The following is a 56,371-nucleotide window of genomic DNA, read 5'->3' as shown; positions in this document are numbered from 1 at the left end:
GCCGTCGCCTGGATGATGCGGATGTTGGCCTGGTGCGGGATCAGCCAGTCCACGCTGTCGGCAGATGCTCCCGCCTGCGCAAGCACCTCGTGCGCGACGTCACCGAGCACCTTGACCGCGAACTTGAACACTGCCTGGCCATCCATGCGCAGGAAGGGATCGCCGATGACCTGACCCGAAGCCACGCCACCGGGCACGCAAAGGATCGGATGATGACTGCCGTCCGCATGCAGTGCCGAAGCGAGAATGCCCGGGCGCTCGGAGGCCTCGAGCACGACCGCACCCGCGCCATCGCCGAACAGAACGCAGGTACCACGATCCGACCAGTCGAGAATGCGCGAGAACACCTCGGCGCCGATGATCAACGCACGCTTGTGACTGCCCGAAAGAATGAACTTCTCAGCGACCGTCAGCGCATACACGAAGCCACTGCACACCGCCTGCACGTCGAAGGCGGGGCCACCGTTGCGAATGCCGAGCTTGGACTGAACGAGCGCTGCGGTGCTGGGGAAGATGTAGTCGGGTGTGGACGTGGCGACGATGATGAGGTCGATATCGTCAGCCTCACAGCCCGCCGCCTCGATGGCACGTTCGGCGGCGACGCGCGCCAGGTCGCTGGCGCCCACGTCGGCTGCAGCGAGGTGACGACTGCGAATCCCCGAACGGCTGACGATCCACTCGTCCGAAGTATCGATCCCGCGGGCGACCAACTCGTCGTTGCTGACGGGGTTGCCCGGAAGACAACTGCCCGTCCCCGCAATCCGTGCGTAGATCATGCCTTTACCTCGCTCATGCTGGCCATGCGTTCGGAAATGCGCTCGATCAGCCGGTTGGAAGCAGCCTCCGCTGCACGCGATAGCGCGTTCTCGAAGGCCAGGGCGTCCGCCGAGCCATGGCTCTTGAGGACGACACCACGCAGACCGAGCAGCGGCGCACCGTTGTAGAGCCGGTGGTCGACCCGCTTCTTGAAGCGCTTGAGGACCGGCAACGCGACAACCGCCATCAGCTTGGTCAGCAAGGAGCGCTTGAACTCCTGCTTCAGGAACGCGCCGATCATCTGCGCGAGCCCTTCGGAGGTCTTGAGCGCCACATTGCCCACGAAACCATCGCACACGACGACGTCTACCGTGCCCTCGTAGATGTCGTTGCCCTCGACATTACCGTAGAAGTTGAGGCCACTGTTGCGCAGCAACTCGCCGGCTTCCTTGACGACGTCGTTGCCCTTGATGACTTCCTCGCCGATATTGAGCAGGCCCACGGTCGGGCGCTCCTTGTGCTCGATCGCCGCGACCAGCATGGCCCCCATGACGCCGAACTGGAGCAGATGCTGGGCGGAACAGTCGACATTGGCACCGAGGTCGAGCACGTAGGTATGGCCGTGCATCGAGGGCAGGACAGAGGCAATCGCCGGACGCTCGATACCCGGCAAGGTCTTGAGCACGAAACGCGAGATCGCCATCAGCGCGCCGGTATTGCCGGCAGACACGGCCGCAGCGGCTTCGCCAGCCTTGACCAGGTCGATCGCGACCCGCATCGAAGAATCCTTCTTCGTGCGCATGGCGATCGCAGGTGGATCGTCCATGGCCACGACTTCGCTCGCCTGACGCAGGCGCAAGCGCTGGCCGAACTCGGCAAGGGCGCTGCCGAGAAAAGGCTGAATCGCCTCCTCGCGCCCCACGAGCACGGCGCTCGCATCGGCGTGCGTGCGCAAGAAGGACAGCGTTGCAGGCACGGTCACGGCCGGGCCGTGATCGCCACCCATGCAATCGATCGCAATGGTGACACCCATCGGCATCCTGCGTGATTTTCAGTTATTGGGGTCGGAAAAAAGGCGGCGAAGGCACATTGCGCCTTGCGCCGCCCTGATCTTCTCGGGCTGCAGAATTACTCGCCCTTGGTCTTCAGCACTTTCTTGCCACGGTAGAAACCGTTCGGGCTGATGTGGTGACGCAGGTGCACTTCACCCGTGGTCGGCTCGACCGCCAGCGCCGGACCGGTGAGGAAGTCGTGCGCACGGTGCATGCCACGCTTGGAGGGGGACTTCTTGTTCTGTTGAACGGCCATGAGTAAAGCTCCTAAAACGAATATCGCGCCTATTCCGCGCTGGGACTGCCTCGCAGCGACGCAAGCGCAGCGAAAGGCGATTCTTTGGACGTCCCGCCTTCCGGCCGGGGCGCCTCACAAACCTGGTGTCGCGGAGCGATCGGCAACGCAAGAAGAATTTCGTCTTCCAGCAATGCCAGGACATCGAGTTCGCCATCGATCTCGATGGCATCGACCTCGTCGTCTTCCAGTTCTTCTTCCGGAATTGCCTGCCCGGACCGCACGGGCTGCAGCAGCGTATCAACCCTGAGCGGCCACTTCAGCCCGCCCAGGCACCGCTGGCAACGCAAATCGAGTTCGCCCTCGACCCGGAGACGAAGACGCGGCTCCAAGCCTTGCGCGCCCTCGACCATGGACCCTTCGAACTGCCATTCAAGTACGCTGTCCGCCGACGCAAGCGCGTCGGACAGGCGCAGCAGATCTGCCGCAGCGAACGTCCCTTCGACTGAGCGGGACTCTGCGGCAAACCGGAATGGGTCCGGGATGACTCTGAAAGGAACGCCATGTTGCGACATAAGCCCAACATGATATTATTTTTTTCACCTACATGTAAAGCCACATCATGAAACTCGTTCTTGCTTCAACCTCTGCATATCGCAAGATGCTGCTCGAACGCTTCCATGTGCCGTTCGACACCGACCGACCCGAAACCGAAGAGACACCCCTGCCCGGGGAAGCCCCCGCAGCGACTGCAGAGCGCCTGGCAGCGGAAAAGGCACGCGCCGTCGCGGCGCGCTGGCCGGATGCGCTGATCATCGGTAGCGACCAGGTGGCCTACCTGGGCAGCGAAGTCTTCGGCAAGCCCGGCACCGAGGCGCGCGCGATCGCGCAACTTCAGCGTATGCGGGGACAAACCGTGGTGTTTCATACCGCACTCGCGCTGCTCAACACACGCACCGGCCACCTCCAGGTCGAGGGCATTCCCACCCAGGTGCGCTTCCGCAACCTGAGTGACGATGAGATCCGCCGTTACGTTGCCAAGGAGCAACCTCTCGATTGTGCAGGTAGCGCGAAGTCGGAAGGCCTGGGCATCACCCTCCTCGACGCCATGCCGGGCGAAGACCCGACGGCGCTGATCGGACTGCCCCTGATCGCCCTGTCGCGCATGTTGCGCGCCGAAGGGCTGGAACTGCCGTGAACGAAGCAACACCCCCTGCTGTGCCGCGCGCCACCCAAGGCACGCTCTACCTGCTTCCGGTCGCGCTCGGGGAAGACACGCCGTGGTCAGCGTTCCTGCCCACCCAGGCGCAGGCGATCGCAGCAGGACTGAACTGTTTCGTGGTCGAGAGCGCGCGCGCTGCCCGCGCGCATCTGAAGCAGCTCGACTACCCTCGCCCGCTGCGCGAAACCGACATCCAGGAACTGCCGGCTGACGGCCCCGACGCCGCACTCGACACCCTGCTCGCGCCTGCGCTCACGGGCAAGGACATCGGACTGATGTCCGACGCCGGCTGCCCCGCGGTAGCCGACCCCGGCGCCCGCCTGGTGGCGCGCGCACATGCGCTCGGGATTCGCGTCGCGCCGCTGGTCGGGCCATCGTCGATCCTGCTCGGACTGATGGGTTCGGGACTCAATGGTCAGAGCTTCACCTTCCACGGCTATCTGCCAGTAAGTGAAGGCGAACGGGACATGGCGCTGCGCTCTCTGGAGGACGAGTCGCGCAAGCTCGGGCGCACGCAGATCTTCATCGAGACGCCCTATCGCAACGAGCGCATGCTCGACGCCCTGCTCAAACTGCTCAAGCCCGATACCCGGCTGTGCATCGCCTGCGATCTGAACACCGCAAACGAAACCCTGCTCACCCTCATGGTGCGCGACTGGCGCAAGGCTGCACGCCCAGCCCTGGCCAGACGCCCCGCACTGTTCCTGCTGCTGGCCTGACGCCGAGCTCAGGCGTTTTCCAGCAACCAGCGCGCCAAATCGCCCGGTGCGTGCACACAGGCGAGCGGAGATTCGGCCTCGAGCGCAGAGACCGGATGCGCCCCGAAGCTCACCGCCAGTGCGGCCGTGCGAGCATTCTTCGCCATCTGCAGATCGTGCGTGGTGTCGCCGATCATCAAGGTGCGCTCGGGCACGGCGCCGAGCTCGTCCATCAGCTCTTCGAGCATCGCCGGGTGCGGTTTGGAGAAGCACTCGTCCGCGCAGCGCGTGGCGTGAAAATACGCTCCCAGTCCCGAATGACCGAGCGCGCGGTCGAGTCCGATGCGGCTCTTGCCGGTCGCCACCGCGAGCATGTGCCCACGCGCCGCGAGTGCATCGATCATCCCGGCCACGCCGTCGAACAGCGTGAGCTCGTGATCCGAAGACAGATAGTGATGGCGGTAACGCTCGACCATGCGCGGATAGGACGCCTCGTCGAGATCCGGCACCGCGTGACGCAGCGCATCACCCAGGCCAAGCCCGATGACGTAACGCGCCCGCTCTTCGGGAATCTCGGCCAAGCCCAGGTCGCGGGTCGCGGCCTGCATCGCACGTACGATCGCCCCCGCCGAATCCATCAGCGTGCCGTCCCAGTCGAAAACGATCAGATCGAAACGCTCAGCCATGTCTTTTCTCCCCGGCGTCGAGCCGGTCAATGAAGGATTGCAGGTCTTGCGGCAGCGCCGAGTCGAACGCGAGCGCCTCGCCCGTCAGCGGATGCGCGAAGCGCAACTGCGCCGCATGCAGGAACATGCGCTTTAGCCCCTCTGCCTCGAGCCGCTTGTTGAGCGCGAAGTCGCCGTACTTGTCGTCGCCGCACAGTGGAAAGCCCAGGTGGGTCAGGTGTACGCGAATCTGATGCGTGCGCCCGGTCTTCAGCTCCACCTCGAGCAGGCTGTAATCGCCCCAGCGCTTCACAAGCCGGACGATGCTGTGCGCGGCCTTGCCCTCCTCGCTCACCCGCACCCGGCGCTCCCCTTCCGCGGTCAGGTATTTGTAAAGCGCCGCCTTCACATGCTGCAGCGGATTGGACCAGCGCCCCGGCACCAGGGTCAGGTACCGCTTCTCGATTCGACCTTCGCGCATCATGTCGTGCAGTGCGGTGAGCGCCGAGCGCTTCTTGGCGACGATCAGCAGGCCGGAGGTCTCGCGATCCAGGCGGTGCGCCAGCTCGAGCATGCGCGCCTCGGGTCGCTGCGCACGGAGCTGCTCGATCACACCGTAGCTCACGCCGCTACCGCCATGCACCGCCTTGCCCGAAGGCTTTTCGATCACCAGGATCGCGTCATCCTCGAACACGACCGGCAAGGCGTTGCCCACCGGCGCAGGCGCCGTACGCGTCGGCTCGGCGACGCGGATCGGCGGAATGCGCACCTCGTCGCCCTCCTGCAGGCGATAGGTCTGCTGCACGCGCCCGCCATTGACCCGCACCTCGCCGCTGCGCAGGATGCGATAGACATGGCTCTTGGGCACGCCCTTGGCGATGCGCATGAGGTAGTTGTCGATGCGTTGCCCGGCCGAGGCTTCGTCGATGTGCTCGTGCCGAACCGCAATGGCTTTGCCTTCAATGATCGTCATGAAATATACTTACGGGCGGTTTAACCGGTTGCGGCCAGCCAAGTGCGGCACGTCGACATATCCGTCAGGTCGAAACACCTGCTCCGGAAGACGCGCGCAGACTGCTGGCGAAGAGCCCTGAAGAGTGCTCCCGGCTTTACCGTTGCCCGCCATCCAAGGCCGAAAAGGCGCCGATGGTAACGCAACACACCACCTTCGACATACCCATCCAGCCTTCGGGTTGGATTTTGACGCGCAAGCCACACACGCAGGATCAAATGCTCCGGCCAGCAGCCACTGAGGCACGGCGGGCGGGAGCAAGAGAATTTCGACCAGCCGACCCATCACAGCCCGATCAACCCACCGGATGAAAGCAGCAGCCTTACCCAATCGCTCCTGATCCCGGAAAGCGCGATGGTGCGCGCCGTTCGTCCTGCCCGTGTGACTTCTCGCGGGAGAACGATCCAATGAAGCGCATGCTTTTCAATGCGACGCAGGCCGAAGAACTGCGCGTCGCGATCGTGGACGGTCAGAAACTGATCGACCTCGATATCGAATCGGCCGCCAAGGAAGAACGCAAGAGCAATATCTACAAGGCGGTCATCACCCGCATCGAGCCCAGTCTCGAAGCGGCTTTTGTCGACTATGGCGCCGACCGTCACGGCTTCCTGCCGTTCAAGGAGATCTCGCGTTCCTACTTCCAGCCTGGCGTCGACGCCGGCAAGGCCTCCATCAAGGAAGCGCTCAGGGAAGGCCAGGAAATCATCGTTCAGGTCGAGAAGGACGAGCGCGGCAACAAGGGTGCGGCGCTCACCACCTACATCTCGCTCGCCGGCCGCTACCTGGTGCTGATGCCCAACAACCCGCGCGGCGGTGGCGTATCGCGCCGCGTCGAGGGTGACGAGCGTGCCGAGCTGCGCGACGCGATGGACCAGCTCGACGTGCCGCAGGGCGTGAGCCTGATCGCACGCACCGCAGCGATCGGCCGCAGCGCCGAAGAGCTGCAGTGGGACCTCAACTACCTGATGCAACTGTGGACCGCGATCGAAGGTGCGGCCCAGAGCCAGTCCGGCGCCTTCCTGATCTATCAGGAAGGTAGCCTGGTGATCCGCGCGATCCGCGACTACTTCCAGCCCGACATCGGCGAGATCCTGATCGACACCGACGACATCTTCGAGCAGGCGTGCCAGTTCATGGCCCACGTGATGCCCGGCAACGTCGCCCGCGTGAAGCGCTACAGCGATGACGTGCCGTTGTTCTCGCGCTTCCAGATCGAACATCAGATCGAGTCGGCCTACTCGCGCCAGGTGACCCTGCCTTCGGGCGGCGCCGTGGTGATCGACCACACCGAAGCGCTGGTGTCGATCGACGTCAACTCGGGCCGCGCCACCAAGGGCTCGGACATCGAGGAGACCGCCTTCCGCACCAACTGCGAGGCGGCCGACGAGATCGCCCGCCAGCTGCGCCTGCGCGACCTCGGTGGTCTGATCGTCATCGACTTCATCGACATGGAAGCAGCGAAGAACCAGCGCGAGGTCGAAAACCGCCTGCGCGACGCGCTGCGCCACGATCGCGCCCGCGTACAGACCGGCAAGATCAGCCGCTTCGGCCTGCTCGAGCTGTCGCGCCAGCGCCTGCGCCCGGCGCTCGCCGAAACCAGCTACATCACCTGCCCGCGCTGCAACGGCACCGGCCACATCCGCAGCACCGAATCGTCGGCGCTGCACATCGTGCGCATCCTCGAAGAAGAGGCGATGAAGGACAACACCGGCGCGGTGCACCTGCAGGTGCCGGTGGACGTCGCCACCTTCCTGCTCAACGAGAAGCGCGTGGACATCGCCCGCATCGAGATGCGCCACAAGGTGCAGCTCATCATCGTGCCGAATCGTCACCTGGAGACACCGGCGCACGAGATCATCCGCCTGCGCCACGACCAGCTCAACAGCGAGGATATCGCCCTGGCGAGCTACCAGATGGTGCAGAGGCCCGACGAGGAGGACGCCCGCCTGCCGTCCAAGGCCAACGAGCGCCCGGCGCGTCCGGAAGCCGCGGTCAAGGGCATCGCCCCGGCGCAGCCCGCGCCGATGGCTGCGCCCGAGCCCGCACTCACTCCGGCACCGGCTGCACAGGCACCGCAAGGCCTGTTCGCCCGCATCATGAGCTGGTTCGGCGCGAGCAAACCCCAAGCCGAGCCGGCACCCGTCGCGGTTGTCGAGGAAGCGCCGAAGCGCGAGCCTCGCGCCCGCGGCGAGCGCAGCGGCGAAGGCCGTCGCGGCAATGGGAACCGCGGCCGCCGTGGCGAGCGTGGCGACCGTGACGGCGACACGCCGCAGTCGACTGGTCGCGGCGCACGCGCCGAACGTGGCGAGCGCGCGGAAGGCGGCGACAAGCCCCAGCGTGCGGCCTCCGAGCGCACTGAGCGCGCCGACCGTCCCGAACGCGCCGAACGCCCGGAGCGCGCCGAACGTCCGGAACGGGGCGAACGTCCCGAAGGCGGACGTGGTCGAGGTCGCAACCAGCGCGGCAATCGAGGTGAAGAGGGCAGCGAGCGTACCGAGAAGCTGGTCGAGGAGCGCGCTGCCACCGACGAAGACCTGCTGAAGGCCGGCGTGATCGCTGCAGTCGCTGTCGCTGCAGACGACGCTGAAGCCGCCGAGGCAGGACCCGCCACCGCCGGTGAAACCACAGGCGAGGACGGCGCACCGACCGAGAAGCGCCGCCGCCGCGGCCGCGGCCGTGGCCGTCGCTCAAGCGAAGCGCAGACTGCAGGCGCGCTCGACACAGAAGCCGGCGAGATCAGCGAGGACATGCGCGATGAGGGCAACACCCAGTCGCCCGCTGAAACTGCCGCGCCAGCCCTTGCAGTCGCCGAAACCGAAGCGCTGCAGGAAACAACGGTGACTGCGGTGCTCGAAACGCCTGCGGCTGGAAGCCGGCAAACCGAGGCAGCGCCGCAAGCCAGCGTGACCGCAGCCGAGTTGCCGGTCGTCGCGTCTGCGGCGCAAGCGCTGGAGGCTACCGCTGCCGAGCGCGTCGAGGAAGCGCTCGCCCCTGTCCCGGTCGCGTTCGAGACCGCTCCTGATTCCGCCACTGGAGAACCCGACGCGGCCGAGATTGTGCAGCCCCCCCTGCCCGACACAGTCGAGCCTGCAGAACCCTCGGCGACGGCGACCGTGCCGGCGACCGTCGAGTCGATCGAGCTCGCGGCGACACAGGTCGTAACCGAGGCGGAGGCCGAGGCCGAAGTCGAGGCGATGCCCAGCGCGACTGAACCGCTCGCCGCAGTCGAGGGCGTTACGGAGACGACCGGGCAGGCAGCCGAAGCAACCCCTGTGATCGAGCCTGCTCAGGAAGCTGCGCCCACCGAAGCGGAAGCCGCGGCAGAATCCGAGCCGGCGCCGAGCGCGCCGGTAACGCTGCGCACGCAGGAGGGTGATGGCGGATTGATCAAGATCGAAACCGATCCCTCCAAGATCGCGCAGTTCGGTAGTGGCGCCGTCGAACCACCGGCACGCCTCGGCCGTAAGCCGCGCACCGCGGCAGTGATCGTGGAAGAGCCGCTGCAGCAGGTGGAAACACAAAGGTAATTCGCGCCTGCATCTCCTGAACAAAAAGGCCACCTCTGAACGGGTGGCCTTTTTGTTGATTCATGATGGCGACGACGGTGCTCACCCGACAAAACTCGATAACGCAGCGATAAGGGTTTCGGAGCGCACCCGCGCGAGACCTACACCCGGGCGGACACCGTCTCCAGCAACCCGCGCACCCCGTGCTCGCACATGTCGAGCACCAGATCGAACCCGCGTGGCCCGCCGTAGTAAGGGTCGGGCACCTCATCGTCGAACTGACCCGAGCCGTCGAACTGCATGAACAGGCCGAGCCGGGGGTGATAAACCGGCGGACACAGGCGTCGCATCGCCTCCAGGTGCCCACGATCCATCCCCAGCACCAGATCGAACTCCTGAAAATCCCGCAACTCCAGCTTTCGCGCGCGCAAGCTGGAAAGGTCATAGCCACGCTGCCTGGCGATCTTCTGGGTACGGGGATCGGGCGCCTCGCCCGCGTGATAGCCCTGCGTGCCGGCCGAATCCACCTCGACCCGCCCGCCCAGTCCGCCGGTCTCGATGAAGTGTCGCGCCACGCCCTCCGCAGTGGGCGAACGGCAGATGTTGCCTGTGCACACGAACAGGATTCTGGTCATGTCTTCCCCTCCTCGTCTCTTGTTGTTCAAACGCTGCCGTGCTGGTCTGCGCCAAACGCGCGCTGGCGAAGCTTGAACAGCTCGTCGCGTGCTGCAGCGGCCTTCTCGAACTCCAGGTTGCGGGCGTGCTCCTGCATCTCCTTTTCGAGGCGCTTGATCGCCCGCGCGAGCGCCTTCTCGTCCATCACCGCGTAGTCGCTACCCTTGTCGGCCACGCGCGCGGCATCGCGCTTGGCCCCATCCGAATCATAGACCCCGTCGATGATGTCCTTGATCCGTTTCGTCACCGACTTCGGCACGATGCCGTTGGCCTCATTGAAAGCGATCTGCTTGTTGCGGCGGCGCTCGGTCTCGCCGATCGCGGCCTTCATCGAATCGGTGATGCGGTCGGCGTAGAGGATGGCGGTGCCGTGGATATGGCGCGCGGCGCGGCCGATGGTCTGGATCAGCGAACGCGCCGAGCGCAGGAAGCCCTCCTTGTCCGCATCCAGGATCGTCACCAGCGACACCTCGGGGATGTCCAGGCCCTCGCGCAGCAGGTTGATGCCGACCAGCACGTCGAACTCGCCCAGGCGCAGGTCGCGGATGATCTCCACCCGTTCCACCGTGTCGATGTCCGAGTGCAGGTAGCGCACGCGGATGCCGTTGTCGGCCAGGTAGTCGGTGAGGTCCTCGGCCATGCGCTTGGTGAGCACGGTGACCAGCACGCGCTCGTTTACCGCCAGGCGCTTCTTGATCTCGCCGAGCAGATCGTCCACCTGCGTCATCGCCGGGCGCACCTCGACCATCGGGTCGATCAGGCCGGTCGGGCGCACCACCTGCTCCACCACCTGGCCCTGGTGCTCTTCCTCGTACTTCGCCGGGGTGGCGGAGACGAAGATGGTCTGCGGCATCAGGCGCTCGAACTCGTCGAACTTGAGCGGCCGGTTGTCCAGCGCCGAGGGCAGGCGAAAGCCGTAGCCGACGAGATTTTCCTTGCGCGAGCGGTCGCCCTTGTACATGCCGCCGACCTGGCCGATGGCGACGTGCGACTCGTCGATGAACATCAGGCCGTCTGCGGGCAGGTAATCGATCAGCGTCGGCGGCGGCTCGCCCGGCCCGCGCCCCGACATGTGGCGCGAGTAGTTCTCGATGCCCTTGCAGAAGCCCATCTCGTTCAACATCTCGAGGTCGAAGCGAGTGCGCTGCTCGATGCGCTGCGCCTCCACAAGCTTGCCCTCACGCTGGAACGTGGCGATGCGCTCCTTCAACTCTTCCTTGATCGCCTCGATCGCCTGCAGCACAGTGGCGCGCGGGGTCACGTAGTGGCTGGACGGGTAGACCGTGAAGCGCGCCAGCCTGTGCTTCAGATGCCCGGTGAGCGGGTCGAACAGCGTCAGGTGCTCGATCTCGTCGTCGAACATCTCGATGCGCACGGCCAGTTCGGCGTTTTCTGCCGGGAACACGTCGATGACGTCGCCGCGCACGCGGAAGGTGCCGCGGCGAAAGTCGATGTCGGCGCGGGTGTACTGCATCGCCACCAGGCGCTGGATGAGGTCGCGATGCGCGATGCGCTCGCCCTCGCGCAGGTGCAGGATCATGGCGTGGTAATCGACCGGGTCGCCGATGCCGTAGATGCACGACACCGTGGCCACGATCACCACATCGCGGCGCTCCATCAGGCTCTTGGTCGCCGACAGCCGCATCTGCTCGATGTGCTCGTTGATCGACGAGTCCTTTTCGATGAAGAGGTCGCGCGAGGGCACGTAGGCCTCGGGCTGGTAGTAGTCGTAGTAGCTGACGAAGTACTCGATCGCGTTCTCCGGGAGGAACTCCTTGAACTCGGCATAGAGCTGCGCCGCCAGCGTCTTGTTCGGTGCCAGCACCAGCGCCGGGCGGCCCATGCGGGCGATCACGTTGGCCATGGTGTAGGTCTTGCCCGAGCCGGTCACGCCGAGGAGCGTCTGGTACATCAGACCGTCTTCCACCCCTTCGCACAGCAGGCGGATCGCCTCGGGCTGATCGCCGGCGGGCGGAAAGGGCTGGTGCAGCCGAAAGGGGCTGCCCTCGAAGCTCAGCACCTTCGGACTCTCGGCCCCTTGTTGCGGCGCATCACCTGCAGCGCTATTGCCTTGACTCGTCATGCTAAAATTCCTGCTCCATTCCGGTGCATCGCCATACGGCGACGCCGGACGAAAACGCCGATTATTTCCCAAATCGCGTGACAAGGCACGGCGCATCGCCGTTCCCGCCGCGCGCATTCACTGCTGCCTTACTGAAACAACTGGAGTCCTCATGTCCGCTTCGATCTTCGCCGCCGTCGAGATGGCGCCCCGTGACCCGATCCTTGGCCTGAACGAGGCCTTCGCTGCCGACACCCGTGCCGAGAAGGTCAACCTCGGCGTCGGCGTTTACTACGACGACAACGGCAAGATCCCGCTGCTCGGCGCCGTGCGCACCGCAGAAAAGGCCCGCCTCGAAGCCATGCCGCCGCGCGGCTACCAGCCGATCGAAGGCGCCGCCGCCTACAACAACGCGGTCCAGGCGCTGCTGTTCGGCAAGGACTCGCAGCTCGCCACCAGCGGCCAGACGGTCACCATCCAGGCCCTCGGCGGCACCGGCGCACTCAAGGTCGGCGCCGACTACCTCAAGCGCCTGCTGCCCGGCGCCACCGTCTACATTTCCGACCCGAGCTGGGAGAACCACCGCGCGCTGTTCGAATCCGCCGGCTTCCCGGTCGAGAACTACCCCTACTACGACGCCGCCACCCGTGGCGTTAACTTCGCCGGCATGAAGGCCAAGCTCGACAGCCTGCAGCCCGGCTCCATCATCGTGCTGCACGCCTGCTGCCACAACCCCACCGGCGCCGACCTGTCCGACACGCAGTGGGACGACGTGGTCGCCGTGTGCCGTGAGCGCGGCCTGATCCCCTTCCTCGACATGGCCTACCAGGGCTTCGCCGACGGCATCGAGCCGGACGCCGTCGCCGTGCGCGCCTTCTCGACCAGCGGCCTGCAGTTCTTCGTGTCGAGCTCGTTCTCCAAGAGCTTCTCGCTCTATGGCGAGCGCGTCGGCGCGCTGTCGATCGTCACCGCCAGCAAGGAAGAAGCCGGCCGCGTGCTGTCGCAGGTCAAGCGCGTGATCCGCACCAACTACTCCAACCCGCCGATCCACGGCGGCGCCATCGTCGCCGCGGTGCTGTCCTCGCCCGAGTTGCGCCAGATGTGGGAAGACGAACTCGGCGGCATGCGCGAGCGCATCCGTGCCATGCGCACCAGCCTGGTCGAGCAGCTCGAGGCCGCGGGCGTCGCGCAGGACTTCTCCTTCGTGATCAAGCAGCGCGGCATGTTCTCCTACACCGGCCTCACCGTTGACCAGGTCGAGAAGCTGAAGGCGGACTTCGGCATCTACGCCGTGTCCACCGGCCGCATCTGCCTGGCCGCACTCAACTCCAAGAACATCGGCTACGTCGCCAAGGCGATTGCGCAGGTGGTCAAGGCCTGAAGCCCTGCTTCGTCGCGGCGGGGCGGCGCTCATCAAAAAATGCCGTCTCTGCCTTGACGCAAGCGCGAACGCCAACTAGAATGCGCGTCTCTGTTCCTCGATAGCTCAGTCGGTAGAGCGCCGGACTGTTAATCCGTAGGTCCCTGGTTCGAGCCCAGGTCGGGGAGCCAAGTTTCAGGACTTGGTGTTTCTCCAAGGAACAGCAAGTCGCAGCATGCGCTGCAAAAAGGTAATTCCTCGATAGCTCAGTCGGTAGAGCGCCGGACTGTTAATCCGTAGGTCCCTGGTTCGAGCCCAGGTCGGGGAGCCAGCATCACCAAGCGAAAAAGCCAATCCTTTCGGATTGGCTTTTTCGCTTTCTGCTCCAACGCCAGTTTTCCTCATGCCTTGGGCGTGAGCTTGCCAGCAAACGACTGCACCGCGATCTTGCCTTCCCGAACGAAGAACGTGTCCGTCCCGAGTTCATAGACGTTATCGGCGGTCTCGGCCGTCCACAGGATGTAGGCGTAGTCACCGTCCACGAAGCGCTGCGTCATCCTGAAAGTGGCGCCTGGTTTGCCGAACTCCGCAAGCATCGCCGCGAACAGGGACCGGATCGCCTCCAGCCCTCTGAGCGGCCCATCAGCCGTAAATAGCACGGCATCTGGCGAATAGTCGGACAGAATCCCATCGAGATCGCCCTCGCCAAAACACTTCAGGTGATTGTCCAGCACCGCTGTCGTTGATCTCATGTCACTCTCCCTATTTCCTGTTAATGCGGATGCGCAAGCTCCGTTGCGGCCAGGGCGCCGATCAGGCGTCCCATCTCGGCGCCGACTTCGGTCGACGTGCGGTAGTGAATCCCCTCGAAGATTCGCGCGTCTGCAACTTCGCGCACGACTTCATCCACGCTCGTCCAGCGCCGAACCACACCCTTCGCGGTTGAGCTGACCGTCGCAAGTGCGGGCGCCGGGCCGGTACCCATCTCGGCCTTCAGTACCGCGCCCACCGCAGCGGCAAGGATGGTGTGGGCACTCGGGTATTCGGGATGCAGCGGCGACTCGATGAAGGACGTCCACGCCGCATCGCGCTCGGTTGCGTCGTTGTCGTCCAGGTCGCCGTTGCGGATTGCCGTGACTGGCCGCCAGAAATTGAAGTGGTATTTGGCATCGAACACGCTGATCATCGCGTCGTCCATGGCCTGCGACACGGCCGCGAACAGGCGTGCATTCCGCGCCACGTCGCGATTCGGCGCCTGCGCCACGGAATTCACGAGTCCATAGTAGATCGATGGCAGCGAGTGCTCCCAGAAGCGCGCGACCTCGGTCTGCTCAGCGCTGCGGCTGGTGCTCACCTTTGCGCCGAAGGCCCTGACCTCATTGTAGTCGCGCGTCCATGCCTCGCTGTCGAGCGCCGGAGGTGGGCCAGGACGAAACTGCGCCGGGCTCGTCATCCGCCATGGCGTGCGTGCCCTCCACGGCAATGCGGCCGGTGCCGAGGTGGGAACGTAGGCGCCTGCGCGGGTGTGCGGGCGATAGACCGCGGGCGCGATTGTCAGGTCCTTCTCGCGACGCGCCAGTACTGCAGCGGCAGCGTGCTCTCCGGCAGCGATCCCCGCCGCCTTCTCCTTGCCGTCGGCAATCTTCTCCAACGCGGCCTGATAGGCAGCCTCGATCAAGGTCTCCTGCGACGGCATCAGCTTTTTCAGGATGACGCGGTTTGCCGCTGCGACCGCCGCATCGAGCGCAGCGCCCGGCGCAGCTTGCAGCGCCACGTGCCTGGCCGGGTCGCGCACGGTGACGGCGTTCACGGCCTCGTACATCGCAGTGTGCGCGAGGGCCATCACACGAATCGCTGGCGGCGTTCCAAGCTTGGCCTCGACAATGAATTCGCCGGCGCGGGCGTTCCAGTCCGAAATCACGTCGGCCCGGACATCGAATGTGATGCCCACGAACAGCGCTGCCGCCACAGCAGTGCCGGCAAGACGGGTTTGGAATCTGTGCAGCATTTTGACCTCCTTACAGTGAATGGACCACGCGCCGCGACACGCTGAAGCGGATTCTGCGTCGCCCCGGGCGTTGCCGCTTGACCCGGAATCCGTCTGCTTTGCTCGTCAGTCCTCTTCACGAAGTCTCGCCCGTGCGCGACCCGGCACCCGGCGCGGCTCGATCAGGACGCCAACGCAAGATGGCGCACCCGCGCCGGCGTAGCCCGCTAGAATCGGCAGTCATGAGCGACAATCAACCGCCGCGGGAGGCATCCATGAAACCCAGCTGGATCAAGAGTCCTTCCCTACCGCTCCTGGCCTGCCTTGCCATGCTTGGCGGATGTTCCACGGCGCGAATGGACAGCCAGTGGATCGACAGGAGCTTCCATGACGGCCTCGCCGCCGGCACCCGCGTGTTCGTCTCGTGCGAGACCGGCGACGACAGCCTGCGCCGGCTGTGCGAGGACGCCTGGGCGGAGCGCATGCGCACAGAAGGGATCACGGTGGTCAGGAGCTACGCGCCGGGTGGCGTGCCGGGCGACGCCGTCGGCAACGCCGAACGGATCGAGCGCGCGGCACGCGCCACCGGTGCGAACGCGACGATCCGGATGAAGCTCGCTGTGGGCAGCTATTCGGTGTTCCAGCCCGGGCCGCAGGTGGGGTTCGGCATCGGCGGCGGCAGTGGCGGCGGGGGTTTCAGCTTCGGCGGCATCGGCGTCTCGCTGCCGATCGGCGGCGGTGCCAGCCCGCGGCAGGAGATGGCCTCGAGCACCACGCTGACCGACCTCGGTCGCGGCACGGTGGTGTGGTCGGGCGGCGCGCGCACACAGGTCGACGGCGACGCGCTCGCACGGGTTTCAGCGCTGACCAGGGTGACCGTCGACGCGATGAGAAAGGCAGGCGTGATCCGCTGAGTTGTCTCGCGCGCCAATCGCGTGCAGCGAGCCCCCGCTCCCTCACGCGATCCACTTTCCACAGACGCCAGTCCCCCACCCAGATCTTCCTGACAATCTCCGAAGCTTCGTGATCATGAACATGCGCATTGCCCTGCTGCTTATCGTCTTCGCCGCGCTCGCTGCCTCGGGCGTCGCGCCTTACGACCGCGGCGTGTGGTGGGCCGAGGTGATGCCGGTGCTGATCGCGGTGCCGATCCTGGTCGCCAGCGCGCGGCGCTTTCCGCTCACCCCGCTCGCCTATGGCCTCATCGCCTTCTTCTCGCTGATCCTGATCCTCGGCGGCGCCTACACCTATGCGCGCGTGCCGATCGGCTTCGTGGTGCAGGACTGGTTCGATCTGGCGCGCAACCCGTACGACCGCTTCGGCCATTTCTTCCAGGGCGTGACGCCCGCCCTCCTCGGCCGCGAGCTGCTGCTGCGCACCTCGCCGCTGCGTCCGGGAAAGTGGCTGTTCTTCCTCGTCACGCTGAGCTGCCTGGGGATCAGCGCGCTCTATGAACTCGTCGAATGGGCGGCGGCCGAGCTGTGGGCGGGGGGCGCAGTGGAGTTCGTCGGCATGCAGGGCGATGTCTGGGACGCGCAGGCCGACATGCTGATGGCGCTCATGGGTGCGATCCTCGCGCAGTGGCTGCTCGCCGGCCTGCACGACCGCCAGCTTGCGCGTCTGCCACATGCGAAGGCCAATGACAGGAACCTGAGCGCGTAACGCCGATGCCCGCGCGGGCGCCGCCGGATGGTTCCGCGCGGGCGCCTCACCGCGTCTCCTTGAAGCATCCAGGCGCATCGCTGCAACGTTCGCGCACGGAGGGCACGCCGAAACGTGCAAGCCCGTGTGCGCGGACGGCCGCGATACAAAGCCGCAACATTCGCGTGCCATTGCGAAATTCGGCGAATACCCGCCCCTCCCAGGATTGGCTCCGTGATCCCGCCCCCACGGAGCCAGCCATGAACACCCCCCGTCAACTTCCGACCCTTGCCATCTCCCTTGCCGCGGCGGTGCTGATGGCGATCACGATGGGCTCGCGCTCGTCCTTCGGCCTCTTCGTCGCGCCGCTCAATGCCGCAACCGGACTGGGTCTGGTCACCATCAGCTTCGCGGTGGCCTTGAACCAGTTGCTGTGGGGCCTTGCCCAGCCCTTCGTCGGCCTCGTCGCCGACCGTCACGGTAGCGCCCGCGTCATCGCCACGGGGGGACTCGGCCTGGCCACCGGCAGTGCGCTGCTGCCCTTTGTCGGCAGCGCCGCGGAGTTGGTGCTCGCCCTGGCGCTGCTTGCCTTCGCCGGCGCCGCTGCGGGTAGCAACGGCTTGCTTCTCGGCGAGGTCAGCCGGCGGGTGGATCCAGAACGGCGCGGCCTCGCGCTGGGAATCGTCAGCGCCGGTGGCTCGGCCGGGCAGTTGGTGCTCGGACCGACGAGCCAGGGCATGATCACGGCCGCCGGCTGGGAGTCGGCGATGCTGGGCCTCGCCGCGCTCGCCCTGCTTGCACTGCCGCTCGCGCTGATGTTCAGGACCCCGGCACGCGGTCCGGCCGCGGCCGCCGAGGACCGCACCTCGGTCCCGGTACGCGATGCGCTGACCAGCCCTGCGTTCTGGCTCGTCACCGGCGGCTTCTTCGTTTGCGGCTTCCACGTCTCCTTCCTGATCTCCCACATGCCCGGCGTGATCGCCGACTGCGGTCTGCCGGCGGGCCTGGCGGGGTGGTGGATCGCCGTCGTCGGGTTGTGCAACATCATCGGCAGCCTGATCGCCGGCGCCGCCATCCGTCGCGGATCGATGCGGCGCGCGCTGATGCTGCTGTATGCGCTGCGGGCGCTCGGTGTCGCCGCCTTCGTGGCGCTGCCGAAAACCGAATGGGTGATGCTCGGCTTCGCCGCCTGGATGGGCTTCACCTACATGGCCACGCTGCCACCAACAGTCGGCCTGATCGGCAAGCTGTTCGGCCTGCGCCACATGGCGACAATGGTCGGCGTGGTGATGCTCGTGCATCAGATCGGCGCCTTCCTCGGGGTTTGGCTGGGCGGCATCGTTCTGATCCACACCGGCAGCTACGACTGGATGTGGCACGCCGATATCGTCCTCGCGCTGCTCGCAGTGGCGATCCACCTGCCGCTGGTCGAACGGCCGGCGGCACGGGCCACTCCACCGTCCACCCCCGAGGCCACCCTCAGCCCGGCTGGCGCGGGCTGAGGGCCTGCGTCAGCGCAGCGTACAGGCTTGACGGCTCGACCGGCTTGGGCAACATGACGCCCACGCCGGCGGCGCGTAGCACCTCCTCCCCGACGCCGTCCGCATAGCCGGAGAACAGCAGCACCGGCGTGGCCGGCGACTGGCGCCGGATCTCGCCGGCCAGCTCCAGCCCGGTCAGGTGCGGCATGGTCAGGTCGGTGAGCACGACATCGAAGCCGGCCGGATCAGCGGCGAACAATGCCCACCCTTCCCGGCCGTCAGCCGCTGCCACGACCGTAAGCCCCCAGCCCTCGAGCAGCTCACGCAGGAAGGCGCGCACCATGTCCTCGTCGTCGGCGAGCAGCACACGCCCCTTGAGCCGCGTCGGCGCGCGTGTTGGAGCCGCAGTTTCGCGGCCCTCAAGCTGCGCCGCCGCCCAGGGAAGTATCGGCAGCAGCACGCGAAAGCAGGTCCCGCATCCGGGCGCGGTGTCGATCAGGATGTGTCCTCCATGTTCGTGAACGATGCCGTGCACCGTGGCCAGGCCCATGCCACTGCCCTTGCCCACCGGCTTGGTGCTGAAGAAGGGCTCGAACATGCGCTCAAGCGTATCCGGCGCAATCCCCGCCCCATCGTCCGCGACCACCAGCGCCACGTGGTCTTTGGTGTCCACCGAGTCGCGGCAGGACGCGCACACGGCCAAACCGGGCGGCGCCGCTTCGATGCCGATGCGGATACGCCCCTGCCCCTCCACCGCATCACGCGAGTTGATGCACAGGTTCATCAGCACCTGTTCGAGCTGCACCGGGTCCGCCATCACGCAGGCCTCGATTGCGGGCCGTGCCACCCCGAATTCCACGGTCGTCGGCAACATCGGGGCGAGAAAATGCGCGAGCTCCTCGACCAGTGGCTGCAACGCAAGCGGGCGCGGCATGCCGCGCTGTCCGCGGCTGAAAGTCAGCAACTGGCGGATCAGGTCGCGCGCACGCCCAGCCGACAGGCGGGCCTGCTCCAGATAGCGGCCGAGGCGGACATCGCCGAGTTCGGCCTGTCGGTCCTCGGCCAACGCGAGGTAACCATTGATGCTGGTCAGGATGTTGTTGAAGTCGTGGGCAATGCCGCCTGCCAGATGGCCGATCGCCTCCATCTTCTGCGCCTGGCGCAGTTGCGCCTCGAGTCGGGCGCTCTCCTCGGCGGCACGCTTGGCCGCCGTGATGTCGCGCAGATAGCCCACGAACAGGCGCCCTTCGCTGCCTTCGGCGACCGCGATCGCCAGTTCGGCGGGGAACTCGCTACCGTCGGCGCGCGCGGCCACGACCTCTACCCGGCGACCGATGAAGTGCCCTTCGCCAGTGGCGAGAAGACGCCCCATGCCCGCCTGGTGAGCATCACGAAAACGCGCCGGGATCAGGGTTTCGGCCAGGCTGCGGCCGATCACTGCCGCGCTGCGATGGCCGAAGCAAGCCTCGGCGGCAGGATTGAAACCGCGGATCAGGCCGTCCTCATCCATCGTGATGATGCAGTCCAGCGCCGCCTCCACGGTGGCGCGGTAGCAAGCCTCCGACGCGCGCAGCGCGCCGTCCATGCGGTCGCGCTCGAGCTCCGCGGCCGCGCGCACGGCGAAGATCTTCATCACCGACTCGACGAAGCCGGGGTCGGCTATCGGCCGTCGCGACACCGCGGCGATCAGGCCGAGCGGCTCGCCGCGGGTATCGGCGAGCGGATAGCCGGCATAGCTCTCCATGCCCAGCCGGGCAAAATCCGTGTCGAGCGGGAAGACCTGCCGCAGGTCCTGCGGGTAGATGCGGAACTGTTGACCGATCACCGTCGCGCAGGGCGTGCCGCGCAGGTCGTAGTCGAAGTTCTCGGCGAGCTCACCATCACGCCACAGCGCGAGAACGCGCATGCAGTGCGAGCGCTCCGAGTCACGCACCGCGATGAAGATCCAGTCGCTGCCGATGATCGTCGCCAGATAACGCGCCAGGGCCTGAAAGATGCTGCCGCCGCCGGCACCGGAGACCGCGAGCGAGGCGCCCTGGAGCGCCTCCTCCACGCGCTTGCGGATGGTGATGTCGGTGGCGATGCCGCACACCGCATAGGGTGAGCCGGATGCATCGAGCAGCGGAAACTTGTCCACCAGGTAGGTACGCAGCCGGCCGCCGAACACCACCTGCTCCTCGAAGGTGATGGTCTGCTTCGACTGCACCACCTGCCCGTCGTTGGCGCGCAGGCGGGCGGCCACCTCGCCGGGCATCACGTCCACGTCGGAGCGGCCGATCACCTGATCGGGCAGCTTCCCCACCAGGCGGCAGAACTCCCGATTCACGAACAGGTAACGACCGTCGAGATCCTTCCAGAACACGACCGCCTTGCTTTCGTCGAGGACCTGGCGCAGGCGCAGTTCGGAAGCCCGCAATGAGCGCTCGGCCTGCAGCAGGCGGCCGGCTGCCGCATCAGCGCTGTCGATCGCATCCGTGGCGCGCGGCATGAGCCGTGCCTGTCGCTTGTGTCGCGTGCGGAAGGATGAGCCGCGTCTGTCCTTGTGCTTCATGGCGTGCCCCGTCAGATGGATTGCTCCTTCCAATGTAGCCGGCGGCCGCAATCCATCGCCTGTGGTTACCGCAGGGTTACGAAGGAAACACGCCGGTTACACGCACCAGCACCGCACGGCTGCTCACGCCGGCACGTACATGTAGCCGGCACTCCGCACCGTGCGGATCAGGCGGGGGCGTTCCGGATCGGGTTCGACCTTGCGCCGCAGGCGGGCGATGCGGATGTCGATCGAGCGGTCGAAGGGCTCCCACTCGCGATTGCGGGTGAGCGTCAACAACTGGTCGCGCGACAGCACCTGGTTGGGGCGCTCGACGAAGGCCTTCAGCAGCTCGAACTCCATCGCGGTGAGCATCAGCTCCTCGCCCGCGGCATCGAACAGGCGGTGGGCGCGCAGGTCGAGCCGGCATTCGCCGACCGCGACCATGGCCTCATTGCGCGCAAATCCCGCGGAGGACGGGGTCGCCGTCTCCGCGCCCGCTGCGCCCGCTGCCAGGGGCACCATCCGGCGCAGCACGCTCTTGATCCGCGCAAGCAGTTCTCGCGGCTCGAAGGGCTTGGCAATGTAATCGTCCGCGCCCATCTCCAGCCCCACCACCCGGTCCACCACCTCGCCGACACCGGTCACGATCAGCACCCCGACCGCGTGGCGCTGGCGCAGGTAGCGCAACAGCGTCAGCCCGTCCTCCCCGGGCAGGCGCAGGTCCAGCAACACGACATCGGGCACGGCGCGCGCCAAGGCCTCGAGCATCGCGGCGCCGCAGTCCGCGGTCGCCACCTCCAGCCCGTGTGTGGACAGGTACTCCGAAAGCATCGTCCTGACATCGGGGTCGTCATCCACCACCAGGACGCGGCCGATCGCTTCCATGTCCGATTCCTCCTCCTTCATGCCGAAGCGTCAATCCCAGTGTGGACGCCGTCCCGCCCCCGATCAAGGCGCACTTCCCGCCACCGCCCGCGCCAGTCCGGTCCGGAAACAGCCCGATTACACAGCGATACCAGGACGCGCGGAAGCGAAAGAAGCGCGATACCAGCCCTCCCTAGCATGCAGCCATCGACGACCGGAATCGGCCCATTGGGCAGTGCGGTCGGCGAGGCCCCACCCCCTGGAAGGAGACTGCAACATGAAAGCCCTTAGCGACCCCCGCCTGGACGCCTCGACCACCCTGCCCGGCAAGCCCGCCCGCCGCATCCGCCGCGCCCTCGACGAGATCCTCCAGCTCGCGGCCTACGTCGCGGCAGCGCTGCGCGAAGCACGGACGCGCCGCCGTGCTGCACGCGCGCTGCGCGTCCAGCGCCGCCTGCTCGCCGATCTCGACGAGCGCACGCTGAAGGACATCGGCCTTCACCGCGCCGAACTCGACTCACTGTGCGCCGAGCTCGAAGGCCAGGCCGAACCGAGCCGCCGGCACAGCGCAAAGAACTCCGTCGCCCCCCTGTATTGAGCGTTTCACCCCACCACCCCAAGGAGCATCATCATGCAAACCACCATCCACACCGCGCTATCCGCCCAGCGTTACGCCAAGGCCGTCGAGGTCTCGAAGCGCGTGCGTTTCGACATCGATCACGACGTCATCCGTGGCCGCCAGTTCGACTTCAACAAGAAGTTCCTGCCCGACGGCCTGTCCCGCATCGATGCGCTGCCCTTCCTGCTGCCGGCGGAACGCCGCTTCCTGTCGCAGATCCAGGGCCGCTCCTACGCCAACATCTTCGGCCTGGTGGAGCGCTTCATCAGCGCCCAGGTGCTCGATGTAAGCCGCGACCACTGGTTCGGCGATCAAGTCGCGCTCGAGGCGCTGGTGCGCTTCACCGACGAGGAGATCAAGCACCAGGAAATGTTCCGCCGCCTGGAGCGCATGGCCGCCGCGGGCATGCCCGATGGCTACGTGTTCGTTCCCGATCCGGACGAGGTCGCGCGTGCGGTGCTGTCGGCGTCGAAGTGGGCGGTGCTCGGGCTGATCTGCCACATCGAGATCTTCGTCCTGCTGCACTACCACAGCAGCATCGAGCCCGATGACAACCTGTCCGAACTGTGGAAGGACGTCTTCCTGCACCACGCCCGCGAGGAGTCGCAGCACGCCATCCTCGACGAGCTCGAATGGCTGCGCGAGGACTCGCGCCTGAGCCCGGCCGAGCGCGACCGCGCGGTCGATGACCTGATCGGCCTGGTGGCGGCGGTCGACGGCATCCTACAGGCGCAGGCCAGGGCCGACGCCGACTACTTCGTCACCAGCAGCGGACGCAGCCTCACCCCCGCCGAGGCGGCCCAAGTGCATGCCACCGTGCTGCGCGCCTACCGCTGGCAGTACATCGTGTCCGGTGTACAGGGCGAGCGCTTCCAGGCGGTACTGGGGGGCCTGATCGATGCGGCGCAGTTCCAGCGCATCGCCGGTGCGCTCGGCCCGATCATCGAGGACGTGAACCGGGTCCTGCACTGATCGGAGTCATCCGCCGCCAAGCGGGCTTCGTCGCATGGCGCGCGCTGATGATGGTGCACGCCCTGCTGCTGAGCATGATCGTCGGCCGGCGCTGAGGCCACTGCCGACTGCGGCCCCGCCCCGGAGGGCGGGGCCGCCTAAACCCCGTGCCGCCGCCGGTGCTGGCGCGAACCCGCCGAGCCTTCGGCGTCCGAATACGCGTGGCGCGCCGCCGTCATCTCGGCCAGCACGGTGGCGACCTTGTGGTTGAGCGTGCCTTTCGGAATCACGCCCTTGGCATCCGGCTCGCCGGCTTCGACGCCGGTCAGTACGGTCATCGCCTCGTCGACCGTCTTCACCGAGTGGATGTGGAAACGCCCCTCTGCAGCCGCCTGCACCACGTCCTCACGCAACATCAGGTGACGCATGCTGGCGGCAGGAATCACCACGCCGTGCGAGCCATCGAGCCCACGCGCCGAGCACAGGTCGAAGAAGCCCTCGATCTTCTCGTTCACGCCACCGATCACCTGCACCTCCCCGAACTGGTTCACCGAGCCGGTGATCGCAAAGCGCTGCTGGATCGGGATCTGCGTCAGCGCCGACAACAGCGCGCACAACTCGGCGAGCGAGGCCGAGTCGCCCTCGACCGGCGCATACGACTGCTCGAACACCAGGCTCGCCGACAGCGACATGGGCTGGTGGCGGGCGTAGCGTGCGGCGAGAAAGGCGGACAGGATCAGCACGCCCTTGGAGTGGATGGCGCCGCCGAGCTCGGTCTCGCGCTCGATGTCGACCACGTCGCCCTCGCCCATGCGCACGGTGGCGGTGATGCGCACGGGGTGGCCGAAGCGCTCGCCGGCCAGCTCGATCACCACCAGGCCGTTGATCTGACCGGCACGCTCACCGTCGGTGGAAATCAGCGTCGTGCCGTCGAGGATGGACTCCCGCACCCGCGTCGGGTAGCGGTTGCAGCGGCGCTCGCGCGCGGCCAGCGCATCCTCGACCTCGACCCGACCGGTGGTGACGAGGCCCTTCTGGCGGGCGTGGAAGTCGGCCTCGCGCATCAGATCGGATAACGCGCGCGTGTTCAGCGACAGGCGACCCGCATCCTCGGCAAGCCGTGAAGCCTCTTCCACCAGGCGGGCGACACCGCTGCGATCCACCGGCAGCAGCTTGGCACCGCGCGCGAGCAGTGCCATCAGGCGGGCATATTCACATTCGTTTTCCGGCGTGCGCAGGATGTCGTCGTTGAAGTCAGCGGCCACCTTGAACAGATCGGCGAACTCGGGGTCGTGCTCCATGAGCAGGTAATAGACGTCGCGATCGCCGATCAGCACCACCTTCAAGGCGCTCGACACGGCCTCGGGCTCGAGCGTCAGCGCGCCACTCCAGCCTTGCGCCTCCGCCGGCGGCTCGATGCGGATCTCGCCAGCACGCAGGCAGCGCTTGAGGCCTTCCCACGCGAAGGGCTGCGACAGCAGGCGCTCGGCGTCGAGCACCAGATAGCCGCCATTGGCGCGGTGCAACGCGCCCGCACGGATCAGGTTGAAGTGGCTGACCTGGTTGCCCTGCTGCACGATGTGCTCGATGCGGCCGATGAGGTTGCCATAGCCCGGATTGTTCTCGAACACCACCGGCGCGCCCTGCGAGCCGGAATGATCCACCAGGAGCTTGACCTGGTAGCGGTGGTAGCGGGTGTTTTCCTCGGGCTCGGGCGCTTCCTCGTCGTCCTCGTCGAGCATCGTGCCCTTGATCGCGCTGTCGAGCACGTCGTGCTGCACCGCATCGAGGAAGACCAGCACCTCGGCCAGATCCGCATGCGCCTCGCGCACCTCGCGCAGCAGGTGGGACACGGCCGGCTCGAGAACCTCGTGCTCGGCACGCTCGATCGACTCGCGCACCGCCTTACGCCAGCCGGGAAAGTCGTTGAGCAGATCCTCGAGCTTGTTGCTCCAGGCCGTGATGCGCGCTTCGATGTCGTGGCGCTCGCCCTCCGGCAGGGCCTCGAAGGCCTCGGGCGACAGCACGTCATCGCCCCGTGTCGGCGCAAAGACGAAGCCCTCGGGGGTCTGCAGCAGCGAGATCCCGTCCGTGGCACAGGCCTGGCCGAGTTCGCGCAGCGCGCCCTCTTCGCGGGCCTTGTGGGCGTTCTGCAGCGACTCGACGCGCTCGACGTGCGCATCGCTGTCGAGCGCGGCCGACAGCGCCGGCCCGAGGTCGCGGATGAAGGTCTGCATGAGCGCGCGCAGTGCGCCACCACGCCCCGCGGGCAGGGTCAGCAGGCGGGGCTTGAGCGCCTCGTCGAAGTTGTGCAGGTAGCACAGGTCGGGCGGCACCGGCTCGCTCGCCGCGCGGTCGCGCAGCAGGCGGAAGGTCGTAGCGTGCTTGCCGCTGCCCGCATCGCCGAGCACGAAGACGTGGTAGCCGGAATGGCCCATGGCCAGCCCGAAGCGGATCGCCTCGACGGCGCGCTCCTGGCCCAGGTCGCCGGCATGGTCGGCAAGGGATTCGGTGGTTTCGAAGCTGAAGCAGGCGGGGTCGCAGCGCTTGCGCAATGCCGTGGACGGCAGCGGCACGAGATCGGCCATATTTGATTATTCTCCTGGTGCCGCGTGGCACGGAGCGCAATGATACACCTCGCGCTGCAACGGCCCGAGGCCTGCAGTAGGCTCGCCGCAGGCCCACGGCGGGCGAACCTCGCCTTGCACCGCGCTGTCCATGTACTGATAATCCCCCAACCCGAATCCGCTGCCGACCATGAAAGTCATCCCGATCCAGCAGGCCGCGTCCACCATCGTCACCCCCGACACTGCGCTGAGCCCGCCTCCCGGCGCCTCGCTGCTCGATCGCCGTGGGCGCGGCGTGCGCGACCTGCGCATCTCGGTCACCGACCGCTGCAACTTCCGCTGCGTGTACTGCATGCCGCGCGAGGTGTTCGGCGACGACTACACCTTCATGCCCCGGCGCGAACTGCTCAGCTTCGAGGAGATCGTGCGCGTGGCGAGCCTGTTCGTCGCTCGCGGCGTGCGCAAGATCCGCATCACCGGCGGCGAGCCGCTGCTGCGCAAGGACGTCGATCGCCTGATCGAGATGCTGGCGCGGCTGCCCGGTGTGGAGATCACGCTCACCACCAACGGCGTGCTTCTGCCCAAGCTCGCGCGCCGCCTGAAGGACGCCGGCCTGCACCGCGTCACGGTGAGCCTGGACGCGCTCGACGATGCGCTGTTCCGGCGCATGAACGACGCCGACTACCCGGTCGCCAGGGTGCTCGAAGGCATCGAGGCGGCGAAGTCGGTCGGCCTGGGGCCGATCAAGGTCAACATGGTGGTCAAGCGCGGTACCAACGACGGCGACATCGAGGCCATGGCTGCCCACTTCCGCCACAGCGGCCACATCCTGCGCTTCATCGAGTTCATGGACGTGGGCGCGTCCAACGGCTGGAAGATGGACGAAGTGCTGCCATCGCGCGAAGTCATCGCCCGCATCGACAGCCAGTTCCCGGTCGAGCCGATCGACCCCAACTACGAAGGCGAGGTCGCCGAGCGCTGGCGCTACAGGGACGGCGCCGGCGAGATCGGGGTGATCTCGTCGGTCACTCAGGCCTTCTGCGCCACGTGCACCCGCATCCGGCTGTCGACCGAGGGCAAGCTCTACACCTGCCTGTTCGCCCAGCATGGCCATGACCTGCGCACGCTGCTACGCGAAGGCGCCGACGACGCCCGGATCGACGCCGCCATCGCCCACGTCTGGCAGCAGCGCGAAGACCGTTACTCCGAGATCCGCACCGCCGACACGGCAGCGTTGCGCAAGATCGAGATGTCCTACATCGGCGGTTGAGTCGGCCCCGGCGCTGAACCCGGCAAGCGTGCTCAGTCGCGCATTGCCTCGAACTCGAAGCTGAGCAGCACCTCATCGCCGACCATGCCGTTGTTCACCCCGTAGCTCATGCCCCACTGGCTGCGCTGCAAGGTCGTGCGGGCCGAGATGCCCAGCGTGTGCTTGCGGTGGCCGAAGGGGTAAGTTGCTGCCTTGTTCAGCGATACCTCCAGTATTACCGGGTGGGTCTGCCCGAGCAGCGTCAGTGTGCCGCTCAGGCGGCCGTCGAGCCGGCCGCCGTTCTCCATCACCGTCTCGAAGGCGGTGGCCTCGAACACGATCTCGGGATGACGATCGGCATCGAGGAAGTCGCTGTCGCGTACATGCCGGTCGCGCGCCTTGTGGTTGCTGAACACGCTGTCCGCTGCCACCACCACGCGCCCCGACGACAGCGTGCGCGTCGTCTCGTCATACACGAAACTCCCGCTACCCTTCAGGAACATGCCAATCACATCCGCGTAACCGAGGTGATCGATCTGAAATCCGATCGCGAAATGATCGGGGTCGATCGTGTAGGTGCGCGGCTCGGCCCAGGCCTGGCCGGCACTGGCCGCAGCGAGGAACACGCCCGCGGCAAGCAGGCGGCGCAAGGTGGGAACAGGGGCTCTTCTGGTCATCGTGTCTTCCTCCATCGCACTTCGTTGATTGGTTGCGCCCGACTTATTGCACTGCATCATTCAACTGCTTCAGCTCACCTGCTTCCGTGCACGTACCGCCAGCGCACATCCACCGCGAAGGACCACGCCAGCAGGCCAAGTGCCAGCGCCAGCAGCGGCGCCGCCCATCCCGCATCCACGACCGGCAGCAGGCACAGCAGCAAGCTGGCGACCTGCCACACGCACACCAGCTTGCGCCGCGTGCTCTCGGGCAGCGGACCATCGAGCCAGGCCCACAACCGCATCGCGGCCACGAATGCGTAGCGCATCGCGCCGATGGCGAGCACCCAGCTTCCCGCTTTGCCCATCACCAGCAGATGCACGCACAGCACCAGGATGAGCAAGGCGTCGAGTTCCATGTCGAAGCGCGCCCCGAAGGCGCTGGCGCAGCGCCAGCGCCGCGCCACCCAGCCGTCGATGCCATCGAGCGCAAGTGCAATCCCTGCAATCGCTGCCACCCAGGCGGCATGCCCTTGCGTCCATTCCGGCGCGGCGAGCGCACCTGCAACCAGCGCCACCAGCACCGCCCGTCCCAGCGTCACCCGGTTCGCCGGCCCCAGCGTGGTGCGCAGATCCGGCCATTGATGCAGGACCGCCGCGCACAATGCAAGCAGCACGCCTACCGCCGCCCACATTGCCTGGGGAGGTAGATCGAAAACCGTCATCGCGAGCGCTGACAAACCCGCCAGCATCGTAAGCGCTGCCAGAACTTCCAGTGCTGCAACCGGCACTGACCCGCGCCCCGAATCCACCCCGTCTTCCTTGATCAATGCTTTGTCCTCACACCGCCTTCCCGTAGTGACCGAAGACCCGGATCCCGCGCCCCTGCTACCATGCTCGCTTCGATCATCTGCCGCGGCAAAGGGTTCGCACAAGGGCTGCATGGACAGCACAGCGGAGGCACGCGGCCCTCCAAGCCAGATCACTCCCTGCGCATGACATTCGACCCAAGGACCAAACGATGTCCGACACCAGCCTCGCCTTCTGGAGCACAGGCTACGGCCGGGGCGAACTGCGCCCCGCTGTGCTGCGCCCACCCGCTACGGGAGAGGTGCTCGTACGCAGCCTCTACAGCGCCGTCAGCCGCGGCACCGAGAGCCTGGTCTTTCGCGGCGAGGTGCCCGAGAGCGAATACCAGCGCATGCGTGCCCCCTTTCAGGAAGGCGACTTTCCCGGACCGGTCAAATATGGCTACATCAGCGTCGGCGTCGTCGAGGACGGCGCCGGTCCGCAAGCCGCCGCACTGCACGGGCGCACGGTGTTCTGCCTGCACCCGCACCAGGACCGCTACCTCGTGCCGGCAAGCGCCGTCATCCCGCTGCCGCCCGGCCTGTCGCCGGCGCGCGCCGTGCTGGCCGCCAACATGGAAACCGCGCTCAACGCGTGCTGGGACGGCGCCCCGGGAATGGGCGATCGCATCGCAGTCGTCGGCGCGGGCGTGGTGGGCAGCCTGGTCGCGTGGCTGTGCGCGCGCATTCCGGGCACCGAGGTGGAGCTCATCGACATCGATCCCGGCCGTGCGCAGATCGCGCGTGCCCTCGGTCTGACCCACCGTTTGCCCGCGAACGCACGCGCAGAGTGCGACCTCGTCTTCCATGCCAGCGGCCATCCGGCCGGGCTGAGCACCGCACTCGATCTTGCCGGGCAGGAAGCAAGCGTGATCGAGATGAGCTGGTACGGCCGTACTGCGGTGACGGTAGGGCTGGGCGGCGCCTTCCACGCCCGCCGGCTCAACATCAAATCCAGCCAGGTCGGCCATATCCCCCCGCAACGCAGCCCGCGTTGGCATTATCGTCGGCGCATGGAACTTGCGCTGTCCCAGCTCGTCGATCCACGGCTCGATGCGCTGATCAGCGGCGAAACCGGATTCCAGGACCTGCCGGCGCTGATGCAACGCCTCGCGTATACGCCGGCCGGTGCCCTGTGCGAACGCATTCGCTACCCCGGCGTCAGCACCCTGGACGCCCACACGCCCCACTCCGGAGATCCTTCATGTACAGCCTGACCGTCCGCGACCACATCATGATCGCCCACAGCTTCCAGGGCGCCATCTTCGGACCTGCCCAACGCATGCACGGCGCGACCTACCTCGTTGATGCGTGCTTTCAGCGCAGCGAACTCGACGCCGACGGCCTGGTGGTCGATATCGGCCTGGCCGGCGAGGCCCTCAAGACCCTGCTCGCCGACCTCAACTTCCGCAACCTGGACGACGAGCCGGAATTCCGCGGCCGCAACACCACCACCGAGTTCATGGCCCGGGTGATCTTCGATCGCATGGCGGCTGCGATCCGCGCCGGCAAGCTCGGCGCCGGCGCACGGGGACTGGAGCGCCTGAAGGTGACCCTGCACGAGTCGCACATCGCCTGGGCGGGCTACGAGGGTGCGCTGTGATTGGGCCGACCGCGGCCCGTCCCGCCGCCCTGCGCGCGTCGGCCGGGCCCGCTTCGGCACTAGCCCGCCGCACCGTTCGCCAACGCCCGCCAACGCCCGCAGAATCGGGCGCATGACCCAACGCCTCGACTTCATCGTGCCTGGCGACCCCGCGCAGCGCACGGGCGGCTACCTCTACGACGCGCACATCGTCGCCGAGTTGCGCCGGCTCGGCTGGACGGTCGATGTGCATGGTCTCCCCGGCCGATTCCCCGAGGCTGATGCGACGGCGCGCGATGCGCTGGAGCAGACGCTCTCCGCCTTGCCGAGCGGCCGCCAGGTGGTGGTCGATGGACTCGCGCTCGGCGGCCTGCCAGAGGTCGCGATCCGGCATGGTTACCGCCTGAGGCTCGTCGCGCTCGTGCATCACCCGCTCGCCGACGAGCGCGGGCTGAGCGTCGCACGCCGGCACTGCCTGCTCGCCAGCGAGCGCGCGGCACTCGCGGCCGCCCGGCTCGTGATCACAACCAGCAACTACACCGCACGCCGGATCGCGGACTTCGGCCTTCAGCCGTCCCGGGTGGGTACGGTCGAGCCGGGCGTCACGCCGCTGCCGCTGGCCCTCGCCGACGGGGACTCACCGCGGCTGCTGTGCGTCGGCACCCTGAGCCCACGCAAGGGCCAGGACCTGCTCGTGCGCGCACTGCACCGCCTGCACGAACTACCCTGGCATTGCGACTGCATCGGCAGCAGCGCACGTGACCCACACTTCGCCCATGCCCTTGCTGGGCTCATCGCGAAAGCCGGTCTCGATGAACGCATCCAGCTCCACGGCGAATGCGACGACGCGCAGCTGCGCGCGGCCTATGCGGGCGCGGATCTCTTCGTGCTGCCCTCGCACTACGAGGGCTACGGCATGGTGGTGTCCGAGGCCATCTCGGCCGGCCTGCCGGTACTCACCACCACGGGCGGTGCGCTGGCCGAGACCCTGCCCGCCGGCGCCGGAATCGCCGTCCCGCCCGACAACGTCGATGCACTCGCCGAAGCCCTGGGCACGCTGATCGGGAACCGCAGCCGGCGCCACGCCCTGCGCGACGGCGCCCGCAAGGCGCGCGCGGTGCTGCGCGACTGGCCGCGCGCCGGCGCCGAGTTCGCCGCCGCGCTGAGCCGGATGGAACGATCACCGGCCTCCACCCCGATCGGGCCTTGAACGCCCTGCAACCTCGCGCGAGTCATCCAATGGCCTCCAACGACGAAAGCACCCTCGACACCCAAGCTCAGTCCGCCCCCCAGCCGCATCCTGACGCCTGCTTCGACGCGAGCTGGCTCGCCCTGCGCAAGGTGGCAGACAGTGCAGCGCGCGCGCCCGAACTCGAGGCGCGCGCTGCCGACTGGCTGCGCCAGCGCCGGTCGGCGGCTGCGCCTGGCCAGCCGCTGCGCCTGATCGACCTTGGCAGCGGCAGCGGCGCCAACCCCTGCCACCTCGCCCCGCGCCTGCCCGGTCCCCAGCACTGGACGCTGATCGACCACGATGCCGGGCTCCTTGCCCGGGCGCTGACCGCGTGCGCCGGATTGCGCGACGCAGAGGGAGCATCGGCCAGTGTCGACACGCATTGCCTGGATCTTGGCCGCATCGACGCGTCAACGCTTGCGGGTACGGATCTCGTCTGCGCTTCGGCCCTGCTCGACCTGGTGGATACCGCCTGGCTCGACCAACTCGCCGACGCGTGCGCCACGACCGGCAGCGCACTGCTGGTCACCCTGAGCGTGGACGGCACTTGGCGCTTCCTGCCCGACGCCGCGGCGACCAAGGCTGCGCTCGCGATCGCCGCTGCGGATGACGACTTTGTGCGCACGGCCTTCAACGCCCACCAGCGCCGCGACAAGGGCCTGGGCGCCGCCCTCGGCCCCGACGCCGCGTCCACCCTTGCCACACGCCTCGAGGAGCGCGGCTTCCAGGTCCGCCTCATGCCCAGTCCCTGGCGACTGCGCCTTGACCAACCCGCACACGCGGCGCTGGCGCTTGCGCTCATCGACGGCTGGCGCGACGCCGCCAGCGCGCAGCAGCCTGACGAGTGCGCGCGCATCGCGGCATGGCACGCACGGCGCATCACCGACTGTGACCACGACCGCGGGCGCGACGGTGGGCCCGGCGGCGGCGCGCTCGAAGTCGGCCACCTCGACTTGTTCGCCACACCGCCCCGCGCCGCGCCGTGCGCGGACTGAAGCCCCTGCCGCGCCTGGCCGCAAGCCTCGGGCTGATGACGGCGATCGTGCTCTGGCTCGAGCCGAAAACCCTCGCCGCCGCCTTTTCGGCACCGCAACCAAGCTGGCTGGCTGCAGCGCTGGCGCTGAGCTTCCCGCAGGTGGCCCTGTCGGCCTGGCGCTGGCGGCTCACCGCGAACCGCCTCGGCGCGCCGCTCGGCTTTGGCGAGGCGCTGCGCGAGTACTACGTCGCCACCTTCCTCAACCAGATCCTGCCCGGCGGTGTGATGGGCGACGCAGCGCGCGCCTGGCGCCACGCCCGTCGCCCGCAAACGCAAGCCGCGGGCGGGATGCCGGTCGGCATGGCGGCCTGGCATGCGGTCCTCATCGAGCGCGCCTCGGGCCAGCTTGCCCTGCTCGCCGTCGTGCTGGCGACGCTGGTCATCTCTCCCGAGCTGCAAGCGGCCAGCGCACGGCTGTTCGCCTCGTCCGGTAGCGGATCGAATTCACCCCTGCTGCTCGCGCTTGTCCTGCTCCTTGCGCTCGTTGGCATGACGCTGTGGTGGATCCGCGGTCATGTCGTCCGTTTTCGAGGAGCAGTGCAGGAAGCACTGCTCGCGCGCGAGGTTTTCCTGCGCCAATTGCTCGCCTCGCTGCTGATCGTGGCCAGTTACGTCGGCGTCTACCTGTGCTGCATGCGCATGATCGGCGTCGGCACGCCGGTAGCGACGAGCGCGCCACTGGTGCCCTGGGTGCTGCTGGCGATGGCAATTCCGCTGTCGATCGCAGGCTGGGGCGTTCGCGAGGGGGCCGCGGCCCTGGTCTGGCAGGCAGCCGGGCTCGACCCCGCACAAGGTGTCGCAATCTCGATCAGCTACGGCCTCGTCATCCTGCTGTCGAGCCTGCCGGGCGCGCTGATGATGTTTCACCGCGGGTCGGCAGACCCCGCGCCTACACCCTCAGATCAGAAGCGCGAAGATCAAGATCGAACAGCGTATCCACGCCACAGGCGAAACACCGGCTTGCAGGACGAATCGCCTCGTTGAGCGTATCGATCGGTGGCAATACCAGACCGGGGCGCCCCGAGCCGATCAGCATCGGCGCCACCATCACGTGCAACCGATCGAGCACGCCCGCCTGCAGGAAACGCGACACGGTCACTCCGCCGCCTTCGACCAGCACCCGCCGGTATCCGGCCTCGCGCAGCCAGCGCAGGACTGCTGCGGGCTCGAAGCCCTCGGCGCCGCAGGGCAGGACGCAACGCCGGAGCTCGCCGGGAGCCAGGGGGGTGGAATCGTCCGGCAGGGGAGGCCGGGAATCGGACACCAGATGCAGCGTGGGCGCAGCGGCTTCGTGAAACACCCGCGCCTGCGTCGCCGCCCGGCTCTTCGGATCGAGCACCACGCGCAGCGGATTGGCCCCGGACACATGGCGCACGGTGAGCTGCGGATCGTCTGCGTTCACCGTGCCCACGCCCACCACCACCGCATCGACCAGCGCACGCAGGCGATGCAGGTGGGCGCGCGCCTCGATGGCGTTGATGTAGTGCGAGGCACCGCTCGCGGTGGCGATGCGGCCGTCCAGGCTTTGCCCGAGCTGGGCGATCACCCACGGCCCCGCTTGCGCCACCAGCGGAAGGAACAGATCGAGCAGCTCGGCGGTCTCTGCAGACGGCTCGGCTGCGCAACGCCAGGCGCCCCCCGGATCTATTTCGATCGCGACCTCGTCGACGATGAAACTTGTCGTGCGGCGCGCGGCCCAATCAGCATGACGGGCTTGCAGGATGCAGGCCCAGCCCCAATCTGGTAGAAGTCTGTCCGACATTCATCATTCCTTAAAATACGGTTTGCACCCGCGAAGCTCGAACCAGACGCGCATCGCACCCGGGCGAACATGAACATCCCCACGGAGAAAAACAAATGCGCCAAGCCGAGCGTGCCCTCTTCGACCTGCGACGCGGACTTCCGATCCTGCTGCGCCAACCCGCCGGCGACAGCCTGGTCCAGGCGGTCGAGGGGCTTGATGACGACGCGCTCGCCGCGCTCCAATCCCTGTCCGGCTCCCCTGCCCGACTCATACTGAGCCAGCACCGCATGGTCGCGCTCGGACACGACGGCGCACGCGACGCGGTTTCACTCGCCCTCGCGCCGCTGCCGTCGAGCCGCGTCCTGCGCGAACTGGCATGGATGCACGGCGCCGCCCTGCCTGCCGGCGCCACTGAAACGCGGTGCAATGATGGCGAACGCGCCGCTCTGCGCCTGCTCGGCCGCGCGCAACTCGTACCCGCCGCCGTTGCCTGTACCGTAACACCCGCGCAGAACGAAGCGGTCGCTGCCGAAGTGGCAAGCGGAAACCTGCTCGCGGTCAGCGCGGCAGAGGCGCAGCAACTGTGCGAAAGCGGTCCCGGAGCGCTCACTCGCATCAGCGAAGCCCGTGTGCCGCTCGCTGAGGCCGAGAACAGCCGTTTCGTGCTGTTTCGCGAGGGCGACGGTGTGCACGAACACGTGGCGATCGTGATCGGCGATGCCGCCCAGTGGCCCGAGGCGGTCCCGGTGCGACTGCATTCGTCCTGCCTCACCGGAGACCTCTTCGGCAGCCTGCGTTGCGACTGCGGCGAGCAACTACGCCGCGGCGTTGCCGCGATCAACGCCCAAGGCGGCGGCGTTCTGCTTTACCTGTCGCAGGAGGGTCGCGGCATCGGGCTCGCCAACAAGCTGCGCGCCTACGGCCTGCAGGACGAAGGCCTCGATACCATCGACGCCGACCAGGTCATCGGGTTCTCCAAGGACGAACGCGATTTCCGCGTCGCCCACGAGATGCTCGACCAACTCGGCGTCCAGAAGGTTCTGCTGCTGACCAACAACCCGAGCAAGGTCGAAGCCCTGCACCACGCAGGCATCAACGTCGTCGCCCGCCAGGCGATCTACGGCGAGGTCACGACCCAGAACCAGCGCTACCTGCAGACCAAGGCCAACCGCCACGGCCACTGGCTGCATGATCTGCTGACGGAGCAGGACGAACCCGCCTCCGCCGAGCCCGAGCTCCTCCCCGCCCCAGGCGCAACCAGCAGCCTCTGAGCGAAGGGTTCCGGCTGCGGCACTCAGCCTCGGGCCGGATCGTGCTCGTCAGGGGCGCCCAGGGACGCAAGTTCGAAATCGTGGGTATCTTCGATGACACGTGCGAGAACGGTGGCGAAATGCTCGACCAGACGCTCGCCGAGCGCGGCATCGGCCAGCCGGGCATCGCCGGTCGCACCGCCAGGGTTAAGGTCCTGCGCCATCCAAGCAAAGCCCGCCTCGCCTTCGGGCCCGAGCACGCGGCCACGTGCCGCCATGTCGCGGCCGATGGACGGGAAATCGGCAATCGCCTCTCTGCGCACCTTGTGCGGCGCCAGGTGCAGCATCATCGCCGTCTCCAGCGCGCCGCCATGCAGGCCGTGACGCAACTCGGCGGCGGGCAGCGCATCGGGCGGGGGCGCAAAGCGGAAGTAGTTGGCCCGCACCACCAGCATCCGGTGCGCGACGCGCAGCTTCAGCGCGGCGAGATCGAGCACGGCCTTGTTGCCGCCGTGGCTGTTGAACAGCATCAGTCGGCGGAAACCCGCGCGTGCCACGCTGTCACCCAGCTCCACCATGGTCGCCAGCGCAGTCTCGGGGCTCAGGCTCAGCGTCCCCGCAAACGCACCGTGCTCAAGGCTCAGCCCCACCGCCAGCGGCGGCAGCACGCACACCGGCAGCCCGGGGCGCAGCTTCGGCAGCGCGGCCTGCAGCAGGCCGAGCGCAATGTCGAGGTCGGTGGACAGCGGCAGATGCTCGCCATGTTGCTCGATGGCAGCCAGGGGCAGGATCGCGACGCCGTCCTCATCGGCAAGACGGGCGATCTGGCGCGGCGTGAGTTCCTGCCACCAGGGCAGCGCAGGCTGGGCAATCATGAATACGGTTTCCGTGCAGGGCATTCAACGCCACCGATCATAGCCTGCCCGAGGCGCGGCGAGACTCTGCATTCAGCGAGCTCCGCATGAGCCACGCGCCGCCGTCTCGCATCGGATCCATCGCCGGCATCGCGCTCGCGCTGTGCGTGCTGAACCTCCTGCTCGCCCACGGCAACGCCTGGCCGACGCTCTGGCCTGCGCTGGAATGGCGCCTGGCGCTGGAGTTCGCGCCCGCGGTGGCCCTGATCGCCGCCTGGGGCGTGCTGTACGGGCGTGTACCGCGCCGGCTGCAGGTCGCGCTCGCCGTGCTCGGCACACTCTGGGTGGTGCTGCACTACATCGACGTCACCGTGCCCGCCGTGCTCGGCCGCCGCATCAACGTCTATTGGGACGCACCCCACCTCGGCGCGGTCGTCAGGATGGGCGGGCGCGAGGGCCTGTCGGCCCAGGTGCTGCTGGCGGTGCTCGGCGGCATGCTCCTGCTCGCCCTGTTGTACGTGATCGTGCGCCGCTGCATCGCCCTGCTCTCCCGCGGCGCCGAGCAAGGGGCCGGACGCATCCTGATGCTGACGTTTGCGGGGGCGACGCTGGCGCTCTGGCTGTCGCAAGATCTGATCGGACGACCGGCTGCGCACACCTTTGCCCCCACCGTGACCGGCATGCTGGCCGAACAGTACCGGCTGCTGTCGACCGCGTTGTCGCGCACCGCGGGCGCCGAGCGCCTCGGCCCGGGACCGGCGTTCACCGGGACGCTCGCGGCACTTGACGGCGCAGACGTGCTGATCGTGTTCGCCGAAGCCTACGGCGCGGTAACGCTCGACCGCCCCGAGATCGCCCGCACACTGGACAGCCACCGCAAGAAGCTCACCGCTGCGATCACCGCCAGCGGGCGGCAGGTGATGTCCGCGCGGCTGGTGTCACCCACCTTCGGCGGGGCCTCGTGGCTCGCCCATGCCAGCCTGCTCGCGGGCCTGGACATGCGCGACCCGACCGATTACCAGTTGCTGCTCACCACCGAGCGCCCGACCCTGGTGCGCCACTTCGCGGCCAACGGCTACCGCACGGTCGGCTGGTTGCCGGGCATCCAGTTGCCGTGGCCGGAGGGCGCCTTCTACGGCTTCGAGCGCTACGCCGACGCCGGGCGCATCGGCTACGCCAGCCGCCCGTTCGGCTTCTGGCGCATCCCGGACCAGGCCTCGATGGCGCTAATCCATGTGCAGGAGTTGGGCGGGGACTTCCGGAGCACGTACGATGCGAACGCCGCCCCGGGTACGGACACGGCTTCGGACAACGCAGGCGACTCGGGCAGAACCGGCAAAGCGAACTCGCCCGGCCCACGGACCGCGATCGCCGGCGGCGCCGTGCGTCAGCCGCGGCTGATCGTCTTTCCCACCGTGACCACGCACGCCCCGTTCCGCGCGCTGCCACCTTACCGCAACGATTGGTCGAGCCTGCTCGGCGCCGAGGCCTTCACCGAGGACGAGGTCGATGCCGCCGAGGCCGTGCCGACGAGCTGGTCGAACCCCCTGCCCGCCTACATCGCGTCGATGCGCTATCAGTTCGACTGGCTGACGGACTATCTCGCGCGCTACGCCCCGGCGAACCTGGTGACGATCGTGATCGGCGACCATCAGCCGATCGGCAGCGTGAGCGGCCCCGACCAGCCCTGGGACGTGCCGGTGCATGTCATCGCCAGCATTCCAGCCCTTCTTGAACGCCTCGAAGCCGCCGGATTCGTGACCGGCCTTGTGCCGCCAGCAACCCCGCTCGGCCCGACGCATGCACTGACGCCGATCCTGATCGACGTCTTCGGCCGGACCGAGTGAGCCCCCGGGCTGAACCCCCCGGTTGAACCTCCTACCCGGCCGCCGCGCTGCAATCAGCCCGCGACCGGTTTCACCCGGCTCGCTGCCAGCTTCGCGCGCTCGCGTGCCTCGGCCACATCACTGCCATTGGCCACCGCCACGCCCATGCGGCGCTTGACGAAGGATTCCGGCTTGCCGAACAGGCGCAGGTCGCTGCGCGGCACCGCCAGCGCCTCGGCCACGCCCTCGAAGCGCATCGCCTGCGCATCGACGCCACCGTAGATCACCGCCGACGCGCCCGGCTCGCGCAGCGCGGTGTCCACCGGCAGGCCGAGGATGGCGCGCGCGTGCAGCTCGAACTCGGACAAGCGCTGCGAGCACAGCGTCACCAGCCCGGTGTCGTGCGGGCGCGGACTGACCTCCGAGAACCACACCTCATCGCCCTTCACGAACAGCTCGACGCCGAACACCCCGCGTCCGCCGAGGTTGCCGGTCACCGCTGCCGCGATCTCTCGAGCGCGCGCCAGCGCCGCCGGGCGCATCGCCTGCGGCTGCCAGGATTCGACGTAGTCGCCCGCCACCTGCACATGGCCGATCGGCTCGCAGAAATAAGTCTGCACCTCCCCACTGGCGTCCCGCGCACGCACGGTGAGCAGCGTGATCTCGTATTCGAAATCGACGAAGCCCTCGACGATGATCCGGCTCTGCGCCACACGCCCGCCCTGCATGGCGTAATCCCACGCCTTCTTCACGTCCTCGGGGCCACGCAGCATCGACTGCCCCTTGCCCGACGAGGACATCACCGGCTTGACGATGCACGGGTAGCCGATGCCGCCGTCTACCGCAGCCTGCAGTTCCTCGAGCGAATCGGCGAAGCGGTAGGGCGAAGTGGGCAGGCCGAGCTCCTCGGCGGCCAGCCGGCGGATGCCTTCGCGGTTCATCGTGAGCTGGGTGGCGCGCGCGGTCGGGATGACCTCGGCCAGCCCGGCGGTCTCGATCTCGGCCAGCATGTCGGTGGCGATCGCCTCGATCTCGGGCACGATCAGGTGCGGGCGTTCCTGCTCGACCAGCGCGCGCAGCGCGGCGCCGTCGGTCATCGCGATCACGTGGGCACGATGCGCCACCTGGTGGCCGGGCGCGTTCGGGTAGCGATCGACCGCGATCACCTCCACGCCCAGGCGCTGCAGCGCGATGATCACTTCCTTGCCGAGCTCGCCGGCGCCCAGCAGCATCACGCGTAGCGCCGCAGGCGACAGCGGGGTTCCGAGATTCATCGAATGTCTCCTTTCCTTGATGTGGGTTCAGTCAGGCCGATTGCTCCGGCGGATTGAAGCGGTACAGCATGGTATTGCAGCGCGCGCAGGAGATGATGCGGCGCTCGTCCTTGCCGTGCGTGAGCCCCTCGTCCTTGAGCTCGGTCGAGTCGCAGGCACTGCAGCGTGGCGCACTCTCACTCTGGTTGTTGGCGTACAGGTAAGCGCTGAGCTCGGGGAGCGCTCGCTTCTTCTGCTCCAGGCGATGGAACTTGCGCAGGATCAGCCAGAAAACGAGGAAGACCCCCATGATGAAGAGGATCGGTAAGGGAACGGTAGACATCGGATCGGGCGCCTCGTGAAAAAATAAGAAGTTTCAGGACCATACGGACGTCGGGCGGCCACGTCCCTGTTCTCGGTCAAATCCGCGCATCGGTCGGCGGCAGGGGCAGCGCCGGACCTGCGCTGCCTTCACTGGCCAGGTCCTCAAGCTCATCGTCCTCGAGCTGCACCGACTCGATCTTATGGAAATGGGCCGTGATCTTGCGGCTGGAGGTCTGCACCTCCTGCACGTCGCGGCTGGCCTGCTCGATATGACGCGCGAGCGCCGCCATGCGTTCGTCGAAGCGGCGGAAATCCTTCGCCAGCTTGCCGAGCGCGTCCTGGATCACATGCACCTGCTTGCGCGTCTCGACGTCCTTGAGCACCGCGCGTGCGGTGTTGAGCACCGCCATCAGCGTGGTTGGCGACACGATCCACACGCGCTTGGCCTGCGCATAGGCGACGACCTCGGGGTGATAGGCGTGCAGTTCGGCAAACACCGCCTCGGCGGGCAGGAACATCACCGCGCCATCGGACGTGATGCCGGGCAGGATGTACTTCGAGGCAATGGCGTCGACATGGCGCTTGACGTCGGTGCGAAAGGCCTGCTGCGCGGCGCGGCGGTCGAGCTCGGCCGCATCGCTGTCGAACATGCGGTGGTAGTTCTCGAGCGGAAACTTTGCATCCACCGCCACCTTGCCGGTGGGCGCGGGCAGCGTGAGCAGGCAGTCGACGCGGGTGTTATTGGGCAGCACGGCCTGGAAGGCGTAGGCGTCGGGCGGTAGCATATTCTGCACCAAGGCCTCGAGTTGCACCTCGCCGAAGGCGCCGCGCGCGCGCTTGTCGCCGAGCAGCTCCTGCAGGCTCACCACATTGGTGGTGAGGCCGTCGATCTTCTTCTGCGCCTCGTCGATCGTGGCCAGGCGCGCCATCACGCTGGCGAAGGTCTCGTTGGTCTTGCGAAAGCCTTCGTCCAGGCGCTGGTTGACCTGGCCCGACAAGGTGTCGAGGCGGCCGTCGACGCTTTGCACCAGCACCTTCATGCCACGCGAGAGTTGCAGCGATGCGCCGGTGAGGCCGCGCTGCAGCAGCTCGCGGTCGGCGCGGGCGTGCTCGCCAATGCGGTCGGTCTGGCGCGCGAGGCCTTCATGCAGATCGCGCAGCAGCTCGCGATGCTGGGCGCCGAGCTGCTGCTCCATCAGTTCGGACAGCTCGTCGCCGAGCTGCGCGGTGAGCTTGCGGCCACCGGTGTAGCTGCGCACCAGCAGCCACACCAGCAGCACCAGCACCGCGGCCAGCAGGCCGGCGAGCAGCGTGTCGGCCTGGGTCAGTTGTGGCATCTGCACCCGTCAGCCCAGCGCACGCAGGCTCGCCAGCGGCGGCCGGTTCAACAGCGCACGCGTGCCCAGCCAGCCGCCCGCCACCACGCCGGCCGCGCCCAGCACCACCGCCACCAGCACGGGAACGAGCGCCGGAACATACGGCATGCGGAAAACCTGCTCGGCCAGCACCCAGCCGATCGCGCTCGCGCCGATGCCGGCGAGCACGCCGGCCACGCCACCGAGGACCAGGAACTCCGCAAACAGCGCCTGGCGCACCTGGCGATTGCGCGCACCAAGCGTGCGCAGCATGGCGAGCTCGTAGTCGCGCTCGTCGTGGGTGGCCTGCAGCGCCGCATAGAGCACGACCAGCCCTGCCAGCACCGCAAAGCCGAACACGAACTGCACGATCACGATCAGCTTGTCGGTCATCGCCTGCACCTGGGCGATCACCGCGGCGATGTCGATCACCGTCAGGTTGGGGAAGGCGCCGACCAGTCGGGTGGTGAAGTCGTGATTGCCCGGCGGCAGGTGGAAGCTGGTGATCAGGCTCGCCGGGTAGTTTTCCAGCACGCCATCGGACGCGATGAAGAAGAAATTGACCCGCATCGAGTCCCAGTCGAGCTTGCGCACGCTGGTGATCGGCGCCTCGACGCGCTGCCCGGCGATCTCGAAGGCGACGCGGTCGCCCACCTTCAGGCCGAAGGTCTGCGCCAGCCCGGCTTCCACCGAAAACTGCGGCTCGGCCGCCGCCCCATGCCAGCGCCCGGACTGGACCACGTTGCCCGAGGGTAGCGCCGCGCCGTAGGACAGGTTGAATTCGCGCTCGGCCAGCCTGCGCGTGCGCTCGTCCTCGAACACCGCGGGGTCGACCGCTTCGCCGTTGATCGCCACCATGCGGCCGCGGATCATGGGCTGGATCGCCGGTGCGGCGAGGCCCCCGGCCACGAAGGCGGCGGCCACGCCTTCGCGCTGGTCGGGCTGGATGTTGATGATGAAGCGGTTAGGCGCATCGGGCGGCGCCATGTTGCGCCAGTTGTCGAGCAGGTCGGCGCGCACCAGGGTGAGCAGCAGCAGCGCGGTCATGCCCAGCCCGAGCGCGGCAGCCTGGATGACGCTGCTGCCCATGCGCCGGCCGAGCGCGGCGATGCCGTAGCGCCAGCCGCCACCGCGCAGGCTGCCCTGGCCCTTGAGCCTACCGGCGAGTTTCAACACACCCCACGCGGCGAGTGCGAACACGCCCAGCGCCACCGCAAAGCCCGCCGCCACCATCGCCCCCAGGCGGGCGTCGGCCGCGATCCAGAAGATGAGCCCGAGCAGCGCCGCCAGCCCGAGCGCCCACGCGCTGCCCGACACCGGCTCGGCAAACTCGAACTCGCGGCGCAGCACGCGCAGCGTGCTCACCCGGCCCAGGCGCAGCAGTTGCGGCAGCACGAAGCCCGCGAGCAGCGCCATCCCTACCACCACGCCATGCGCCAGCGGCAGCAGTGACGGCGCGGGCAGTTCGGTGGCGAGGATTTCGCGCAGCCCGCCCGCCAGCCCCCATTGCACGCTCCAGCCGAGCGCGGTGCCTGCCACCGCTGCGGCCAGGCCGAAGATCAGGAACTCGCCGACCACGACGCCGAGCACCTGCGCCTGGCGTGCGCCGAGCACGCGCATCACCGCACAGCCGTCGAGATGGCGCGCCATGAAGCGGCGCGCCGACAGCCCCACCGCCACCGCGGCGAGGATTACCGCCAGCAAGGCAGCCAGGCGCAGGAAGCGCTGCGCCTGGTCGAGCGCGGCGCGCACCTCGGGGCGGGCGTTTTCCACCGTCTCCACGCGCTGGCCGCGGCCCAGGTTGGCGCGCGCCCACTTTTCGTAGGATTCGACGGCCTGCGGCGTGCCCGCCACGTGCAGGCGCCAGGTGGCGCGGCTGCCGACCGCGATCAGGCCGGTGGCGTCGAGGTCCTTGAGGTTGAAGATCGCCCGCGGCAGCAAGCTGAAGAAGTTGGCACCGCGATCGGACTCGAAGCTGACCATGGCGCCGACGCGAAACGCCACTTCGCCCAGCCCCACGGTGTCGCCGACCTTCACGCTCAGGTCAGCGAACAGGCGCTCGTCGAGCCACACTTCGCCTGGCTCGGGCGCGCGGCCCGCAGCAGCATCGGGCTGATTGGGCCCCGGCGCGATGCGGACGGCGCCGCGCAGCGGGTAGCCGTCCTCCACCACCTTGACCCCGCCCAGGGCCGCGGTTTCTGCGGTGCTGGCCATGCTGGTGAACAGCACCGTCTTCGCCGTCTGCAGGCCACGCCCGCGCGCCTCCTCGATGAAGGACTCCGACCACGGGCGATCCGCACGCAGCAGCAGGTCGCCGCCGAGCAACTGGTTGGCCTCGCGGTCGAGCGCGCGCCCGACGCGATCGGCCAGGAAGCCCACGCTGGTCAGGCTCGCCACCGCGATGACGATCGCCAGCCCGAGCAGGTGGAGTTCGCCCGCGCGCAGATCGCGCAGCATCATGCGGAAGGCCAGGCGCAAGGTTCGAATCATCGGGCGGCGCTCACTTCACGCCGCCGAGCAGGCGCTGCACCAGCGCGCACCAGTAGGCGACCCCGGCCGGCATCACCTCGTCGTTGAAGTCGTAGTTGGGGTTGTGCAGCATGCAGCCGCCCTCGCCCGGGCCGTTGCCGATCCAGATGTAGGCGCCGGGTTTTTCCTGCAGGAAGTAGGCGAAATCCTCCGCGCCCATGCTCGGGCGACGGTCGGTGAACACGCGCTCCGGCCCCGCCACCGCGCGCGCGGCCTCGGCGCACAGCGCGGCCTCGGCCACCGTGTTGACGGTCGGCGGATAGCCGCGGCGGAACTCGAACAGCACCTCCACGCCATGGCTCTGCGCGATGCCCTCGGCCACCTGGCGCAGGCCGCGCTCGAGGCGGTCGCGCACTTCGGCCGAGAAGGTGCGCACCGTGCCGCACAGCTCGGCGCGGTCGGGGATCACGTTGTAGGCCTCGCCGGCGTGGAACTGGGTCACCGACACCACGCCGGCGTCGATCGGGTCGAGCACGCGGCTGACCAGCGTCTGCGCCGCCTGCACGAAGGCCGCGCCCGCCACCACCGGGTCCACGCCCAGGTGCGGCATCGCCGCGTGCGCGCCGACGCCGGTGAAGCGGATGTCGAAGCGGTCGGCGCTCGCCATCACCGGCCCGGCGTGGATGGCGAAGGTCCCCGCCTCCATGCCCGGCCAGTTATGCATGCCGAACACCGCCTCCATCGGGAAGCGCTCGAACAGGCCGTCGGCGATCATCGCCGGCGCGCCGCCCTCGCCTTCCTCGGCGGGCTGGAAGATCAGGTACACCGTGCCGTCGAAATCGCGCCGCGAAGCGAGCGCCTCGGCCGCGCCGAGCAGCATCGTGGTGTGGCCGTCGTGGCCGCAGGCGTGCATGCAGCCCTGGATGGTGGACTTGTGCGCGAATTCGTTGCGCTCGGTGATCGGCAGTGCATCCATGTCGGCGCGCAGCCCGATCGCGCGCAGGCCGCGGCGCCCCCGCACCACGCCGACCACGCCGGTGCCACCGATGCCGCGATGGGTCTCGATGCCGAGCGCTTCGAGATGGCGCGCGACCAGCTCGGCAGTGCGATGCTCCTCGAAGGCGAGCTCGGGGTGGGCGTGGATGTCGCGGCGGATGGCGGTCAGCTTGTCCTTGAGGGGGCGGACGCTTTCGATGAGGCTCATGGCTGCACCATGTTGTTGTGGTTTGTAGCAGGGGGAACGAGTGTATTACAGGCGGGCGCGGCGGCGGTTCATGGTTCGCGCGCTTTGTCTGCTCGCGGGGTCTGAAGCCGGCGCGGGGACGAAGTTCCCGCCGGCGCCGTTCCCATTCCACGCGAAGCCGCGCCCGGCAAGTGCTCCCGCACCGCGCGAAACGCGCTGCCGCCAAGTTTTCTGCTGAAAGTGTCGAATCAGGCCCGATAATTGCGCATGACTGACATTACCGATACCTCCTCCGCGTCCCCCGCAAGCCCGCCGACCGATCCCGTGGCGCCGCCCGCTGCCGCGGACCCGGGCCTGCCCTTCGACGCCCTGCCCCTGCCCGCGGGCATGCTGGACACGCTGCGCCAGCTCGACTACCGGACCATGACCCCGATCCAGGCCGCCAGCCTGCCGCTGGCGCTCGCCGGGCACGACCTCATCGCCCAGGCCAAGACCGGCAGCGGCAAGACCGCGGCCTTCGCGCTGCCGCTGCTCGCCCGGCTCGATGTGCGCAACTTCGCCGTCCAGGCCATGGTGCTGTGCCCGACCCGGGAATTGGCCGACCAGGTCACCCAGGAGATCCGCCGCTTGGCACGCTTCGAGGCCAACATCAAGGTGCTGGCGCTGTGCGGCGGCACCCCGATGCGGCCGCAGCGCGACAGCCTGGAGCATGGCGCTCACGTCGTGGTCGGCACGCCGGGGCGCATCATGGACCACCTCGAGCGTGGCAGCCTCAAGCTCGACGCGCTCAACACGCTGGTGCTGGACGAAGCCGACCGCATGCTGGACATGGGCTTCCATGACGACATCGCCTTCGTCGCCGGCCGCTGCCCCTCCGAGCGCCAGACCCTGCTGTTCTCCGCCACCTACCCCGAAGGCATCGCCCGCCTGGCCGCGCGCTTCCTGCGCAAGCCGCAGGAGGTCAAGCTGCTCGAGCAGCACGCGGGCAGCAAGATCCGCCAGCGCTTCTACGAGGTCGCCCACCCGGCCCGGCTGGAGGCGGTCGCCAAGCTGCTGCGCCACTACCGCCCGGTCAGCACGCTGGCCTTCTGCAACACCCGCCAGCAATGCCGCGATCTGGTCGAGCTGCTGCGCGCGCAAGGCTTTGCGGCGCTTGCCCTCAACGGCGAGATGGAGCAGCGCGAGCGCGACCAGGTGCTGATCCAGTTCGCCAACCGCAGTTGCTCGGTGCTGGTCGCCACCGACGTCGCCGCGCGCGGGCTGGACATCGCCCGGCTCGAAGCGGTGATCAACGTCGACGTCACCCCCGACCCGGAGATCCACATCCACCGCATCGGCCGCACCGGCCGCGGCGACGAGGAGGGCTGGGCGCTGAACCTGTGCAGCAGCGCCGACAAGCGCCGCGTCGCGAGCATCGCGCAGATGATGGGCTTCGAGCCGGAGTGGCACGCGCTCGACGAGCTGGTGGAAGACGCAAGCGAGCCGCTGCAGGCGCCGATGGTGAGCCTGCTGATCCTGGGCGGACGCAAGGACAAGATCCGCCCGGCGGACGTGCTCGGCGCGCTCACCGGCGAGGCCGGGTTCACCCGCGAACAGGTCGGCAAGATCACCGTCACCGACCAGACCACCTACGTCGCGGTCGAGCGCGCGATTGCGCGCGATGCGGTGCGTCGCCTGTCGGCGGGCACGCTCAAGGGCAAGAAGGTGAAGGTGCGCGCGCTCGAAGCCTGAAGCGGGCGTGAGGCTCGGGGTGCGAGGCTCAGGCTCTGAGTCGGGGGCGCCACGCCCCCAGCCTCGGGTTTGGCGCTACGCCAGCCTCGCGATCTGCGCGCGCAAGGCCTCGCATTCGGCCTCGAAGCCCGCGCGCGCAGCGGCAAAGTCCGCTTCCCAGCGCTCGACCTGAACGGCCTGGCGGTAAGCGGGATCCAGTTGCAAGGTCTGCACGGCAAGCATCAGGTCGGCGACCTGGGTCTGCAGCTCGGCGACCCGACGCCTCAGGGCGCTGCCCGCGGGCGCCGTGCCCGCCTGCGCAGTGCTCGCCTCCTCGTTCTCCCGCGCCCACCCCGCCAGTTCGGCGGTGATGCTGCGCAGCCCCTCGAGGTCGCGCGCCTGGTAGGCCGCCTGCACGCGCAGGAAAACGTCGTGCGCCTCGGCGCGTTCGGCCTCCTCCGCACGGTCCGGGTGGCAACGCATGGCCGCGGCGCGATACAGCCCGCGCAGTTCGTCCTGCTCGTCGTCGTCGAGTTCGGGCAGCGGCGTGGACGTGTGCTCCGTGCTGCGGCGGTAGGCGTCGAAGTCCTCGTCGGCCTGACGCGCCTGTTCGCGGTCGGCCGCCGCGCCCGAGCGCGCAGCCTTGAGGCTGAGATATTCCTGGCGCAGGCGCAGGCACTCGTCCACCACGTCACCAAGAGCGAGGAACTGGTGCTGCTCGTAGCTGCGCACCTGTTGCTCCATGTCGGCGAGACGGCCGGTGAAGTCGAGCATCTGACCCTGCAAGCGGACGCAGCGCGCGAGCAAGCGTTCGGCGTCCGGATCGGGCGCCGCGACGATTGCGGCAGGCGCGCCAGGGTCGTCCTCGAAGCGGGGCGTGTCGTGACGTTCAGGCACCGGAAGGACCTCCCTCACGCCGGCCGGTACTTCGGCCGACACTTCGGCCGACACTTCGGGCGTCATCTCGGGCGGCACATCGGGCACCACCGGCACGGGCGCGACCCGCGGCGGGGCGACGGCCACGGTGGCGGTCTTGCCGCCGAAGAAGAAGCGAGCGATGGTGGCACGGATCCTTGCCAGGGACAGGCGGAAACCCAATTTCGGCCTCGGTTTGGTGTAGTGATGGAATCGACATTCGCCATATTGCACCGCACCATAAAGTCATGACAACAGTTGTTCGTTCGGGCGCTGCAAACGGCGGCTTATCCTTGGCGCACTCAAGACCGCTCGCGGGGTCTGAAACCGCACGGGAACGACGCGCCGCCGACCCCGCGTTGCCCGAGATCAACCGGAAGCCCTTCACCTTGAAGCTCTACTACGCCGACCATTTCGTCCTGCCCCTGCCCGAGGGCCACCGCTTTCCGATGGAAAAGTACGCGCGCCTGCGCAAGCGCCTGCTCGACAGCGGCCTGTTCGCCGATGACGACTTGCGCGTCCCCGCTGCCGCCAGCGACGCAGAGATCCTGCGCGCCCACGACGCCGGCTACCTGCACCGCGTCGCCAGCGGCACCCTGGACGCGGCCGAGGTGCGCCGCATCGGCTTTCCGTGGAGCGCAGCGATGGTCGAACGCTCCCGCCGCTCGGCCGGCGCCACGCTGGCCGCCTGCCGCAGCGCGCTCGATCGCGAGGGCGGCACGGTCTGCGCCGCCAACCTCGCCGGCGGCACACACCACGCGCACCGTGACTTCGGTTCGGGCTTCTGCGTGTTCAACGACGCCGCCATCGCCGCGCTGGCGATGCAGGCCGAGGGCCGCGCCGGTCGCATCGCGATCGTCGATTGCGACGTGCACCAGGGCGACGGCACCGCCACCATCCTCGCCGATACGCCCGAGGTCTTCACCTGCAGCGTGCACGGCGCCAGGAACTTCCCCTTCCGCAAGCAGGCGAGCGATCTCGACATCGAGTTGCCCGACGACACCGGCGACGAGGCCTACCTCGCCGCGCTCGATCAAGCGCTCGACACCGTCTTCACCCGCGCCCGGCCCGAACTGGTCATCTACCTCGCCGGCGCCGACCCCTACGCCGGCGACCGCCTCGGCCGCCTCGCGCTCAGCATCGACGGCCTGCGCCTGCGCGACGAACGCGTGCTCGGCATGTGCAGCGCCACCAACGTCCCGGTCGCCGTGGCCATGGCCGGCGGCTACGCGCAGCCGATCGACGACACGGTGACGATTCACATCAACACCATCTGCACGGCGGCGCGGGTCATGCAACAGGACGAACGGCGATGACGCGCCAACTGCTCGGTATCGACTTCACCTCCGCCCCGCGTCGCGCCAAGCCGATCACCGTGGCTTGCGGCCATCTGGATGGTGCGCGCGTTGTGCTCGACAATTTCGAGCGCTGCGCGGACTGGCCGAGCTTCGAAGCTCGGCTCGCCCGCCCCGGGCCATGGCTGGGCGCTTTCGACTTTCCTTTCGGCCTGCCGCGCGAGGCGACTATCGACCTTGGCTGGCCGCAAACCTGGCCCGCGCTCGTGCGCCACTGCGCCGCGCTTGGCAAACCCGCCTTTCGCGCCGCACTCGACGCCTACCGCGAATCCCGCCCCGCCGGCCGGCGCTACGCCCACCGCGCCACCGACCTGCCGGCGCGCTCGCACAGTCCGCTCAAGCTCGTGAATCCGCCGGTCGGCCTGATGTTCCTGGAGGGCGCGCCGCGGCTGCTCGCCGCGGGCGTGGATGTGCCCGGGACGCACGACGGCGACCCGAACCGCATCGCCATCGAGGCCTACCCCGGGCTGCTCGCCCGCCGCATCACCACCGCGTCGTACAAGAGCGACGAGCGCCGCAAGCAGACCATGGAGCGCCGTGCGGCGCGCATCGGTATCGTTAGCGCGCTCACCGCCGAGCGGCCCGCGGCGGAACGCACCCTGGCCCCACCGGTGCTTGTCGCCACGCCAGCACAGCGCCAGGCCCTGGTCGACGATGCCAGCGGCGACCTGCTCGACGCCGCGCTCGCACTTCTGCAAGCCGCCGCCGCCGCACGCCATGGCCCGCCGCGCTTCGGCCTGCCCGCCGCGATGGACCCGCTGGAAGGATGGATCGCCGGCTGCACGGCCGGCAGCGCCTAGCGCAAGTCTTGCACTCCGCGACCACCGGCTCTGCACCATCGACGAGCATGAAGCTCCCAAGCTCGTGCAGATGCTCGTTGTCGAACACGCGCCGAGGTGACGCGCAGGCCGCGACAGGATGCATATCTCGCAGGCGGGTGGGCGCTTTCATCAGCACCCACCCCTCCACCCACTTCGCTGGCACGCCGTTTGCTTTTTCCTTGGAGCAGGACATTTCATTCGCGCAGTTGATTCAGCCATTCACAACGCTTTTTTCGGCACAATACGAACGCGTTACGGCTTCACCCAAACACCATCCCTGATCACCCCGGAGATCCAGAGCATGAAGAGAACCGTCGTCGCAGTCGCCCTGATGAGCATCGGCCTCACCGCCGCCCACGCGCAGGAAATGGTCGTCAAGCTGGGCGGGGCCGCGCCGCTCACCGGCAACCAGTCGCACCTTGGCAAGGATCTCGAGAACGGCACCCGGCTGGCCATCGAGGAAGCCAACGCCAAGGGCGTCACCATCGGCGGCAAGAAGATCAAGTTCGAGCTCGTCGGCGAGGACGACCAGGCCGACCCGCGCACCGGCACCACGGTGGCGCAGCGCCTGGTCGATGCCGGGGTGAAGGGCGTGATCGGGCATCTGAACTCGGGCACTTCGATTCCGGCCTCGCGCATCTACGACCAGGCGGGCATTCCGCAGGTGTCGCCGGCCTCGACCAACCCGAAGCTGACGCTGCAGAACTTCACCGGCGTGTTCCGCACCATCGCCAACGACGTGCAGCAGGGCACCGGCCTGGGCAAGTACGCCACCGGCGCGCTCGGTGCCAAGCGCGTGGCGATCATCGACGACCGCACCGCCTACGGCCAGGGCCTGGCCGACGAGACCGCGAAGGCGGTGAAGGAATCCGGCGGCGAGGTCGTGGCGCGCGAGTTCACCACCGACAAGGCCACCGACTTCAACGCCATCCTCACCAAGATCCGCGCCACCAACCCCGAGGTGATCTTCTACGGCGGCATGGACGCCCAGGCCGGGCCGATGGTGCGCCAGATGAAGCAGCTCGGGATCACCGCCAAGTTCCTCACCGGCGACGGCGGCTGCAGCCCGGAGATGATCAAGCTCGCCGGCGATGGCATGTCGTCCAGCGCCTACTGCTCGATGCCGGGCCTGCCGCTGGAGAAGATGCCGGGCGGCGCCGACTTCCGCGAGCGTTACAAGAAGCGCTTCAACGCCGACGTGCAGGTGTATTCGCCCTACGCCTACGACGCTGCGATGGCGATCATCACCGCGATGCAGAAGGCCGACTCGGTCGAGCCGTCCAAGTACCTGCCCGAGCTCAAGAACAGCAACTTCCCGGGCGTGATCGGCAACGTCTCCTTCGACACCAACGGCGACATCAAGGAAGGCGCGGTGACGATCTACAACTTCAAGGACGGCGCCTGGGTGCCGCTGTAAGCGCCTGAACCGCTGCCCGCGCCCCGGACCCACGGCGCGCGGGCAGCGCCCTCCATTTGCCCCCTCCCGCAGCAAGCACACCGGCGAACCCGCGCGCGCGTTCGCCGGGTCGTGGCGTGCGACCCCGCAGATTTCAAGAAGGCAGCATGGAAACCCTGATCCAGCAATTCATCAACGGGCTGGTGATCGGCAGCGTCTACGCGCTGATCGCGCTCGGCTACACCATGGTGTACGGCATCCTGGGCCTGATCAATTTCGCCCACGGCGACGTGCTGATGGTGGGCGCGCTGGTCGCGCTGCAGACCATGCTGTTCCTGATGGGCATGGCGCCCGGCATGTCGCCGCTGGTGATGCTGGCGATCGCGCTCGCGGTGGCGATGATGATCTGCATGCTGCTCGGCTTCACGATGGAGCGCCTGGCCTACCGCCGGCTGCGCAACGCGCCGCGCCTGGCGCCGCTGATCACCGCGATCGGCGTGTCCTTCCTGCTGCAGACCGTGGCCATGATCATCTGGGGCCGCAACTACCACACCTTCCCGCAGCTCATCTCGACCACCCCGCTGCAGCCGATTCCCGGCGTGTTCGTCACGCCGGTGCAGATCGCCATCGTGGTGGTGTCGGCGCTGCTGATGATCGGCCTGCTGCTGCTCGTCAATCGCACCCGGATCGGACGCGCCATGCGCGCCACCGCCGAGAACCACCGCGTCGCCAGCCTGATGGGTGTGGACACCAACGCGGTGATCGCGATGACCTTCGTCATCGGTGCGGCGCTGGCCGCGGTGGCCGGCGTAATGTTCGCCAGCAACTACGGCATCGCGCACTACGGCATGGGCTTCATGCCCGGGCTCAAGGCCTTCACCGCCGCGGTGCTGGGCGGCATCGGCAACCTGGGCGGTGCCATGCTCGGCGGCGTCGTGCTCGGCCTGGTCGAATCCTTCGGCGCGGGCTACATCGAGCACTTCACCTTCGGCTTCCTCAACTCGTCCTACCAGGACATCTTCGCCTTCCTCATCCTCGGCCTGGTGCTGATCTTCCGCCCCACCGGACTGCTCGGCGAACGCGTTTCGGACCGGGCCTGAGCGAGCACGCACCATGAACGAACTCGTCGCCGCCGTCCCCTGGCTGGGCAAGCGCAACCCCACCGCGGCGCGCTGGCTGATCATCCTCATCGCCATCGCCGCGCCCTTCATCGCCTGGCAGTTCGGCCGCAGCTGGGTGCGCATCCTCGACTTTGCGCTGCTGTACATGATGCTGGCGCTCGGGCTGAACCTGGTGGTGGGCTTTGCCGGCCTGCTCGACCTCGGCTACATCGCCTTTTATGCGGTGGGCGCCTACACTTTCGCGCTGCTCGCCTCACCGCACTTCGGCATCCACCTGCCGTTCTGGCTGATCCTCCCGCTGGGCGCCGCGTTCGCCGCGCTCGCCGGCATCATGCTCGGCTTTCCGGTGCTGCGATTACGCGGGGATTACCTCGCCATCGTCACGCTCGGCTTTGGCGAGATCGTGCGCATCTTCATGCTCAACCTGAACTACCCGGTCAACATCACCAACGGCCCGCAGGGCATCAACATGATCGACCCGATCAACCTGTTCGGCTGGGACCTGTCGCGCAACATCCGCATCAGCGAGGACTTCACCATCAACTCGCTGTTCCTCTACTACTACTTCTTCCTGATCGCGGTGGCCGGCTCCATCCTCTTCATCCAGCGCCTGCAGATCTCGCGCATCGGTCGCGCGTGGGCGGCGATGCGCGACGACGAGCTCGCCGCCAAGGCGATCGGCATCAACACGCGCAACATGAAGCTGCTCGCCTTCGCGCTCGGCGCCACCTTCGGTGGCGTGGCGGGGGCCTTGTTCGGCGCCTTCCAGGGCTTCGTCAGCCCGGAGAGCTTCAGCCTGATGGAGTCGATCGCGGTGCTGACCATGGTGGTGTTCGGCGGCATGGGCAACATCGCCGGCGCGGTGGTCGGCGCCTTCGTGCTCGCGCTGCTGCCCGAGATCCTGCGCGACGTCGCCGTGCCGCTGCAGCAGACGCTGTTCGGCCACGTGCTGCTCGACCCCGAGGTGCTGCGCATGCTGCTGCTGTCGCTGGCGATGATCCTGATGATGCTGCTGCGCCCGTCCGGCATGATCCCGGCGCGCGCGCGCTACTGCCACGACAAACACCTGAGCCAGCACCTGAACAACACGCTGAAGCAGGAGGGCGCGAAGTGATCACCCTGCTCGAGGCCCGCAACATCGGCAAGCGCTTCGGCGGCCTGCAGGCGCTCTCCGACGTCTCGCTGACCATCCGCAAGGGCGAGGTCTATGGCCTCATCGGCCCCAACGGCGCCGGCAAGACCACCTTCTTCAACGTGCTCACCGGCGCCTACACCCCCGACGGCGGCGAGTTCGTCTTCAACGGCAGCCTGCTGCCCACCGGCAAGCCGCACAAGGTCGTCGGCCGCGGCATCGCCCGCACCTTCCAGAACATCCGCCTGTTCCGCGACCTCACCGCGCTCGAGAACGTCATGGCCGGCCATCACATCCGCACCAAGGCCGGGGTGTGGGGCGTGCTCACGCAGAACCGCTTCACCCGCGAGGAAGAGCGCCTGACCACCGAGCGCGCCTTCGAGTTGCTGCGCTACGTGGGCATCCAGCGCTTTGCCGACGTGGTGTCGAAGAACCTCTCCTACGGCGACCAGCGCCGGCTCGAGATCGCGCGCGCGCTCGCCACCGAACCGCAATTGCTGGCACTGGACGAACCCGCTGCCGGCATGAACGCCACCGAGACCGGTCAGCTCAAGCAACTGATCCAGCAGATCCGCCATGACGGCATCACCGTGATGCTGATCGAGCACGACGTGAAGCTGGTGATGGGCCTGTGCGACCGCGTCGCGGTGCTCGACTTCGGCAAGAAGATCGCCGAGGACGTGCCCGCGGTGGTGCAGAAGGACGACGCGGTGATCGCCGCCTACCTGGGCGGAGGCAAGCATGCACACTGATCCCCACACTGTTTCCCACGCGGATTCGACTGCGCCGCTGCTGCGCGTGCACGACCTCAAGATCGCCTATGGCGGCATCCAGGCGGTCAAGGGCATCGACCTCGAGCTTTACGCTGGCGAGACGGTGTGCCTGATCGGCGCCAACGGCGCCGGCAAGACCACCACCTTGAACGCCATCGCCGGCGTGCTGCCGATCGCCGGCGGCGACATCCACTACAAGGGCGCGCGCATCAACGCCGTGCCGGCGCATCGTCGCCTGCGCGCCGGCATCGCCCTGGTGCCCGAGGGGCGCGGCATCTTCACCCGCCTGACGGTGGAAGAAAACCTGCGCATGGGCGCCTACAGCCGCAGCGACAAGGCGGCCATCGAGGCCGACCTCGAGCGCGTCTACACCATGCTGCCGCGCATCAAGGAGCGCCTGCCGCAGGTGGCCGGCACGCTGTCGGGCGGCGAACAGCAGATGGTGGCGATCGGCCGCGCGCTGCTGTCGCGCCCGCGCCTGCTGCTGCTCGACGAGCCCTCGATGGGCCTGGCGCCGCTGGTGGTGGAGAAGATTTTCGAGGTCGTGCAGTCGGTGGCGCGCGAGGGCGTAACCATCCTGCTCGTCGAGCAGAACGCCAACCTCGCGCTCGAGTTCGCACAGCGCGGCTATGTGATGGAGTCGGGACTGATCACGCTCACCGGCACCGGCAGTGACCTGCTAGCAAATCCGAAGGTGCGCGCAGCCTACCTGGGCGAGGAAGCGTAAGCCGTCGGGGCGGAATCCGGCCTGCGGTCGCGCACCGCAGCGGGCAGGGAAAGCGCTAACATTGCGCACCTTTTTCGTGCATCCCTCCCCGCCCGCTCAATGCACAACCTCAAGTACTTCTCCTGGTCCATCGGCTTCACCGTCTTCGGCCTCATCGGCGGTTATCTGGTGGGCGGCTGGCCAGCCGTCTTCATCGTCGCCGTGCTGGCCGTGCTGGAAACCTCGCTGTCCTTCGACAACGCGGTGGTCAACGCCACCGTGCTGCGCCACATGGACGAGAAGTGGCGCCAGCGCTTCCTGCTGTGGGGCATCCTGATCGCGGTGTTCGGCATGCGCATCGTGTTCCCGCTCGCCATCGTCGGCGTGGTCGCCAACATGGGGCCGATGGCGGTGATCGACCTCGCGCTGTTCAAGCCGGACGACTACGCGCGCATCCTCACCTCGGCGCACCACGAGATCGCGGCCTTCGGCGGCGCCTTCCTGATGATGGTGTTCCTCAAGTTCTTCATTGACGTGAACAAGGACACCCATTGGCTGGCGCCGATCGAGGCCCCGCTCACCCAGCTCGGCCGGCTCGAAGCGGCGCAGATCATGTTCACGCTGCTCGCCATCCTCTCCAGTTCGGCCTGGCTCGACGGCGCCGAACAGCGCATGGAATTCATCGTTGCCGGCGTGTGGGGGCTGATCGTCTACATCCTCGCCGACGGCATCGGCGCCATCATGGGCGGCGAGGAAGGCGAAGGTGGCCAGGTGGTCGCCAAGACCGGTTTCGCCGGCTTCATGTACCTGGAACTGCTCGACGCGTCGTTCAGCTTCGACGGCGTCATCGGCGCCTTCGCGCTCACCAACAGCCTGCCGATCATCGCCATCGGCCTCGGCGTCGGCGCCATGTTCGTGCGCTCGTTCACGCTGATGCTGGTCTATCGCGGCACGCTCGAGGCCTACCGCTACCTGGAGCACGGCGCCTTCTGGGCGATCGGCGCGCTGGCGGCGATCATGTTCATCGGCGTACATGTGCACATCCCGGAGACAGTCACCGGGCTGATCGGCGCGGTGCTGATCGCCGCGTCGCTGTGGAGTTCGATCCGCCACAACCGCGCCGCGCTCGCGCATTGATCGCCGCCCGACGACCACCATGCTCGCACCCGATCAGCTCGCCGCCATCGTCATCACCGTCTCGCCCGGCCCGGACAACCTCATGGTGCTCGCCATGGGCATGGCGAAAGGCCGCAGCCACGGCGTCGCCTTTACAAAGCTGGCTGGGGCTTCGCGCAATCCGGCTTTCCGGCCATGGTGCCGAGCGAAGACGGCCAGGACATCGAAGGCTACGTCTTCCGGTCGGCGCGACTTGCCGAGCACTGGGCGACGCTGGACGAATTCGAGGGCGCAGACTACGTGCGCGTGCTGACCAAGGCGACGCTGGCCAATGGCGAGGTGGTGGAGGCGTATGTGTATGCACTCGCGGCGGGGCAAGCGGGAGGTGGGGGCCGCGCGAAGTAAGGCCCGGTGCCCACTGTCTGCGCCTGAGCAAACTGGCAAGACGGGTTCGCCGGGGGCTTACGTTGTTTTTTGTTTTGTATTTGTAGACGGCCAAACGCCCTTGATCTTTTTGAGATCGAGGGCGTTTGTATTGTGTTTAGTCTGACGATGACCTACTTTCACGAGGGCGGACCTC

Annotated in this window: 49 protein-coding genes, 2 tRNA genes and 1 pseudogene (1 of these 52 cut by a window edge); 29 read left to right on the top strand and 23 right to left on the bottom strand. The window is 67.8% G+C overall.

All coding sequences use genetic code 11. The annotated features are described in order from the left end of the window. The 4 genes from RBT54_RS12515 to RBT54_RS12500 form a co-directional block, all read right to left on the bottom strand. On the bottom strand, positions 1–776 hold the 5' portion of the coding sequence (locus tag RBT54_RS12515; protein ID WP_320367403.1) for a beta-ketoacyl-ACP synthase III. It extends 190 nt beyond the left edge of the window; 776 of the gene's 966 nt are visible here — the first part of the coding sequence; the start codon lies at positions 774–776; its stop codon lies beyond the left edge, outside the window. Next, positions 773–1,789, bottom strand: coding sequence for a phosphate acyltransferase PlsX (plsX, locus tag RBT54_RS12510; protein ID WP_320367402.1), 1,017 nt, complete (start codon positions 1,787–1,789; stop codon positions 773–775). The genes RBT54_RS12515 and plsX overlap by 4 nt, the downstream gene beginning before the upstream one ends. Before the next feature lie 95 nt (positions 1,790–1,884). Further along, positions 1,885–2,064, bottom strand: a complete 180-nt coding sequence (gene rpmF, locus RBT54_RS12505) for a 50S ribosomal protein L32 (RefSeq protein ID WP_320367401.1) — start codon at positions 2,062–2,064, stop codon at positions 1,885–1,887. Between the two features lie 29 nt (positions 2,065–2,093). Next, positions 2,094–2,618, bottom strand: coding sequence for a YceD family protein (locus RBT54_RS12500; RefSeq protein WP_320367400.1), 525 nt, complete (start codon positions 2,616–2,618; stop codon positions 2,094–2,096). A gap of 47 nt (positions 2,619–2,665) precedes the next feature. Between RBT54_RS12500 and RBT54_RS12495 the strand changes: the two genes are divergently transcribed. After that, complete coding sequence (locus tag RBT54_RS12495) at positions 2,666–3,241, top strand: Maf family protein (RefSeq protein ID WP_320367399.1); 576 nt, start codon at positions 2,666–2,668, stop codon at positions 3,239–3,241. After that, positions 3,238–3,984: an SAM-dependent methyltransferase gene (locus RBT54_RS12490; protein WP_320367398.1), complete on the top strand. Its 747-nt coding sequence runs from the start codon at positions 3,238–3,240 to the stop codon at positions 3,982–3,984. The genes RBT54_RS12495 and RBT54_RS12490 overlap by 4 nt, the downstream gene beginning before the upstream one ends. Positions 3,985–3,992: 8 nt before the next feature. Here RBT54_RS12490 and RBT54_RS12485 read toward each other — a convergent pair whose 3' ends face one another. Next, positions 3,993–4,649 (bottom strand): HAD-IA family hydrolase, encoded by a 657-nt coding sequence (locus tag RBT54_RS12485; RefSeq protein WP_320367397.1) that lies wholly within the window; start codon positions 4,647–4,649, stop codon positions 3,993–3,995. Beyond that, complete coding sequence (locus tag RBT54_RS12480) at positions 4,642–5,601, bottom strand: RluA family pseudouridine synthase (RefSeq protein WP_320367396.1); 960 nt, start codon at positions 5,599–5,601, stop codon at positions 4,642–4,644. Before RBT54_RS12480 ends, RBT54_RS12485 begins: the two co-directional genes overlap by 8 nt. A gap of 446 nt (positions 5,602–6,047) precedes the next feature. Between RBT54_RS12480 and RBT54_RS12475 the strand changes: the two genes are divergently transcribed. Continuing rightward, a complete protein-coding gene (locus RBT54_RS12475) occupies positions 6,048–9,167 on the top strand; it encodes an Rne/Rng family ribonuclease (RefSeq protein ID WP_320367395.1) in 3,120 nt (1,039 codons plus the stop codon). Between the two features lie 140 nt (positions 9,168–9,307). On the opposite strand, the gene RBT54_RS12470 is transcribed toward RBT54_RS12475, so the two are convergent. Together RBT54_RS12470 and uvrB are read right to left on the bottom strand one after the other, a co-directional pair. Further along, entirely contained in the window at positions 9,308–9,781 is a 474-nt protein-coding gene (locus tag RBT54_RS12470; RefSeq protein ID WP_320367394.1) for a low molecular weight protein-tyrosine-phosphatase, read from the bottom strand. A gap of 26 nt (positions 9,782–9,807) precedes the next feature. Beyond that, positions 9,808–11,904 carry an excinuclease ABC subunit UvrB gene (gene uvrB, locus RBT54_RS12465; protein ID WP_320367393.1) on the bottom strand — a complete coding sequence of 699 codons (2,097 nt, stop codon included), beginning with the start codon at positions 11,902–11,904 and terminating at the stop codon, positions 9,808–9,810. Positions 11,905–12,055: 151 nt separating this feature from the next. On the opposite strand from uvrB, the gene RBT54_RS12460 reads away from it, so the two are divergent. From RBT54_RS12460 to RBT54_RS12450, 3 genes are all read left to right on the top strand, one after another. Next, positions 12,056–13,264 carry an amino acid aminotransferase gene (locus RBT54_RS12460; RefSeq protein WP_320367392.1) on the top strand — a complete coding sequence of 403 codons (1,209 nt, stop codon included), beginning with the start codon at positions 12,056–12,058 and terminating at the stop codon, positions 13,262–13,264. Between the two features lie 94 nt (positions 13,265–13,358). Then, positions 13,359–13,434 (top strand) — tRNA-Asn (locus RBT54_RS12455). 64 nt (positions 13,435–13,498) lie between these two features. Continuing rightward, positions 13,499–13,574, top strand: a tRNA-Asn gene (locus RBT54_RS12450). A gap of 70 nt (positions 13,575–13,644) precedes the next feature. On the opposite strand, the gene RBT54_RS12445 is transcribed toward RBT54_RS12450, so the two are convergent. Further along, on the bottom strand, positions 13,645–13,995 hold the full coding sequence (locus RBT54_RS12445) for a nuclear transport factor 2 family protein (protein WP_320367391.1): 351 nt from the start codon (positions 13,993–13,995) through the stop codon (positions 13,645–13,647). A gap of 20 nt (positions 13,996–14,015) precedes the next feature. Further along, a complete protein-coding gene (locus tag RBT54_RS12440) occupies positions 14,016–15,251 on the bottom strand; it encodes a vanadium-dependent haloperoxidase (protein WP_320367390.1) in 1,236 nt (411 codons plus the stop codon). Positions 15,252–15,505: 254 nt separating this feature from the next. Here RBT54_RS12440 and RBT54_RS12435 point away from each other — a divergent pair, with 254 nt between their 5' ends. From RBT54_RS12435 to RBT54_RS12425, 3 genes are all read left to right on the top strand, one after another. Beyond that, a complete protein-coding gene (locus RBT54_RS12435; RefSeq protein ID WP_320367389.1) occupies positions 15,506–16,144 on the top strand; it encodes a hypothetical protein in 639 nt (212 codons plus the stop codon). A 115-nt stretch (positions 16,145–16,259) separates the two neighbouring features. Next, a complete protein-coding gene (locus tag RBT54_RS12430) occupies positions 16,260–16,892 on the top strand; it encodes a DUF2238 domain-containing protein (protein WP_320367388.1) in 633 nt (210 codons plus the stop codon). A 239-nt stretch (positions 16,893–17,131) separates the two neighbouring features. After that, positions 17,132–18,373: an MFS transporter gene (locus RBT54_RS12425; protein ID WP_320367387.1), complete on the top strand. Its 1,242-nt coding sequence runs from the start codon at positions 17,132–17,134 to the stop codon at positions 18,371–18,373. Here the strand turns inward: RBT54_RS12425 and RBT54_RS12420 are convergent. Both RBT54_RS12420 and RBT54_RS12415 read right to left on the bottom strand, forming a co-directional pair. Beyond that, a complete protein-coding gene (locus tag RBT54_RS12420; RefSeq protein WP_320367386.1) occupies positions 18,351–20,840 on the bottom strand; it encodes a PAS domain S-box protein in 2,490 nt (829 codons plus the stop codon). The genes RBT54_RS12425 and RBT54_RS12420 overlap by 23 nt on opposite strands. 186 nt (positions 20,841–21,026) lie before the next feature. Beyond that, positions 21,027–21,770: a response regulator gene (locus RBT54_RS12415; RefSeq protein WP_320367385.1), complete on the bottom strand. Its 744-nt coding sequence runs from the start codon at positions 21,768–21,770 to the stop codon at positions 21,027–21,029. 256 nt (positions 21,771–22,026) lie between these two features. Here RBT54_RS12415 and RBT54_RS12410 point away from each other — a divergent pair, with 256 nt between their 5' ends. Together RBT54_RS12410 and RBT54_RS12405 are read left to right on the top strand one after the other, a co-directional pair. After that, positions 22,027–22,347, top strand: a complete 321-nt coding sequence (locus RBT54_RS12410) for a DUF1127 domain-containing protein (RefSeq protein WP_320367384.1) — start codon at positions 22,027–22,029, stop codon at positions 22,345–22,347. A 33-nt stretch (positions 22,348–22,380) separates the two neighbouring features. Next, positions 22,381–23,340 carry a hypothetical protein gene (locus RBT54_RS12405; RefSeq protein WP_320367383.1) on the top strand — a complete coding sequence of 320 codons (960 nt, stop codon included), beginning with the start codon at positions 22,381–22,383 and terminating at the stop codon, positions 23,338–23,340. 137 nt (positions 23,341–23,477) lie between these two features. On the opposite strand, the gene RBT54_RS12400 is transcribed toward RBT54_RS12405, so the two are convergent. Continuing rightward, positions 23,478–25,907 carry a Lon protease family protein gene (locus tag RBT54_RS12400; RefSeq protein WP_320367382.1) on the bottom strand — a complete coding sequence of 810 codons (2,430 nt, stop codon included), beginning with the start codon at positions 25,905–25,907 and terminating at the stop codon, positions 23,478–23,480. A gap of 169 nt (positions 25,908–26,076) precedes the next feature. On the opposite strand from RBT54_RS12400, the gene moaA reads away from it, so the two are divergent. Beyond that, complete coding sequence (gene moaA / locus RBT54_RS12395; RefSeq protein ID WP_320367381.1) at positions 26,077–27,156, top strand: GTP 3',8-cyclase MoaA; 1,080 nt, start codon at positions 26,077–26,079, stop codon at positions 27,154–27,156. Positions 27,157–27,188: 32 nt separating this feature from the next. Here moaA and RBT54_RS12390 read toward each other — a convergent pair whose 3' ends face one another. Both RBT54_RS12390 and RBT54_RS12385 read right to left on the bottom strand, forming a co-directional pair. Further along, the gene (locus tag RBT54_RS12390) at positions 27,189–27,812 is read right to left on the bottom strand and encodes a YceI family protein (RefSeq protein ID WP_320367380.1); all 624 of its coding nucleotides are present in this window, start codon (positions 27,810–27,812) and stop codon (positions 27,189–27,191) included. A gap of 74 nt (positions 27,813–27,886) precedes the next feature. Then, the gene (locus RBT54_RS12385; RefSeq protein WP_320367379.1) at positions 27,887–28,621 is read right to left on the bottom strand and encodes a CDP-alcohol phosphatidyltransferase family protein; all 735 of its coding nucleotides are present in this window, start codon (positions 28,619–28,621) and stop codon (positions 27,887–27,889) included. Positions 28,622–28,812: 191 nt separating this feature from the next. Between RBT54_RS12385 and RBT54_RS12380 the strand changes: the two genes are divergently transcribed. The 5 genes from RBT54_RS12380 to RBT54_RS12360 all read left to right on the top strand — a co-directional run bounded on the left by RBT54_RS12380 (position 28,813) and on the right by RBT54_RS12360 (position 33,472). Beyond that, entirely contained in the window at positions 28,813–29,856 is a 1,044-nt protein-coding gene (locus tag RBT54_RS12380) for a zinc-binding alcohol dehydrogenase (RefSeq protein WP_320367378.1), read from the top strand. Continuing rightward, positions 29,844–30,242: a 6-carboxytetrahydropterin synthase gene (locus RBT54_RS12375; RefSeq protein WP_320367377.1), complete on the top strand. Its 399-nt coding sequence runs from the start codon at positions 29,844–29,846 to the stop codon at positions 30,240–30,242. Before RBT54_RS12380 ends, RBT54_RS12375 begins: the two co-directional genes overlap by 13 nt. A gap of 112 nt (positions 30,243–30,354) precedes the next feature. Beyond that, complete coding sequence (locus RBT54_RS12370; RefSeq protein WP_320367376.1) at positions 30,355–31,431, top strand: glycosyltransferase family 4 protein; 1,077 nt, start codon at positions 30,355–30,357, stop codon at positions 31,429–31,431. A 29-nt stretch (positions 31,432–31,460) separates the two neighbouring features. Continuing rightward, positions 31,461–32,447 carry a class I SAM-dependent methyltransferase gene (locus RBT54_RS12365; protein WP_320367375.1) on the top strand — a complete coding sequence of 329 codons (987 nt, stop codon included), beginning with the start codon at positions 31,461–31,463 and terminating at the stop codon, positions 32,445–32,447. Beyond that, complete coding sequence (locus tag RBT54_RS12360; RefSeq protein WP_320367374.1) at positions 32,435–33,472, top strand: lysylphosphatidylglycerol synthase transmembrane domain-containing protein; 1,038 nt, start codon at positions 32,435–32,437, stop codon at positions 33,470–33,472. Before RBT54_RS12365 ends, RBT54_RS12360 begins: the two co-directional genes overlap by 13 nt. Here the strand turns inward: RBT54_RS12360 and RBT54_RS12355 are convergent. Then, a complete protein-coding gene (locus RBT54_RS12355; RefSeq protein WP_320367373.1) occupies positions 33,378–34,250 on the bottom strand; it encodes a RibD family protein in 873 nt (290 codons plus the stop codon). The genes RBT54_RS12360 and RBT54_RS12355 overlap by 95 nt on opposite strands. Before the next feature lie 95 nt (positions 34,251–34,345). Between RBT54_RS12355 and ribA the strand changes: the two genes are divergently transcribed. After that, the gene (ribA, locus tag RBT54_RS12350) at positions 34,346–35,503 is read left to right on the top strand and encodes a GTP cyclohydrolase II (RefSeq protein WP_320367372.1); all 1,158 of its coding nucleotides are present in this window, start codon (positions 34,346–34,348) and stop codon (positions 35,501–35,503) included. Between the two features lie 23 nt (positions 35,504–35,526). On the opposite strand, the gene RBT54_RS12345 is transcribed toward ribA, so the two are convergent. Then, on the bottom strand, positions 35,527–36,357 hold the full coding sequence (locus tag RBT54_RS12345) for a creatininase family protein (RefSeq protein WP_320367371.1): 831 nt from the start codon (positions 36,355–36,357) through the stop codon (positions 35,527–35,529). Positions 36,358–36,443: 86 nt separating this feature from the next. Here RBT54_RS12345 and RBT54_RS12340 point away from each other — a divergent pair, with 86 nt between their 5' ends. Then, positions 36,444–38,183, top strand: a complete 1,740-nt coding sequence (locus RBT54_RS12340; RefSeq protein WP_320367370.1) for a hypothetical protein — start codon at positions 36,444–36,446, stop codon at positions 38,181–38,183. A 53-nt stretch (positions 38,184–38,236) separates the two neighbouring features. On the opposite strand, the gene purT is transcribed toward RBT54_RS12340, so the two are convergent. The 5 genes from purT to RBT54_RS12315 form a co-directional block, all read right to left on the bottom strand. Then, on the bottom strand, positions 38,237–39,436 hold the full coding sequence (gene purT, locus RBT54_RS12335) for a formate-dependent phosphoribosylglycinamide formyltransferase (protein WP_320367369.1): 1,200 nt from the start codon (positions 39,434–39,436) through the stop codon (positions 38,237–38,239). A 31-nt stretch (positions 39,437–39,467) separates the two neighbouring features. Further along, positions 39,468–39,758 carry a hypothetical protein gene (locus tag RBT54_RS12330; RefSeq protein WP_320367368.1) on the bottom strand — a complete coding sequence of 97 codons (291 nt, stop codon included), beginning with the start codon at positions 39,756–39,758 and terminating at the stop codon, positions 39,468–39,470. A 76-nt stretch (positions 39,759–39,834) separates the two neighbouring features. Then, on the bottom strand, positions 39,835–41,076 hold the full coding sequence (locus RBT54_RS12325; RefSeq protein WP_320367367.1) for a DNA recombination protein RmuC: 1,242 nt from the start codon (positions 41,074–41,076) through the stop codon (positions 39,835–39,837). A gap of 9 nt (positions 41,077–41,085) precedes the next feature. Then, positions 41,086–43,584, bottom strand: a complete 2,499-nt coding sequence (locus tag RBT54_RS12320; RefSeq protein WP_320367366.1) for an ABC transporter permease — start codon at positions 43,582–43,584, stop codon at positions 41,086–41,088. 10 nt (positions 43,585–43,594) lie between these two features. Continuing rightward, positions 43,595–44,767 carry a M20 aminoacylase family protein gene (locus tag RBT54_RS12315; protein WP_320367365.1) on the bottom strand — a complete coding sequence of 391 codons (1,173 nt, stop codon included), beginning with the start codon at positions 44,765–44,767 and terminating at the stop codon, positions 43,595–43,597. A gap of 246 nt (positions 44,768–45,013) precedes the next feature. On the opposite strand from RBT54_RS12315, the gene dbpA reads away from it, so the two are divergent. Continuing rightward, positions 45,014–46,477, top strand: a complete 1,464-nt coding sequence (gene dbpA / locus RBT54_RS12310; RefSeq protein ID WP_320367364.1) for an ATP-dependent RNA helicase DbpA — start codon at positions 45,014–45,016, stop codon at positions 46,475–46,477. Positions 46,478–46,552: 75 nt separating this feature from the next. On the opposite strand, the gene RBT54_RS12305 is transcribed toward dbpA, so the two are convergent. Next, complete coding sequence (locus RBT54_RS12305; protein ID WP_320367363.1) at positions 46,553–47,554, bottom strand: molecular chaperone DnaJ; 1,002 nt, start codon at positions 47,552–47,554, stop codon at positions 46,553–46,555. 206 nt (positions 47,555–47,760) lie between these two features. Between RBT54_RS12305 and RBT54_RS12300 the strand changes: the two genes are divergently transcribed. The 9 genes and pseudogenes from RBT54_RS12300 to RBT54_RS12260 form a co-directional block, all read left to right on the top strand. Then, a complete protein-coding gene (locus tag RBT54_RS12300) occupies positions 47,761–48,687 on the top strand; it encodes a histone deacetylase (protein ID WP_320367425.1) in 927 nt (308 codons plus the stop codon). Continuing rightward, entirely contained in the window at positions 48,684–49,526 is an 843-nt protein-coding gene (locus tag RBT54_RS12295) for a DUF429 domain-containing protein (protein WP_320367362.1), read from the top strand. Before RBT54_RS12300 ends, RBT54_RS12295 begins: the two co-directional genes overlap by 4 nt. Positions 49,527–49,848: 322 nt before the next feature. Further along, positions 49,849–50,964, top strand: coding sequence for a branched-chain amino acid ABC transporter substrate-binding protein (locus tag RBT54_RS12290; RefSeq protein WP_320367361.1), 1,116 nt, complete (start codon positions 49,849–49,851; stop codon positions 50,962–50,964). Positions 50,965–51,110: 146 nt separating this feature from the next. Beyond that, on the top strand, positions 51,111–52,043 hold the full coding sequence (locus RBT54_RS12285; protein WP_320367360.1) for a branched-chain amino acid ABC transporter permease: 933 nt from the start codon (positions 51,111–51,113) through the stop codon (positions 52,041–52,043). 13 nt (positions 52,044–52,056) lie between these two features. Continuing rightward, on the top strand, positions 52,057–53,178 hold the full coding sequence (locus RBT54_RS12280) for an ABC transporter permease subunit (RefSeq protein ID WP_320367359.1): 1,122 nt from the start codon (positions 52,057–52,059) through the stop codon (positions 53,176–53,178). Beyond that, entirely contained in the window at positions 53,175–53,948 is a 774-nt protein-coding gene (locus RBT54_RS12275) for an ABC transporter ATP-binding protein (RefSeq protein ID WP_320367358.1), read from the top strand. The genes RBT54_RS12280 and RBT54_RS12275 overlap by 4 nt, the downstream gene beginning before the upstream one ends. Continuing rightward, positions 53,938–54,696, top strand: a complete 759-nt coding sequence (locus RBT54_RS12270) for an ABC transporter ATP-binding protein (RefSeq protein WP_320367357.1) — start codon at positions 53,938–53,940, stop codon at positions 54,694–54,696. The genes RBT54_RS12275 and RBT54_RS12270 overlap by 11 nt, the downstream gene beginning before the upstream one ends. A gap of 99 nt (positions 54,697–54,795) precedes the next feature. Continuing rightward, a complete protein-coding gene (locus RBT54_RS12265; RefSeq protein WP_320367356.1) occupies positions 54,796–55,812 on the top strand; it encodes a DUF475 domain-containing protein in 1,017 nt (338 codons plus the stop codon). Positions 55,813–55,977: 165 nt separating this feature from the next. Continuing rightward, positions 55,978–56,196, top strand: a pseudogene (locus tag RBT54_RS12260) (gamma-glutamylcyclotransferase family protein); the annotation flags it as partial. Positions 56,197–56,371: the final 175 nt, after the last annotated feature.

Origin of the sequence: Thauera sp. (genome assembly GCF_034003485.1) — a bacterium.
Lineage (GTDB): Bacteria > Pseudomonadota > Gammaproteobacteria > Burkholderiales > Rhodocyclaceae > Thauera.
This window is presented reverse-complemented; position numbering and strand designations above follow the sequence as displayed.

Excerpts from the sequence above, each read along its gene's own strand:
- plsX (WP_320367402.1), bottom strand. The coding sequence starts at position 1,789 with ATGGGTGTCACCATTGCGATCGATTGCATGGGTGGCGATCACGGCCCG.
- rpmF (WP_320367401.1), bottom strand. The coding sequence starts at position 2,064 with ATGGCCGTTCAACAGAACAAGAAGTCCCCCTCCAAGCGTGGCATGCAC.
- RBT54_RS12500 (WP_320367400.1), bottom strand. The coding sequence starts at position 2,618 with ATGTCGCAACATGGCGTTCCTTTCAGAGTCATCCCGGACCCATTCCGG.
- RBT54_RS12495 (WP_320367399.1), top strand. The coding sequence starts at position 2,666 with ATGAAACTCGTTCTTGCTTCAACCTCTGCATATCGCAAGATGCTGCTC.
- RBT54_RS12485 (WP_320367397.1), bottom strand. The coding sequence starts at position 4,649 with ATGGCTGAGCGTTTCGATCTGATCGTTTTCGACTGGGACGGCACGCTG.
- RBT54_RS12480 (WP_320367396.1), bottom strand. The coding sequence starts at position 5,601 with ATGACGATCATTGAAGGCAAAGCCATTGCGGTTCGGCACGAGCACATC.
- RBT54_RS12475 (WP_320367395.1), top strand. The coding sequence starts at position 6,048 with ATGAAGCGCATGCTTTTCAATGCGACGCAGGCCGAAGAACTGCGCGTC.
- RBT54_RS12470 (WP_320367394.1), bottom strand. The coding sequence starts at position 9,781 with ATGACCAGAATCCTGTTCGTGTGCACAGGCAACATCTGCCGTTCGCCC.
- uvrB (WP_320367393.1), bottom strand. The coding sequence starts at position 11,904 with ATGACGAGTCAAGGCAATAGCGCTGCAGGTGATGCGCCGCAACAAGGG.
- RBT54_RS12460 (WP_320367392.1), top strand. The coding sequence starts at position 12,056 with ATGTCCGCTTCGATCTTCGCCGCCGTCGAGATGGCGCCCCGTGACCCG.
- RBT54_RS12445 (WP_320367391.1), bottom strand. The coding sequence starts at position 13,995 with ATGAGATCAACGACAGCGGTGCTGGACAATCACCTGAAGTGTTTTGGC.
- RBT54_RS12440 (WP_320367390.1), bottom strand. The coding sequence starts at position 15,251 with ATGCTGCACAGATTCCAAACCCGTCTTGCCGGCACTGCTGTGGCGGCA.
- RBT54_RS12435 (WP_320367389.1), top strand. The coding sequence starts at position 15,506 with ATGAAACCCAGCTGGATCAAGAGTCCTTCCCTACCGCTCCTGGCCTGC.
- RBT54_RS12430 (WP_320367388.1), top strand. The coding sequence starts at position 16,260 with ATGAACATGCGCATTGCCCTGCTGCTTATCGTCTTCGCCGCGCTCGCT.
- RBT54_RS12425 (WP_320367387.1), top strand. The coding sequence starts at position 17,132 with ATGAACACCCCCCGTCAACTTCCGACCCTTGCCATCTCCCTTGCCGCG.
- RBT54_RS12420 (WP_320367386.1), bottom strand. The coding sequence starts at position 20,840 with ATGCCGCGCGCCACGGATGCGATCGACAGCGCTGATGCGGCAGCCGGC.
- RBT54_RS12415 (WP_320367385.1), bottom strand. The coding sequence starts at position 21,770 with ATGGAAGCGATCGGCCGCGTCCTGGTGGTGGATGACGACCCCGATGTC.
- RBT54_RS12410 (WP_320367384.1), top strand. The coding sequence starts at position 22,027 with ATGAAAGCCCTTAGCGACCCCCGCCTGGACGCCTCGACCACCCTGCCC.
- RBT54_RS12405 (WP_320367383.1), top strand. The coding sequence starts at position 22,381 with ATGCAAACCACCATCCACACCGCGCTATCCGCCCAGCGTTACGCCAAG.
- RBT54_RS12400 (WP_320367382.1), bottom strand. The coding sequence starts at position 25,907 with ATGGCCGATCTCGTGCCGCTGCCGTCCACGGCATTGCGCAAGCGCTGC.
- moaA (WP_320367381.1), top strand. The coding sequence starts at position 26,077 with ATGAAAGTCATCCCGATCCAGCAGGCCGCGTCCACCATCGTCACCCCC.
- RBT54_RS12390 (WP_320367380.1), bottom strand. The coding sequence starts at position 27,812 with ATGACCAGAAGAGCCCCTGTTCCCACCTTGCGCCGCCTGCTTGCCGCG.
- RBT54_RS12380 (WP_320367378.1), top strand. The coding sequence starts at position 28,813 with ATGTCCGACACCAGCCTCGCCTTCTGGAGCACAGGCTACGGCCGGGGC.
- RBT54_RS12375 (WP_320367377.1), top strand. The coding sequence starts at position 29,844 with ATGTACAGCCTGACCGTCCGCGACCACATCATGATCGCCCACAGCTTC.
- RBT54_RS12370 (WP_320367376.1), top strand. The coding sequence starts at position 30,355 with ATGACCCAACGCCTCGACTTCATCGTGCCTGGCGACCCCGCGCAGCGC.
- RBT54_RS12365 (WP_320367375.1), top strand. The coding sequence starts at position 31,461 with ATGGCCTCCAACGACGAAAGCACCCTCGACACCCAAGCTCAGTCCGCC.
- RBT54_RS12355 (WP_320367373.1), bottom strand. The coding sequence starts at position 34,250 with ATGTCGGACAGACTTCTACCAGATTGGGGCTGGGCCTGCATCCTGCAA.
- ribA (WP_320367372.1), top strand. The coding sequence starts at position 34,346 with ATGCGCCAAGCCGAGCGTGCCCTCTTCGACCTGCGACGCGGACTTCCG.
- RBT54_RS12345 (WP_320367371.1), bottom strand. The coding sequence starts at position 36,357 with ATGATTGCCCAGCCTGCGCTGCCCTGGTGGCAGGAACTCACGCCGCGC.
- RBT54_RS12340 (WP_320367370.1), top strand. The coding sequence starts at position 36,444 with ATGAGCCACGCGCCGCCGTCTCGCATCGGATCCATCGCCGGCATCGCG.
- purT (WP_320367369.1), bottom strand. The coding sequence starts at position 39,436 with ATGAATCTCGGAACCCCGCTGTCGCCTGCGGCGCTACGCGTGATGCTG.
- RBT54_RS12330 (WP_320367368.1), bottom strand. The coding sequence starts at position 39,758 with ATGTCTACCGTTCCCTTACCGATCCTCTTCATCATGGGGGTCTTCCTC.
- RBT54_RS12325 (WP_320367367.1), bottom strand. The coding sequence starts at position 41,076 with ATGCCACAACTGACCCAGGCCGACACGCTGCTCGCCGGCCTGCTGGCC.
- RBT54_RS12320 (WP_320367366.1), bottom strand. The coding sequence starts at position 43,584 with ATGATTCGAACCTTGCGCCTGGCCTTCCGCATGATGCTGCGCGATCTG.
- RBT54_RS12315 (WP_320367365.1), bottom strand. The coding sequence starts at position 44,767 with ATGAGCCTCATCGAAAGCGTCCGCCCCCTCAAGGACAAGCTGACCGCC.
- dbpA (WP_320367364.1), top strand. The coding sequence starts at position 45,014 with ATGACTGACATTACCGATACCTCCTCCGCGTCCCCCGCAAGCCCGCCG.
- RBT54_RS12295 (WP_320367362.1), top strand. The coding sequence starts at position 48,684 with ATGACGCGCCAACTGCTCGGTATCGACTTCACCTCCGCCCCGCGTCGC.
- RBT54_RS12290 (WP_320367361.1), top strand. The coding sequence starts at position 49,849 with ATGAAGAGAACCGTCGTCGCAGTCGCCCTGATGAGCATCGGCCTCACC.
- RBT54_RS12285 (WP_320367360.1), top strand. The coding sequence starts at position 51,111 with ATGGAAACCCTGATCCAGCAATTCATCAACGGGCTGGTGATCGGCAGC.
- RBT54_RS12280 (WP_320367359.1), top strand. The coding sequence starts at position 52,057 with ATGAACGAACTCGTCGCCGCCGTCCCCTGGCTGGGCAAGCGCAACCCC.
- RBT54_RS12270 (WP_320367357.1), top strand. The coding sequence starts at position 53,938 with ATGCACACTGATCCCCACACTGTTTCCCACGCGGATTCGACTGCGCCG.
- RBT54_RS12265 (WP_320367356.1), top strand. The coding sequence starts at position 54,796 with ATGCACAACCTCAAGTACTTCTCCTGGTCCATCGGCTTCACCGTCTTC.